The following is a 57064-nucleotide window of genomic DNA, read 5'->3' on the forward strand; positions in this document are numbered from 1 at the left end:
CGTACGTCCAGTGCTACGGGTTTTACGCCGCTCGTTCTCGGACGGTTACGGTGGGGCCTATGACCTCCGCCGTGACCCCGAAACCGACCGCGTTGATCACCGGCGCCAGCCGGGGGCTCGGCGCGGCGATCGCCCGCGAACTCGCGTCGACGCACGACCTGCTGCTCGGCGCCCGATCCGCGGCCGCGCTGCGCGACATCCTGGCGGAACTGCCCGACGCGACCGGGTGGCCGGTGGAGCTGACCGACTATGCCGCGGTCGACGCGGCGACCGCGCCGATTCAGCGCCTGGATGTCTTGGTGCACAACGCCGGTATCGCCGATCTCGGCACCATCGCCGATTCTACCGTCGAGCAGTGGCGAAAGACATTGGACGCCAACCTGATCGCGGTAGCCGAGTTGACCAGGTTGCTCCTTCCCGCGCTGCGAGCGGCCGATGGTCATGTGGTGCTGATCAATTCGGGCGCCGGGCTGCGCGCCAACGCGGGCTGGGCCTCCTACGCCGCGAGCAAATTCGGACTGCGCGCTTTCGGTGACGCGCTACGACTCGAAGAGCCGGCCCTCCGGGTGACCTCGATTCATCCGGGGCGGATCGACACCGACATGCAGCGTGAGATCGTCGCGGCCGAGCGCCGCGAATACCGGGCCGAGGAGTTCCTCACGCCGGAGACGGTGGCCTACACGGTGCGCGCCGCCCTCGACGCCCCGCGCGATGGGCATCTCACCGAGATGGTGCTTCGGCCGTACTGACTGCCGCCTGGGTCCAGACCGTAGGTGAGCTTCCGCCGGCCGGCGCGGCGGTGCGGTCGACGACCCGGCGCCGGTGACTCGCGCCGGCGTTCCCGGTGGTCGACGATGCCGAACACCGATTCAGCCGGGAGTCCGTGGAACGTAGTGGGGGTTGGGGTGCCAATTGTCTCGGTAATCCGCGGCGAGATCCCGGTAGGTGAGTTCACGGTCTTTCTGCCACGGGACTTCCCACATCCCGACGGTGTGGCTGCGGTCGACGCCGCCAGGGAACACCAGGTGTGAGGCCACGTGGTTGCCGACGTCGTAGCCGCCCGGCGCGTCGATCACGTACAAGCGTCGCACGCCGTCGTCCCGGTTGACGCCGTGGTCGACCGCCCATTTCAGGTCACGGGTGGTGGAAGTGGTTCCAGGAAAGAGGGTCTCAGAGTGTTCCCAGGGAACGAAACCGGCTTCGAAAACCTCCTCCGCGGCGCGAGCGTCGCCGCGGAGGAGAAAGTGGGAATCGGTGCGCCACCCCGGGGTGACATTCGGTCGTTGGGTTTTGTCGTATAGGCGCAAAACGCGCAATATGTTGTCCATATCGACGGTTCGGTCGACAGCGGCGGCGAGGAAATCGGGCTCTTCTCCGGGCCCCATCTCCGAAAGACGTTTTCGCTGAACGCGTTGGGTGGATTCGTTGTACAGGCGGGCCAGAACACTCGGACCGTCCATCGGCGGGACTTTGGCCGCACCCGCGGAATGCGTTGTCGTGGGGACACGGTCGCGTTCGACGTCGACTGTCTTCCTGATGTCGCGGTCCGCGTGTTCGAACGTTTCAACCGCGGTACGTGCTCGGACACTACCCGCATTGCGGGATATGTCTGATGTAAGCCCACCAGCACCTGTAACCCTCCCCCGTAAATGGTCGCGAAATCTTTTCCAGGCCTCGATCACTGCCCTATTTATCAGCAAGGCGAGTCCCGCCGAACGACGCATCCGAGGTGTTGGTGACCGGACGGCTTGTCACACGAAACCGGAAGACCATCGCGCTCAGTACCGGTGATGGAGGAGACGCCGGGCGTTGAGCCGCATCTGTTCGGCGACCACTGCCCGCTCTCGGTAACCTTCGTACCAGTCGACGGTCAAGACCTCGAAATACGCGGCGAGCTCGAAAAGATCGGAGTTCAAGGGGGCTTCGGTGTGCGCCAGTCGGTGCAGTAGCGCCGCAATTTCCGCCGAGCGGGCCGCCGGAGTTCCGTCATCGACCAGCAGGTCCGGCGCGTGGTTTTCGGCGCGGCGCAGCAGGACGGTAGCCGCGCGGCTGTCCCAATCGGTGTCGATGTCTTCGAGCAGGCCCAGTTCGTCGAGGGCCGCGAGAAATAGGCTGGGCGCGTCCCGACAGTCGCTTCGGTGCAGGCAGGCCAACTCCAGCAAGGTGGGCGAGTCCAAGCCACGGCCCAACGCCGAGGCGGCGATCATCGGCAGATCCTCGCTGGTCACCTCACCCACCGCGTACCGGTCCCGCGCGTCGTCGAGATCCTTCATCGAAAAATTCTCTGTTAACCGGCGAGCGCTGGTCAACCGATCACACGGTGTTCTCATCGATGCCAAGCCAGCCACCTGATCTTCGGCTGACAAGGCGTCTGTGTGTTCGACGGCCCCTGCGCCGCCGCTCATGGTCGGGCAGAACACGCCCGCTGTCCCGTACGGCGACGAGCACACTGATCGACGGCATCGACCAGGGCGCAACCTATGCGCAGAAGCTCAGGCGACGATGTTCACCAGTCGGCCGGGTACCACGATCAGTTTGCGCGGCGCGGCGCCGTTCAGCAACGCGGTGATCTTCTCGTCGGCCAGCGCGGCCGCCTCGATCGTCGCCTTGTCCGCGTCGGCGGCGACCTGAATTCGGCTGCGGACCTTACCGTTCACCTGGATCGGGTACTCCACCGACTCGTCGACCAGCAACGCCGGATCGGCGACGGGGAACGGGCCGTGCGCCAAGGAATCGGCGTGGCCCAGGCGTTCCCACAGTTCCTCGGCGACGTGCGGGGCGAGCGGGGCGAGCATCAGCACCATCGGTTCGACCACCGCGCGCGGTGCGCCGTCCGGGTAGGTCTTGGTCAGGTGATTGGTCAACTCGATCAGTTTGGCCCCCGCGGTGTTGTCGCGCAGCGCGGCGAAATCTTCGTCCACCCCCGCGATCGTCTTGTGCAGCAGCCGCAGCGTCTCGTCGGTCGGCGTGGGTTCGGTGACCCGGAGCGCGCCCGTCTCCTCGTCCACCACCAGTCGCCAGACGCGCTGCAGGAACCGGTGCGCGCCGACGACGTCCTTGGTCGCCCACGGGCGCGAGGTGTCCAGCGGCCCCATCGACATCTCGTAGAAGCGGAAGGTGTCGGCGCCGTACAGATCGCACATCTCGTCGGGGGAGATGGCGTTCTTCAACGACTTTCCGATCTTGCCATACTCCTGGAACACCTCGATCTCGGCGCCGGTCGCGTCGGCCCAGAAGAACTGGCCGCCGCGATCGACCACTTCGGCGGCAGGCACATAGGCGCCACGCTCGTCGGTGTAAGCGTGCGCCTGAATGTAGCCCTGGTTGAACAGCCTGCGGTAGGGCTCGGGCCCGCTGACGTCACCCAGGTCGAAGAGCACCTTCTGCCAGAAACGGGCGTACAGCAGATGCAATACCGCGTGCTCGACGCCACCGACGTACAGGTCGACGCCGCCCGGGTCGTCCTGGCCGCCGACCTCGGTACGCGGGCCGAGCCAGTACGCCTCGTTCTCCTTGGCGCAGAACGACTCGGTGTTCGTCGGGTCGGCGTAGCGCAGCTGGTACCACGAGCTGCCCGCCCAGTTCGGCATGACGTTCGTGTCGCGGCGGTACTTCTTGGGCCCGTCGCCGAGATCCAGCTCGACATGCACCCAGTCGGTGGCTTTGGCCAGCGGCGGCGAGGGCTCGGAGCTCGCGTCCTCCGGATCGAAGGTCACCGGGGCGAAATCGTCCAGCTCTGGAAGTCGCACCGGCAGCATGGATTCCGGCAGCGCGTGCGGTGCGCCCTGCTCGTCGTAGACGATCGGGAATGGCTCGCCCCAGTAACGCTGGCGGGCGAACAGCCAGTCGCGCAACTTGTACTGAATGGTGCCGCTGCCGTGCCCGTCGGTCTCCAGCCGGGCGATCACCGTCGCCTTGGCATCCTCGACCGAAAGCCCGTTCAGATAGTCGGAATTCACCACTTCGCCCTCGCCGGTGTGGGCCGAGACGGTGATGTCGCCGCCGGAGATGACCTCCTTGATCGGCAGGCCGAGCGCGGTGGCGAAATCCCAGTCACGCTGGTCGTGGCCGGGCACCGCCATGATCGCGCCGGTGCCGTAGCCGCTGAGCACGTAGTCGGCGATGAAGACCGGCATGGGCGCGCCATTGGCCGGGTTGGTCGCGTAGGTGCCCAGGAAAACGCCGGTCTTCTCCTTGTTTTCCTGCCGCTCCAGGTCCGATTTGGCCGCGATCGACTTGCGGTAGGCCGCGACCGCGTCCGCGGGAGTCGGGGCGCCCTCGTTGGTCCAGCGGGAGTCGGCGCCGTCGGGCCACGCGGCGGCGGTCAGCTTGTCGACCAGGTCATGTTCCGGCGCCAGTACCACATAGGTCGCGCCGAACAGGGTGTCCGGTCGAGTGGTGAAGACCTCGATCTGCTCGCCGTCGGCGTCGAATTTCACCTGCGCACCACGCGAGCGGCCGATCCAGTTGCGCTGCATGGCTTTGACGTTCTCCGGCCAGACCAGGTGGTCCAGATCGTCGACCAGCCGGTCGGCGTAGGCGGTGATGCGCATCATCCACTGCCACAGCCGCTTGCGAAACACCGGGAAGTTGCCGCGCTCGCTGCGGCCTTCGGCGGTGACCTCCTCATTGGACAACACGGTGCCCAGACCTGGGCACCAGTTCACCACCGAATCGGTCTGATAGACCAGACGGTACGAATCGAGCAGCGCGCTGCGCTCGGCCGCGGTCATGGCCGCCCAATCCTGTCCATCCGGGGCGGGGCGGGCGCCGGAGTCGAATTGGGCTTCCAGCTCGGCGATCGGGCGGGCACGATCGGCTTCCTGGTCGTACCAGGCGTTGTAGATGCGCAGGAAGATCCATTGCGTCCAGCGGTAGTACTCCGGGTCGGTGGTCGCGAATGAGCGCCGGCGGTCGTGTCCGAGGCCGAGCCGGTCCAACTGACTCTGCATGGTGGCGATGTTCGACTCGGTGGTCACCCGTGGATGTGCGCCGGTCTGCACCGCGTACTGCTCGGCAGGCAGGCCGAAGGCGTCGTAGCCGAGGGCGTGCAGCACGTTGCGGCCGTGCATGCGGTGATAGCGGGCGAAGACGTCGGTGGCGATATAGCCGAGCGGATGACCGACATGCAGGCCGGCGCCCGAGGGGTAGGGGAACATGTCTTGCACGAACAGCTTGTCCGCCGGAGTCGGCCCGGCCAGCGGGCCCACCGGATTCGGCGCATGGAAGGTTCCGCGCTCGTCCCACGTCCGCTGCCACCGACGCTCGATGCGCCCGGCAAGCCCCGCGTTGTACCGGTGTTCTGGTACGTCGCTTTCGGTTGCACGTGTGTCCTGCACGGTCCTGCCTTCTTGTGATCCGCCGATTACCAGACAAACTTCGTCTATCAGGGTAGAGCGTTCGGTCGGTGGGACCGGAAATCGGGCTGGCCTGGACTTCCCGGCGCGTCCGCAGCCGCATGGCCCCACGGCGGCCGGTCGGCACGGATGCGCTAACCTGCATGGGTGTTCGTCGTCGCTCTCTTCCTGTTCGTGCTGGCTGTTGTGGCCGGTACAACCGGCGCACTCGGGCTCACCGGTCGGCTGCCCCGCAACCGTTTCGTCGGGGTGCATACCGAGGCCGCACTGTCGAACGACGAAACCTTCCGCGTCGCGAACCGTATCGCCGCGCCCACGTCCCTGGCAGCCGGGGCGCTGCTATTCGCCGGTGGTCTCGTCGTGTTGGCCGCGAGCGGGATCGTCGCGCTGTTGGTCGCGCTCTCGGTCGCGGTCGTCGCCCTGTTCACCCTGGGCGCGGGCGCCAACGCCGCCGCGCAGCGGGCGGACGTTCTGGCACCGCCTGCTGCCGAGGTCGGCGGCTGTGGCAGTTCGTGCGGCGCGTGCTCGCTGCGCGAGGCCTGCCAGCCCGCGAGCTGACCTCCCCTACTGCCCGCACTCGGGCGCTGCGACGCTACGCGAGAGCGGACTGCCGACCGGATTGACGTAGAGCACGCACAGCAATAACGGCACACTCCCTGGATTGCGGGCCATGTGCGGGTAGCACGGTCCGCTCGGTTCCCGGAGTATCCGCCATCGCCGGTAGCTGACCGGTACACAGTCCGTGCCGGGATGATCCAGCGTGCCACGTGTGACCAGGACGAACAGGGTGCCGTCGTGATAGTGCCAGCCACTGGTGCCGCCGGGCTCGATCAGCGTCTGACGCAGGATGACCACACGGCGGCCCAGGCGGAACCGGAAGAGCACACGGCTCGCGGTCCGGTGCGCGGGCGCCGCGTTCGGCTGGAATTCGCGCCGCTTCATCGCTCCATCGAACCATCACGCCGACTGTGTCGGCCCGCGTCCGGCGCAGCCCGTGGCGGCCTTGCTTCGGCGATTCCCGCCCAATGCCCGAGTGCTGAGGTCCGTGCACGGTGTCGGATGCTACGACACTGCTGACGCGGTCACGACCGCGGCAACTCCGCCGCGTCGCCCACACCGACATCGACGCACCCCACCGGGTACCGCGTCACACCGCTACCGCAACAGCGGCGCGGTCACAATGCCTCAGCCGATCGGTGGTCGGCTGAAGGGGTGTGCTTCGAGGGCCCGCAACACGGCGTGATCCGCCTCGGGGTCGCCGACCGCGATCCGTGCGCTTCCGTCGGGGTAGCACTTCGCGGCGATGCCTGCTCGGCGCAGCGCTGTCGCCATACCGGGTCCGGGCAGGTACAGGAAGTTGGCGTGGCTGGGCGGTACCGCGATCCCGCGGTTGAGCAACGCGTCGCGCAGCGAGTCACGTTCCGCGGTGATCCGCATGGTTCGTGCCGCGAGTTCGGGTTCGGCGGCGTAGGACGCGCAGACCGCGGCCACCGCCGCCGAACTCACCCCGAACGGCAGTTGCAGCCTGCGTACCTGTGCGATCATCGCGCTGCTGCCGAAGGCGTACCCGATGCGCAGTCCGGCCAGGCCGTAGGCTTTGGAGAAGGTGCGCAGCACCACGAGGTTGGGGTGCTTGTCGATCAGTGCCAGCGGGTCGAGGTATTCGGCCGCGCCGACGAATTCGACATAGGCCTCGTCGAGGATCACCGGCACTCGACCGGGCACACCGGACAGGAACGCCGTCAGTTCGCTCGCCGGTATGACCGTCCCGGTCGGGTTGTGTGGGCGGCACACCACCATCAGTGCGGTCCGCTGATCAATGGCCTGCTGCATCGCCCACAGATCTTGGTTGCCCGTGGCATCCAGGGGGACCGGCACGGCCTCGACGCCGACCATCTCGGCCAGGATCGGGTATCCGTCGAAGGTCGGTGCACCGTAGACGATTTCGGAGCCCGGCCGAGTCAACGTCTGGAGAATCTGCAGCGCCACACCGGTTGCGCCGGCCCCGACGACCACCTGATCCGCCCGCACCCCGATGTGTTGCGCGATCACCGTCGGCAGCTCGCGCGGCCGGAACTCCGGATAACGGTTCACCTGCGCCAGCGCGGCATTCACCGCCAGCAAGACCGAAGGTAGCGGGGGAAACGGGTTCTCGCTGAGACTGAGATCGAACCGCTGCCTCGGGCCCGGCAATCGGCCGCGGCGTGCGGACCGGGCGTCGTCGTCGAGACGCACGGTCATCGCGCGGCTCCCCAGCGGACGGCGGCCGCGCCCGCGAAGTCGCCCGCATGCGCGAACGCCGCCATCAGCACCGTCGATCCGTTCCGCAGCCGACCCGCCCGATTCTCCACGTCCAGGGTCACCGGGATTGCCGCGGCGAAGAGATTGCCACAGGAATCGAAGGTGTCCGGGTGCCGTTCCGCGGGCAATTCCAAGGCGTCGTGCCAGTTACGCAGGAACAGGCGGTTGGGCTGGTTGGTGACGAAGGTATCGACTTCCCGTCCTTTCACGCCGATCCGGTCGCAGACTGCCAACGCCACCTCGGGAACCAGACGGTTGCCGCGGGCGAACACCTTGGTGACCTTGGACTCGGTGAAGCTGACGCATGCCTGCCCCTCGCCCGGCTCCCAGTACTTGCGTGCGCTGTTGGTGGAAAAGTCCATGTCGCCGGCAAATTCGGGATAGGTGCGGCATTCGATGTCGAGAATCGGTGCGCTGTCATCCTTCACGAGCAGTCCGACACCGCAACCGTCGCCGGGCACCGGCGCCTGGGCCAGCTGGCGGATCTCGGTCTGGGTGAACACCGGTCCCGCGGAGTTCTGCGTCGCCACGATCAGTGCGGTGCGGGCATCGGTGGTCTGCAACACCATGCGCGCCATCGCCATCATGTGGACGAAGGCCGCGCAGCCGCCATTGTGCACGTCATAGACGAAGCTGGGACGGATGTCGAGCCGCCGGGCCACCTCGGGCCCGCAGCCGAGCACCGGATTGTTCGGCAGTTGGGTGTGGGTGATCAAGACATCCACGTTGGCGATCAGGTCGGCGCCATGCCGTTCGATCAGCGGCGCGACCGCCCGCTCGACCATGTCGACAGCCGTCTCGTCCCGGGCCACGTGGTGGCGGCCCTTGGGGGCGCGGAACATGACGTTCTTCGCCATCCGATCCGAGCGCGCGAACTGGGTGAAGTACTCGGTACCGACCGGCTCGCCGGGCAGATAGCTGGACACGTCCACCAGACTGACCGTCGGCAGTGCTGCGGCAGTGGGGTTCAAGGGGTTCATCCGCTCTCACTTCATCCATTCCGGCTTGATGGGCAGGCCATTCGCCGCCCGGTACTCGCAGATCGCTTTGAGGTTGTCCATCTCCAACTGGTGACCTGCCGAGAACATCTCCCAGAAGTCGCCGACCCACACCGGCCGCTTCGGCGGCGCTGTGTCCGGGTAGGGGTTCTCGTCGTAGAACGGGTGCTTGCAATTCATCCACAGCACAACCGAACCCGGCTTGTCGAAGACGACCCGCGCGTCCACCACCCGCATCAAATAGACCATCCACAGGTGCTTGCCCTGGTCCCAGGCGCAGTGGTAATCCACGGTCATCGCGTCCGGGTTCGCGACGGTGCGGGTGTAGATCTCGGTCGCGTCGCCGAGTCGGTCATAGGCCAGCCACAGTCCTGGTTCCTCGGTCTCGACGAAACCGCGCAGGCTGTAGGTCCATTCCTCCAGCGATCTGGTGTCGGCCAGGTACTCGTACACCTCGCGCGGCGGTGCGGCGATGTACGCCTGCACCGGGCAGTATTCGCCGAAGACCTGGTCGTGCGGATACACCGACCGCAACATGTCCATGATGATCGGGGTGGTCGCGTCCTTGTCGGAGTTCTCGATGCGCAGCACCCCGGGGACGACATCCTCGGGGATGTCGCTGAGTGCGGGCAGGGAACTTGTGGTCACGGCGGTACTCCTCACTTCGGTGGGCTCGCGCCCCGACCGGCCCCTTTCGGGGCTTCGCGGGTGTGCTTTATCGGGTGCCCTCGGATTGCTCGATGGTTGTCAGGAATGGCAGAAACGGGGGGACCTCGTCGGGATCACAATCGATCGCAATGAACGACGGCCCTTCGGTCGCGAAGCAGTGGTGTATCGCATCGGCGAGTTCCGGGAGGGCTCGCACGGAGAACGTGGGCAGTTCGGGGAACATGGCGTCGATACCCGCTCCGATGTCCGTCGGCCGAAACCTGTTGAAGCTGTAGCGATCTTGGTAATACAGCTGTTCCCTGGTCACGCACATGGCGTGCGCGTTGTTGTTGAGCACGATGAAGGTGACCGGCAAAGCGTGCTCGATCGCGGTGTGCACCTCCATGCCGTGCATGAAGAACGAGCCGTCGCCCGCGATGACGACCGTGCGCCGCGCTGCGTCCGTCGCCTGCCCGCGCGCGAAGGCCGAGCCGATCCCGGCGCCGAACGTGTAACCCATTCCGCCCATACCCAGGGCGACGGTGAACCGCCCGCCCCGCGGTACTCGGAGGTGATGCACGACCGCGGCGCCGGTGTTGCCCGCGTCGGCGAAGACGTCCGTGCCGTCCGGCAATGCGGCGTCGATCGTCTCGACCAGATCCCGGTAGCGCAGGCCGGGGCCGGAGGATCGCGGTACCCGCAGCGGCGTCAGCGGTTGCGTTGCTGCCGCGCGCGCGGAAGTTGTTGTGCCGGTGTCCAGTTCATCGGCCAGGCCGGCCAGTGTCTGTGCGAGGTCCGTGCTGGTGGCATGGGTGGCCGGCGAGTACGGCGGCGCGATGCCGATGCTGGCCACCGCGCAATCGAGTTCGTCCAAGCCGCTGCGCGCGGTTGCTGGCAGCTGGGTGCCGACCAGCAGGCACAGGGCGGCGGAGCGGACGGCCGCGATCAACTCGGGATGACCCATCGTGCCTGCGACACCGAGAAATCCGGGATCGGTGTTGTCGTAGGTGTCTTTGGCGTCCGGCGCGACACCGACGGCAGCGTCGAGGGCGGTGGCGAGGCGGGCGAGCTGATCGCGGGCGTCGTCGCGGGCAACCTGGTCACCCGCGATGATCACGATCTTCCCGGTGCGGCGGCCCGCGGTGATTGCGGCCCGCACCCTGGTCAGTCCGGCCTCGTCGGGTAGATAGTTCTCAGCGGGTAGCCGAAACGGCGAAACATCGCCGATGTCTGCCTGCTGCACATCTTTCGGCAGCAGCAGGACCGCTGGTCCGCCGCGGCGGGCGGCGGCGACTGCCTCGGCCAGTTGATCGGGCAGTTCGGCGCTGTTGTGCACGCGTGCGCAGTACGTGCTGACCGCGCCGAACAGGCGAGCCGCATCGATGGTGCCCGCGCGTCCGCTGGTGTCCTGGAAGGCGCCGTTGCCTTCGAGCGCGGTTGGTGGCTGCCCGACGAGCGCCAGTACTGGAACCCGAGAGGCGAATGACTCGGCCAGGCCGGCAACGAGATTCATCGCGCCGCCGCCGGATGTCGCTGCCACAACCCCGAATCCGCAGGTCGAGCGGGCATAGCCGTCAGCCATGGTGGCCGCGGAGAACTCGTGCTTGGCGATCACGCCGGTGAGGTCGTGTGGCGTGTCGAACAGGGCGTCGTACAGGTCCTCGATATTCGCGCCGTCGACTCCGAAGATATGCCGCACGCCAAGTGCCGAAACCGCTTGCATCAGGTAGTTCACGACCCTGGTCTGCATCGGCACTCCTTCCGTGCACGGCTGCGGCCGAGCGCATTTGAGATTGTGTACACGAGTGATACGGGTGAGTCCGCCGGATGGTTCAACCCTGAATGGAAATCGCCGATTGCATGTACGTATACATCTACGTATAGTTGGGCCATGCCCAACAAGACGATCTATGTCGCCGATGACGATCTGCCGCTTTTTCAGCGTGCGCAGGAGCTGGTCGGCGGCAACCTCTCGGGGGCGGTGGTCACGGCGCTGCGCCGGTTCATCGAACTCGAAGAAGGTCGGCTGGAAGGCTACGACGAGATCGTGCTGCGGGTGGGTCGCGACGGTGTGCGGCAGGTTCGGTTCTCTGGCGCGTTGCTCGGGGAGTGGCACGACGTCAACGACACCCGCATCGAGCACATTCAGGTGTATCGCACCCGCAAGGGCAAGTATGTGATGCATGCCCAATACTCGAACTGGGACGAGTATCCGACCGACGCCGGCGCGAAGTGGCTCAAGGAGTGGAAGGACCCGAAGAGTTGGCGCCGTCTGCTCGGCGTCGGTCAACAGGACTGGGGCGAGTTCTTTTTCGTCGTCGTCGATTCGCTCGCCGAGTTGAAGGGCAAACTGCCGGACAAGCTTCTTCAGCGGGTGACCGATCTGGCCGAAGGGCCGACGATCGAAGATCTCGACATCTAGTCGAAGCACCTGTCGCGACAACCGAATACCGGTCGAGGCGCCGCAGTGGGGAGCGGTCTGCGCTCGCCGATTCGGCGCCGATGCCGCACCGCAATCCTGTGCACGCCAAGCGGTATCTGAGCATGACCATCGGTGTGATCGCGATGCCGACCGTGCTGAGGCCGGTGTTCGACTTCGTGTTCGCGCACCGTGGTCGGATATGCGTGGGCGTTCTCGATCGTTCGGCGTCGGACACGCTGATCCCGGTTACCGAATCAACGATCCCCGGCCGGGAAGGACCGGCGGGGGATCGTTCGATCGATCAGACCGTTCCGACCAGTAACACCTTGCCGGTGCCGGCGGACCGGATTTCGACAGCGCGGACCTGATCGGGCGGCCCGTTCACAGTCTGATCGACGGTCAGCTCGGTGCCGGGGGTCGCGGGCCACTGGCCGAGTTCCTCCTGCTGACCGTCGGTGCGGGTGACGTACATGGCGAAATTCCAGTTGTTGCTCTGCGCGCTCGACGGGTAGCTGCAGGACATCACGACCCGCGTCTTGTCACCGGCCGGAATGAGTTTGAAGTTCGCCGCGACCGGTGTCGACTGCAGCGGCTCCATCGTGCGTTCGGCGAAGACATGTTCAGAGGTACCCGGCTCGTCGGTCCCGGTCATGGTGACGGCGAGCGGCACGGCGATCGCTACGGCGGCTGCAGCCGCTGCCACCGCCGTGCCGACCGACACCCATTTGCTGCGGCGCTGGCGCCGTTCGGCCGCGGCGGCGAGCCGGGGCAGTAGCTGCGGCACCGGTGGCGCCGACTCGGTCGCCGCGGCAACCTCGGCGGGCGGCTCGATCATCGCCAGCGCGGTCTCGGTGTCGACCAAGGCGAGCATGCCGGGCAGGCCGGCCAGGTCCGCTACCGCTGCCTGGCAGTCGACGCAGCTCGCCAGATGGTCCTCGTATTCTCGACGCTCGACCCGGGTGAGGGAGCCGAGCACGTATGGCGCATCCCACGTGGCGTAGTCGTCGGTGAGCTCCGTCATTTATTCGTCACCCCCATCTCCTGAAGTGCCAGTCGTAATGCGCGCATGCCGTAATGCATTCGCGATTTCACCGTTCCCGCCGGGATATCGAGCTCTTCGGCGATCTGGTGGGTAGAAAGTCCTTGGTAATAGGCCCGCACGATCACCTGGCGGTGGTCGGCGCTCAGCCGGGCCAGCGCGTCCGCGACCAACCAGCCGTCCAGCGCGCGGTCGGACTGATCCGGCGTGGGCTGCTCGGGCGGATTGTCGGTGCGCAACTCGCGCCGATTGCGGGCACTGCGGAACTCATCCATCGCGAGATTGCGCGCCACGGTGAACAACCATGCGCGCGCCGACGTGGTGGATTGATCCAAAACGTTCGGGCGTTGCCACGCCCGCAGCAATGTTTCCTGCACGATGTCCTCGGCCCTTCCGGGGTCTCGGACCACACCGAGCGTGTAGCGCCACAGCGCGGCGGCATGGTCGCGATAGAGAACTCGCATCAATTCCGTTTGTTCGTCGGACTGGTTCGCCGCTCGGTGTATTTTCCGCACAAGTACGTCCTTCTCCGCTCGAACTGCGGGGTTGGTTGTCAGGCGTACTCGATGAGTTACCCATATTCGCGCCGGTTCAGCTGTCGTGTCTCATAGCGTGTCTCCTTCGAGCCTCGAGGAGTACACGATCTCAGTTGCGTTCGAGTTCAATCGGGTGGGTGGCGAGCAGCGAGAGGGGCAGCGGCTGGCGGCGCAGCACGTGCGCCCACAGGTCGTGGCGACCGGTGCTGATCGGATCGGAAGGCAATGCCGACAGCACGATCCAGTCGTTGTTCTCCAGTTCGCCCTCCAGCTGCCCGAAGGTCCAGCCCGCGTAGCCCGCGAAGATCCGGATGCCCTCGACGAGCGAACCGATCCGTTCGGGATCGGCGTCCAAGTCGACGAGGACGACCCGGCCATCGATGCGCCGCAACCCGGGAACATTCTCGATCTGCGCGCCGACCTGGACGGTGCCCAGGCACAGGGCGGCGTCCCGTTTCACCGGGCCGCCGATGAACAACGTGCGGGGCGTGGCGATAGCGTCGGTCCACCGTGGCAGTACGTCGTGCACGGCGGTGTCGCTCGGTCGGTTCAGCACCACCCCCAGGCTGCCCGCCTCGTTGTGTTCGATGATGTAGACGACGGTGCGCCGGAAGGTGGGTTCGACCAGTTCGGTGGTCGAGACCAACAGGCTTCCCGCACGCACCACCTGCTCGCCGTGCCGGAAATCGCGCCGTTTGCGCTCACCGTGCTCGCCGCGAGTCTTCCGATCATCGGGGTCTTCTGCGCGTGCCACTCCGACATCATCGCAGTTGTTCGCCCACAATGCGCCTTCTGCGGCCGAGTTCTGTTGTTCGAATTTACCGGGCCGGGAGGGCAGACGACGCGTCGCGCACTTTCTCCGGCATCGTAGAGTCCACGTCATGGAACCGCCCGAGGTACGCCTCGAGAACTGTGACAGCGTGTACGACTTCTATCGCGATCATCGCCAGAACCGACTGAAGGCGTGGGGGGCGTACGCCGTTCTCAGCCGCCGATACCACCCGCGGGTCGCGTACGCGGAGGGCGCGCGCGAACTGCTGCGCTCGGTGACCAAGCAGGGAAGGCCGCTGCTGATCGCCATCAACCACCTCTCCGAGAACGATCCGTACACCGTCGCGGCAGCGGCCTGGCGCAGTGGCCTTCGACCGGTGATCGGGCGGGTGCGCGTCCTGGCGAAGGACGAGCTGTTTCTCGACCCCGACCAGCGGCGCAAGATCGACATGATGGGCGGCATCCCGGTATTCCGCGGGAAGGACCACGGCATTCGAGCGGTGAACGCGGCCGGTCAGCGCATGATGGACATCTGCGCCGAACGGATGGCACGCGGCGACGGCGTGGCGGTCTTCCCCGAGGGCACCTGCAACGAGGTCGACCCGACCACGGTGCAGTCGGTGGGCAGCGGGATCGGGCATATCGCGTTCCGAGCGATGAAACTCGGCGCCGAGCCGGTGCTGGTCTCCATGGCGCTGAGCTACGGGCCGCGCGCGGACCCGACGGTGCAGCCGACGAGGGAGGAGGCGAATTCGGCCAGCTTCTACTTCGGTGTACCTGTGCTCGACCTGCCGACTCGGCCCGGTGACATCGCTCGGCTGGTGCGCGCAGATCTGCAACAGGCGCTGGACGGCGCCGTCGCGGCGTACTGAGCGCTACAGCGGCAGGTTGAGCCGATCGCGCGCCCAGTGCGGCACCATGGTGAGGTATTCGGGGCGCGTCTCGATGAAATGATGGACCGTTCGGCACATCGGCAGCGCGCCGAGCGCGTCCTCGCGGGTGCTGTTCAGCGCGGTCTCGACCAGGAGTCGCGCGTAGCCCTGGCCTTCGTATCTCGGATAAATCTCGGTGTGGACGAACGCTCGCTCGGATGCGGTGTCCTGGTACTCGGCATAGCCTGCGATCGCACCGTCGACGTAGATCTCGAAGCGGTCCAGTGCGGTGTTGTTGCTGACCTCGGTCGACATGGCTCGACGCTACCCGGTGCGTCCGGATCCGAGGTAAACCGCGAGGCCGACCAGGCGAAATCCCGTCCCTGACTTGTCTGTCGGCGCGAGCCTGCGCAAAATGCTCTTGATCGAGGCCTCCGCGCGTGCCCGCGCAGGGCCCGGGGAGGTACGGAACATGACAAGGACACTGCGCATTTCGCGGGTCGCCACCGCCCTGGTCGCGGCGAGTCTGGTCGCAGGATCGATCAGCTGCGGTCTCGCGGTCGCCGAGCCGAGGATCATGTTCGGGCCGTGTCCCGACGACGCCGTATCCGCGAATCACGGCGTGCAGTGCGCCGTCATCGACGTGCCGATGAACTACGCCGAGCCCGGCGGGTCGACCATCGAGCTGACCGTCAGCCGGATCCCGGCAACCGGCCAGCGCACGGGCGTCCTCTTCGCCAATCCGGGCGGCCCCGGCGCCGACGCGCTGGACTACTGGGCGCGCGGTGCCGCGGTGTTTCCCGCCGATCTGGGCGCGCACTACGACCTCGTCGCGGTGCAGCCGCGCGGGCTGCGCTGGGCGACGCCGCTGGACTGCGCGGCGGGCGCGCAGACAAAGAAAGGCGAGCAGGTCGCGCCGGGTAGCGGCAACCGCGACGCCATCAAGGCGGCTTGCGACGCTGCCCATCCTGGCTACCTGGACGCCATCACCACCGAGAACACCGCGCGCGACCTGGACGCCGTGCGTGCCGCGCTCGGCGAGCAGCAGATCAGCTACCTCGGCGCGTCGTACGGCACCTACCTCGGCGCGGTGTACGCGGCGCTGTTCCCCGACCGGGTGGGCCGGATGATCCTGGACTCCAACGTCAATCCGGACTGGGTGTGGACCGAGGAGTTCGCCCAACAGCAAGCGGCGGGCAAGCAGCGCCTCGACGATCTGTTCGCCTGGATCGCCGAGCACAGCGCCGAATACCACCTCGGCGACACCGCGTTGCGGGTTTACCGGAACTGGGTCCGGCTGGCGGCTGATCAGGGCGGCGGCTGGTACGCCAACCTGACTCCGCCGCCCGCGAGCGTCGCCGACCTTCCCGGCGCGCTGCCCGAGCCGCTCGCCGAGATCGCCCGCGACGGCTATAACGGCGGTGTCGAACAGGTGGGCAAGCTGCAGAACCTATTGCGCACCATGGTCTCCGGCGGCATGTCGGCGCAGGTGCCATTGCTCGGCGCGACGGCGGTGGCCACCTACACTCGCACGTTCTGGCCGAGCTTTGCCCGCGCGATGGCCGACGCCGCTGTCGACCCGGCGAACGTCCAGCGACTACGCGCCATCGAGGGCGCGACCTCGACCGACCCTACCGGCCGTTTCGTATTCTCCGCCATCACCTGCAATGAGAACGCGGTACCTGGCCGGCCGGAACTGCTCGGTTCGGCGATTGCCACCATCGCCTCCGGCGGCAACGCCATGGACGCTCGCGCCGACCTGGTTCGCTCCGGGATGGCCTGTGGCGCATGGAAACCGGTAGCGAAACCGGTGCGGATCACCGGTGCGGGTCTGCGTACCCCGCCGTTGGTGCTGCAGAGTCGCTACGACGCGCTGACCCAATACGCGGGCGGCCCGGCCATGGCCAAAGCACTCAACGGTGTCCTGATCACGGTCGAAGGCGGCGACCATGGGACGTTCGGCCGCGGCAATCCGGCCGTAGACGAGGCCGTGCTGACCTACCTGCGGACCGGACAGGTCACGATCACCGAGGCTGACCAAGCTCCGCTGCCCCAGAGTTGATCCCGCCGTCGGGCCGGTCGGCGGGAAGTGCGCCGGACGGTCGGCCTCGCCGCACCTGACAATGTGAGAATGACGCGCGCGCCCGCACCTCGGGTGATTCTCGCCCCGGACAAGTTCAAGGGATCGCTCACCGCGCCCCAAGTAGCGGCTGCCCTTGCCGCAGGTGTCGCGCGGATTTCGCCCGAGGCGGATATCCGGCGAGTTCCGGTCGCCGACGGCGGTGATGGCACGGTCGAGGCGTTCGTCGCCGCGGGCTGGACCCGCGTGGAAGTAACTGCTCCTGGACCGACCGGAGTGCCACGCCGAACGGCCTACGCCCGGCATGGGGCAGCCGCCGTCGTCGAACTGGCCGCGGTGGTGGGTCTGGCGACTTTGCCCGAGGGGCGGTTGGATCCGCTCGGCGCGAGCACCTACGGACTCGGGGTGGTCCTGGCTCATGCGATGGACAACGGTGTCACCGATATTGTGCTCGGGCTCGGCGGCAGTTCTTCCACCGACGGTGGTGCGGGCATGCTGCAAGCGCTCGGCGCTCGGATCCTGGACGCCGAGGGGCTGGAATTGCCAAGCGGCGGCGCCGTTTTGGCGCGCGCCGCGCACGTGGACCGCTCAGCGATGCATCCCGGGATCGCCGTGACGACCTTCACTGTGGCCAGTGACGTCGACAACCCGCTGCTCGGGGCGACCGGCGCCGTTGCGGTGTACGCACCGCAGAAGGGTGCAGGTCCCGACGAACTCGATGTCCTCGAATCCGCGCTCACCCACTGGGCGCGGGTCGCCGGCCCCGACTTCGCCGGCCTACCCGGTGCGGGCGCTGCGGGGGGAGTCGGTTTCGGCGCGCTCGCCGTCCTCGGCGCGCAAGTTCGCAGCGGCATCGAGGTCGTGCTCGAACTGCTCGAGTTTCCCGCCCTGCTCGCCACCGCAACTCTCGTGGTCACCGGCGAAGGGTCACTCGACCAGCAAAGTTTGCACGGGAAGGCGCCTATCGGCGTGTGCGCGGCGGCTTGCGCGGCGAAGATCCCGGTGATCGCCGTTGTCGGCCGCACCTTGCTTACGGCCGACGAGATTCGAACCATGGGTTTCGCCGGTTGTTACGCGCTCGCCGACCTGGAACCCGATCCCGCCCGTTCGATGGCCGACGCGGCAGCGCTGTTGGAGTGTGTCGGTGCGCGGCTCGCCGTCGAGAGCCTGGCGTGATCCGCAGATGGCTGGGGGTTCGCGGCGAGCTCGTGCCGATGCCGGTCGCCCCATTCCTCGAGCGGACGCAGGGCGACGGCCAATTCCTCGCCCAAGGCAGTGAGTGAGTACTCGACGCGTGGGGGGACCTCGGGATAGACCTCACGGTGCACCACACCGCTCGACTCGAGTTGGCGCAAGTTCTCGGCGAGCACTTTCTCGCTGACGCCACCGAGCAGCCGGCGGATGTGGCTGAAGCGTTGCGGGCCCGCGCCCAGCGCCCACATCAGGTGCAATTTCCACTTGCCGCCGACGACATCGATCGCGACCGACATGCCGCACACATCGTGATCTGCGCCACTGTCCATGTCCACTGCCCCCTTCTGACCTGATGGCAAACCTCTAGGTAAGCAACCGCACCCCAACGTTCGGTCTTTCCGACTCTACCTGCGGCAACGAGCATGAATCCCGACACCGACCGCCGTCGAACAAGATCCGAAGGGCACTACATGTCCGAGCAGACAACCCCCCGATCCGTCTCCGTCGTCGGCCTCGGGCCGATGGGCCAGGCCATGGTCCGAGCCTTCCTCGACGCGGGCGTCGAGGTAACGGTATGGAACCGCAGCCCGGAGAAGGTCGACGCCATGGTCGAACTCGGCGCGCAGCGCGCGTCGACAGTGGCCGCCGCGCTCGACGTCAACGAGGTCACCGTGCTCAGCCTCACCGACTACGCCGCGATGTACGCCGTGCTCGGCCAGGCGACCGACCACCTGCGGGGCAGGGTGATCGCGAACCTGTCCTCGGATTCCCCCGAACAGGCGCGCTCGGGCGCCGCCTGGGTCCGGTCGCATGGCGCGCAGTTCCTCGCCGGCGGCGTCATGTCGGCGGGCGACAATCTCGCGCATCCGGCGTCGTACATCTTCTACAGCGGTCCGCGCGCACTCTTCGACGCGCACGCCGAATTGCTGCGCCCGCTGAGTCCGCAGGAGTACCTCGGTGCGGACGACGGTCTGGCGCAGGTCTTCTACCAGGCCCTCCTGGTCATCTTCCATCCCTGGTTGCTGGCTTTCGACCAGGCGACCGCGGTGATCGAGCGCTCCGGCCACGACATCGCGAAGTTCGTCCCGTTCGCGATCCGGTCGGCCGCCGCGTTCCCCTACTTCATGCAGGAGTTCTCGGTCGCCAACTCGAACGGCGGCTGGGCCACGCTGGATGGTCTGAAGATGATGGACGCCGGTGCGCGACACATCATCGACGCGAGCCAGGAGGTCGGCGTCGATGCCACCTTCTCCTATGCCGCGCAGGCGTTCTGGCGTCGAGCCATCGCCGCCAGTGAGCGGGTGGGCACGCCGGTCTCCACCTATGCGCTGATGCGCGGCGACGCGTAAACGCGGGCGCCTCGGCCGGATTCGGTGTGCAGCTGGACAGGTACCGAGGTATCGCGGGTATCTCACGCACATCGTGGCCGTGACAGTCGCACCGGTGCCGCTCTGTGCCCGGATTAGGATGCCGATGGTGGGATTGCTGTTCGAGACGCGTGCGTCGGATTCGCCATGGATCGCTTCGGTGTGGACCTGCCGCAGCGAGCAGGTCACGCAGATGACTTCGGTCGCCACCGAGACCTGGGGTCTGGTGTTCTGGGAACAGGAGGGCACAGCGTACGCGTGTGTCACAGGTCCCGAGAGCCGCACCGGCACTGCCCCGGTGCCGGACGGCGCGACCTTCGTCGGCATTCAGTTCGCGGTCGGCACGTCGCTGCGCGCGGTGGCCACCGCGTCCTTGGTCGACAGTGGGATCATCTTGCCCGATGTGACCCACCGGACTTTCCGGCTGGACGGTGCGCGCTGGGAGACGCCGCACCCCGATGACGCCGAGGCGCTCGTCAACCGACTCGTTCGGGACGGAACCGTGGTGCACGATCGCTTGGTCGCGGAGGCCTTGCGGGGCCATCGGTCGGCGGTCACCGATCGTACGCTCGAGCGCCGCTTTCGAGCGGCGACCGGCCTCACCAAAGGCGCGGTTCGACAGATCGGACGGGCTCGCGCCGCCGCAGGACTGCTGGCCTCAGGTGAGACCAACAGCGGCGTCGTCGAAACGCTCGGGTACTACGACGATGCCCATCTCGCCCGGGCGCTGCGACGGTACGTGGGGCGTACGGCCCGACAGCTCCGCAACGGCCTCGACGGTGCGATTGCGCTCGATCCTTCCTCAGCGCACGACGTGGTAGACGAGCTTGGCGACTCCGTTCGAGTAGGTCGCGGCCTGCGCGAGGCGTAGTTGCTGTTTGTCCCGGTCCGCTCTGCCGAACAGGCTCTTGCCCGACCCCAGCAGCACCGGGAACACGAGCAGGTTGTACCGGTCGATCAGATCGGCATCAGACAGACGCCGGGCCAGTTCAGCGCTGCCGTGAATGAAGATGGCGCCGCCGTCGCTCTGTTTCAGTTCGGCGATATCGTCGATCGATCGCACGATCGTGATCGGACCCCATCCTTTGATCAGGGCGTCGTCGGTGAGGCTGGTCGAGACGACGTATTTGGGAAGTTCCTTGTACGCGACGTGATCCTCCGAATCCGGCCAGGTCGGGGCGAACGCCTCGTAGCTGTGGCGCCCGAACATGAGCGCTGTTGTCTCGGCGAGTTCCTCCGCCTTCAGCGAGTAGGCCTCAGGCACGAACTCGGTATCCATCACCCAGCCACCGCTGCGGTGCCCCTCGACCCTGCCGCCTGGCGAATCCACCACCCCGTCGAGCGACATAAAGCCCGTGTAGACCAGTTCACGTGTCACAGAATCCTCCAGAGAATGGACGGCGGAAACCGCCGTTGCCCAGGTGATGCCAGCGGCACGAGCCTCAGCTCGACGCGCCGCCCCGGGCCGCCGTTCGAAGCCTACGAACCGATAGTCCCGCTGTATTGGACGAAACCGACACCCCCTTGTCATGTAGCCAAATGGCTGCCTATTATAGAAATGCAGCCAGATGGCTGCGTGAATCGGAAGGTGGCATGGACGAAGTGTTCAAGGCGCTGGCCGACCCCAGTCGGCGCCGGCTGCTCGACAGCCTGAACGTTGACAATGGGCAGACGCTGCGCGAGCTGTGCGCGGGACTCGCGATGGCCCGCCAGTCGGTCAGCAAGCACCTCGCGGTGCTGGAGGCGGCCAACCTGATCAGCACTCGACGCGACGGCCGGGAAAAACTGCACTACCTCAATGCCGAGCCCATCAATGCCATCGCCGACCGCTGGATCAACCGGTATCACCGCGCGCGGGTGCACGCGCTCGCCGACCTGAAACAAGCACTGGAGGCATCGCCCATGGGTGATAACGCATTCGTCTACACGACCTACATCAAGACCACCGATAAGAAGCTTTGGCAGGCCTTGACCGATTCAGCGTTCACCAGTCGCTACTGGGGAACGGCCTTCGACACGGACTGGTGTCCGGGCTCGACGATGGTCTGGCGGCAACAGGATTGGTCCAGCGACGATCCCGAGCAGATCGTGCTGGAGGCCGATCCGTACACCCGGTTGGCCTACACCTGGCACACCTTCGACCCGCATTTCGCGGCGACATTCGAGATGGATCCGGATGAGGTCGCGCAATGGGCGAGGGAGCCGCGCTCGAAGGTCACCTTCGAGATCGAGCCACAGGGCGAGATCGTGAAACTCACGGTCGTGCACGACGGGTTCGCGCCCGGCAGTCGAGTGCTGGAGGGTATCCGCGGCGGCTGGCCGAGCATTGTGTCCAACCTCAAGACTCTGCTGGAGACTGGAGTAACGCTGCCCGACCCGGACCCGGCTATCGCCTCGTAGCCGCGATGGTGTGGCTCTGGTCGGAGGAGCCGGCGCCCGATGGTTGACGGCCACGGGTGACCGGGTCGCCGGCAAGGCCGTAGAGCAGGAGATTTTCTAGGGATTCGGCGAAGCCGTCGAGATCGTCGATATTGCGGATGCACATCGCGAACAGCGCCGCACCGGCGATGGTGTCCAGCAGGGTATTCGAGGCCGAGTCGGGACTGCCCGCCGCGTCGTCGGATCGCAGATATTCGGCCAGCTCCCGGCGCGTGGGGGTGTCCAGCCGTGCCGAAAGTTTGTGGTACAGGCTGGAATCTGCGCGCATGTCGGACATCAGTCCCGGCATCGCCTCGCGCGCCGCGGGCGCGCCGAACAGCTGGATGGTCCCTCGGATCACCTTCCGGATCTCCGCGGTGATATCGCCGGCGACTTCGTCGGTGTCGACGTCCGGGAACACCGCCTGCGCGATCAGATGCGCTTTGGATGGCCAGCGACGGTAGATCGCCGGTCGGCTGACGCCCGCTCGGGTCGCGATCGCGTCGATTGATGCCGCGCCGTAGCCGCGTTCGACGAGCAGGCTGCGAGCGGCCTCGAGCACCGCCTGATCAACCGCCGGATCGCGGTGCGGGCCGAGGCGATGGCGTGCGCTCACGAAATACCGTCCTTGTCATTGCCGGCAGGAGTCGTTACAGTGTGTCACACCTAAGACGTTACACGCTGTAACAGCTGTGAGGTTCGAGGAGGAGTCGTGTCCGATGCCGCGCATGTGTCCGTAACCGCCGATACGTATCGGCCGGTGCCGCTGCTGCAAGACAAAGTCGTCGTGGTGTCTGGCGTAGGCCCCGGTCTGGGCCGCGCGCTGGCTGTGGAAGCGGCACGGATGGGCGCCGACCTTGTGCTGGTCAGTCGCACCGAGCGGCGGCTGGAGGAGACGGCGGAGGTGGTGCGGTCACATGGCGGCAAAGCGCTGACCGTGCCGACCGACATCACCGACGAGGATCAGCGCCGCACGTTGGTGGAGCGAACGGTGGCCGAGTTCGGCCGGGTCGATTGTTTGATCAACAATGCCTTCGCGATTCCGCCGATGTATCCGATCAGCCAAATCGATCTGGCTGCCCTGCGTACCGTCAATGAGACGAATGTCTTCGCACCGCTGCGACTTTCGACGCTATTCGCTGATGCCCTCGCTGCTTCTCGCGGCTCGATCATCATGCTCAACTCGTGTGTCCAGTTCGATTCGGAGCCGGTGTATTCGGGGTACAAGCTGTCCAAAGGCACTCTCGCGCACCTGGCTTCGTCGCTGGCGACCGAGCTGGGTCCGCGCGGCATCCGGGTCAACAGTGTCGCGCCGTCCTACATCTATGAGGACGTGAACAAGGCGTACTTCGACTGGCTGGCCACACAGGCGGGCCGCACCCACGACGATATCTACCGGGAGAAGGCCGAGCCCACCGACCTGAAGCGGCTGGCCGACCCGGAAGAAGTCGCCCGCGCCACGCTGTTCTTGGCGAGTGACCTCTCCTCCGCGGTCACCGGGCAGACGCTGACCGTCGACTGTGGCGAGTACCACAGCTGAGGCTTGCATTACGCGAAGCAACACTCGGGTGAGGAGTATCGGTGTCGAAAAAGCGAATCGTTTTGTGGGGAACCGGGGTCGTCGGATCTATGGTGCTCGCCGAATGCGTCCGACATCCCCGATTCGAACTGGTCGGGGTCGGTGTAAGCAATCCCGAGAAGGTCGGCCGGGATGCCGGTTCGCTATGTGGTGGTGCCGAAACCGGGATCCTGGCAACCGATTCGGTCGACGAATTGATTGCCGCGCGGCCCGATGCCGTGGTGCATTACGGTCCGACCGCGCAGTTCGCCGAGGAGAACATTCGCGTCATCACTGCCTTTCTGCGCGCGGGCATCGATGTGTGTTCGACAGCCATGACCCCGTGGGTGTGGCCGACCATGGCGCAGACCCCGAGCGTGTGGCGCGATCCGATCACCAGCGCCTGCGCGGAGGGAAAAGCATCTTGCTTCACCACCGGTATCGATCCGGGTTTCGCCAATGATCTCTTTCCGATGACTCTGATGGGCCTGTGCGGTCAGGTCGAGTCGGTGCGCGCCTCGGAGCTGCTCGACTACACCGACTACGAGGGCGATTACGAATTCGAGATGGGCATCGGGCACCCACCGGAGTTCCAGGCCATGTTGGAACTGCCCGACCTGCTCATTATGGCCTGGGGTGGCACCGTGCCGATGATCGCCGCCGCCGTGGGTATCGAATTGGACCGCATCACCACCACATGGGACAAGTGGGTGACGCCGAAGGATCGGCCATCGGCGAAGGGCACGGTCGAGGCGGGCACGGTCGCCGCGATCCGCTTCACCATCAACGGCGTATACCGGGACCGCGAGGTGATCACGCTCGAGCATGTCAACCGAATCGGTCTCGACGCGGCGCCCGAGTGGCCTTCGGGTGCCCGCGACGACGTCTACCGAGTGGATATCGTTGGTTCGCCGTCGATTTCGCAGGAGACCTCGTTTCGATTCACCGACGGCTCCGGGCGCACCCCAGCGGTCGCGGGGTGCCTGGCCACCGGTATGCGGGCGCTCAACGCCGTACCCGCGGTGAACGACCTGCCCCCGGGATGGATTACTCCACTCGAGCTTCCGCTGATCCCTGGGATGGGCACCATTCGCTGAGTGGACGCACGCGGTTCGCCCGGAAGCGAAACTCGCCTGGTTGTCGTGTTGGCGAAGCACTGGATCGGCGCGTTCCGCGGGCGTCGCGATGCACCGAGGTGCGCTCCGATCCGAGCCTCCGCCGACCCCGCACAGTGTCCGTCCGGGGGAGGGAGCGGAATACAGTGCGGGGACTCCCTTTCAGTTCACAGCGGTCACGCGGCGGGCGACGATCTCGGGCACGAGCAGATCGAGGAGGGTCCGTTCGTCGGCATCGGCTATGTCCTCGATCAGGGAATCGAGGAGGGGAGCGGCGTACAGGCGCCCGGCGTCGGGGCCATGCGTCTGGCGGGCGCTGACGATGAGTTCGTACAACACGGTGGCGTAAATGCGGGCGCGTCCACTGCCGGGGTGTTGTTGGTAGCGCGCCGCGTCGGCCAACGCGGCATCGACCCGAGCGACGACATCGATGAGCACACTGATTTCGGCTTCGGCGCGATGGTCGAACACACCCAACCCCTTTGACTCGTCCTGAATATTGTTGTTGGGCCCGCTCGTCATGTCCTACCCATCCCGGGTCGTGGCCAGGCGCAGAAATCGCGGCGACCGATCGCGCCCGTACTTCTCCACCCAGTCGATCTCGCCCGCCCTGCTTCCCATGCGGATACCGAAAGTCCACGACGGGTCCAGGAACAGCGTGTGACCGCCATCGAAGTCGATGCCGAGTGCGCTGGTTTTCCCGGTCGTCGTCTCGTACCCGCGTACGGCGACACACGCCAACGCGTCCCTACCGTCTCCGAATAACTGCTCCCCATACGAGGCTAGGACGACCTCGCTCTCCGCTTGCGCAAGCAGTTCGATATCGGACCAACTGGGGATGGTGTCGTGACGAACGGACAGGTGATCGCCCCCTGCCCGCGCGGCCAGTCGGACCATGCCCAGGTCCAGCCGCAGCCACAGCGCCAGTGGTTGCGGGCGGAACTCCGAGGGAACGTCGTCCCGGTCGATCCATCCGGGGACGAGCACGTCATGGACACAGCGCCGGTCGAGGAGTTCGGCGACCCGCTGCGCCACCCTGCTCATCCGTCCCTCCTTACTTCCGTGGACCTTTTTGGTGATCATCGCCCGTGTGTCGTATGGTCGGGCAGGACGGGTTTTCGGTGTTCGAGCGCAGGCGGTATCCCGCTGTCGTCGAATCGTTCTGCGGTTACGACGATCTGGTGCATGAGGTCCGCCACAGGGGTTGGCGTGAGCGAGAGGAGTGATCGCCCGCGCCGGCGAAGCTGGTGACAGCGCGGCCGCCACCGGTGTCACAGGCCGACAGATGGATTACGCGCTGCGCGTCCGCGCCCTCGAATGCGTCGGCGTGGCAGGTCTTGTTCCAGCCGAACGGCACAAGATGAACACGTTCACCGTTCTCCTCCAGCCTTTCGGTGAATTCTGTCAACACATCCAAGACATCGGCGATTTCCGACAACACGTCCCATCCTGTTGGGGCACAGGGTTCTGCACCGAATGCCGGCAAGTGGGCAAATCCATCGACCACGATCTGCGCTGCATCGGTCTCGGCGACAATGCGACGAACGATTCGCACGGCCATATCTGCCAGCGCGAGATCGCTCGGCTCCACGCTCACCGACAGGAAAAGGCAATCGAAGAAGGGCTTTCGCACTCCGACGGCCGCTGGTTCGAGATCGACAGCGCACGGTCCGCTCGTGGTCACCGTGTATTCGAATGCGCGGTAACGATTACCGACTATTTGCATGACCGGCTCCGCTCGACAGCGATACCCACGCGTTGTGGTGCACCGGGGTAGTGGCTATGACACACGCCATCGTGCAGGCGTCTCTGATGTCGAATAACTTCTTCATGGATTCTTCCTTTCCGATGGGTGGTGGTGAGCTCCGCCCGGTGTCACAGGGTGGCCGAGGCCGGTGTGGCGAGCTGACCAGCAGGCCGTTTGCGGGGGGTGGTCACCGAAAATCGTCGGGGACGGTGTTGGTCGATGTGGCTCTGCGGAGAACTGTGCGCGCCGGCCGCAGTCGGATGCCATCGCTGGGGTCTCCGGTTCTGCGGCCAGAAGGTGTTGTTCATCATCCAGCCGTGCCGCATCGAGACCAAGTGGCTGGGGCTCTGGTCTTCGTATTACAGCGGCACCCGGCGGACAGTTCGAGAGTGGCCATGTCGACCTCCTGATCGGGAATCGGTTCGTACTCCGAACTTTCCCGCTTTTTCTGCCCGGCCGCCAACCCCGCAGCAGGGGGTTGCACAGAGGCTGCACGGCCGCCCGCGTATCACTCGATGTGTGCTGCGGCGCACCGGACACGTAAGTAGGTAGGTGAGAATTGGGACGATGTCCGATAACGGCGGACGAATAGGCCGGTGGCCACGCCGTTTCCAGCTTCGAACGTGGTGCCGCACTTATCGCGACGGCGTATTCGACTTCCGCTTTGTGCAATCTTGCGAATGCACTCGTACAAATCTCGAAAAGGCGGACACGCGGGCCGAGGGGACGGGTTGCGAACGATCGGTCACGGACGAATGTGCGGGCATGGCGCGCCGCATGCCGGTGTGGATCGCTCGCCACGCCCGGCATCGACCGACCACGGTCGGTGCACCTAGTCGGCCTTCGGATTGCCGTCCGACGCCGGCTCGGCACCGGTCGCAGTCGAGGGGGACTCGGTGACTGTGCTCTCGCGTGTTTTGACCTCGAGGGCGTGCCTGCCCGATCCCCAGCCCACGTGCGCCTCGGCCCGTGCGCGCTCGACCATGTGGGGGTAGTGCAGCTCGAACGCGGGACGCTCGGAACGGATCCGCGGCAACTCGTAGAAATTGTGCCGCGGCGGCGGGCAGGTGGTGGCCCACTCCAGGGAGTTGCCGTACCCCCACGGATCGTCCACCGTGACCACCTCGCCGTAGCGGTAGCTCTTGAAGACGTTCCAGATGAACGGCAGCATCGACAGCCCGAGCAGGAAGGCGCCGATCGTGGAGATGGTATTCAGCAGGGTGAATTCATCGGTAGGAAGGTAGTCGGCGTAGCGGCGCGGCATGCCTTCGGCACCGAGCCAGTGTTGCACCAGGAAGGTGGTGTGGAAGCCGAGCAGCGTGGTCCAGAAATGCCATTTGGCCAGGCGTTCGTCCAGAATGCGTCCGGTCATCTTGGGGAACCAGAAGTAGATCCCGGCGAAGGTGGCGAACACGATGGTGCCGAATAGCACGTAGTGGAAGTGCGCCACGACGAAGTACGAGTCGGTGACGTGGAAGTCCAGCGGCGGGCTGGCCAGGATGACACCGGTGAGGCCACCGAACAGGAACGTGACCAAGAACCCGACCGAGAACAGCATCGGTGACTCGAAGGTCAGTTGACCGCGCCACATGGTGCCGATCCAGTTGAAGAACTTCACCCCGGTCGGGACGGCGATCAGGAAAGTCATGAAGGAGAAGTACGGCAGCAGCACCGCTCCGGTGGCGTACATGTGGTGCGCCCAGACCGCGACGGAGAGCGCGCCGATACCCAACGTGGCGTAGACCAATGTGGTGTAGCCGAAGATCGGCTTGCGGGAGAAGACCGGGAAGATCTCCGAGACGATCCCGAAGAACGGCAGCGCGACGATGTACACCTCGGGATGGCCGAAGAACCAGAACAGATGCTGCCACAGCAGGATGCCGCCGGTCGCCGGATCGTAGATGTGCCCGCCGAGGTGTCGATCGATGGCCAGCGCGAGCAGCGCCGCGGTCAGCAGCGGGAAGGCGAGCAGCGCCAGGATGCTGGTGACGAGAATGTTCCAGGTGAAGATCGGCATCCGAAACATGGTCATGCCGGGGGCGCGCAGGCAGACCACGGTGGTGACCATATTGACGCTGCCGAGAATGGTGCCGAGGCCCGAGAGTGCCAGCCCCATGATCCACATGTCACCGCCCGCGCCGGGCGAGTGCTCGAAGTCGCTCAGCGGCACATAGGCGGTCCACCCGAAGTCCGCGGGCCCGCCAGGGGTGACGAAACCCGCGGTCGCGATCGTAGCGCCGAACAGATACAGCCAGTAGCTGAACGCGTTGAGCCGGGGAAAGGCGACGTCCGGTGCGCCGATCTGGAGCGGCAGCACGGCATTCGCGAAGCCGAAGACGATCGGGGTGGCGTAGAACAGCAACATGATCGTGCCGTGCATGGTGAACAGTTGGTTGAACTGCTCGGTGGAGAGGAACTGTAGGCCCGGTCTGGCCAGCTCGCCACGCATCAGTAGTGCCATCAGGCCGCCGAGGAAGAAGAACGACATCGCGGTGACCAGGTACATGGTGCCGAGCACCTTGGGGTCGGTGGTCGTGACCATTTTCCACAGGTAGGACCCTTTCGGCCCCAGCCGTTGCGGATAGGGTCGAACAGCTTCCCCTGGTTTCGTCGTCACACTCATCGCCGCCACCTCCCGAACCGCTGTCTGCCATCGCTGAAGTTGCCGGGTCAGTATCCACCAAATCATGTGACGCAGGTCTCACGCCACCCCAGGTGGGGTGCGAAGATGCAGCTCAGCGTCTGTCGTAAGGACTGGTGTCGAGGCAGGGGTCAGAACCAGCCTTTGCGTTGCGCCCAGATGAGCAGTGCGCCGGACATGCCGAGCATCACGAGCAGGATTACGACCACCCAGCCCCATTGCGTCCGTTCGTTCACGATCACGTTCATCCCGAACACCGATGACAAGGCGGTAATCGGCAACGTGACGGCCGCGATGACGGCGAGCCGTTCAGCCGCGATCATCATCTTGGTGTTCGTTCGTGCCTGATAGAACTCGATGGTGCCCTGCAGGTAGTCCTTCTGGCCGCCGGCCATCACGATCAAATGCTGGAACTGATCGACCGCATCGTGTAGTAGCTCCTGCCCTCCACCGGCGCCGAACGCTTCGATGGTGGCCATCCGGTCATAGACTTCCCGGCTCAACGCGGCCATCGTCCCGACCGTGAGCAGACCGTGCCGAACCCGGAACATCTCGTCGAGAAAGGTTTCCGGATCACCGAGATGTCCAGCGGTGACTTGCTGTTCGAGTTTCCAGACATCCTTGGTCAGTTCGGCAGTGTAGGCCCGCATGCGCGCCGTCAACGCCGCGAGCAAGGCAAAGGACAGTTCGAATCCGGTGCCAGGCCGCGACCTGCCCGATTCCAGCCGGCCGAGCACCGCGTTCACCTCGACCATCGCGGTCGACGGATCGACGGCGGGATTCAACGGGCCGTGCACGGTCACCAGGTACCGGCCGCCGATGAACTGGTCGAGTTCGACATAGTGCACATGCCCATGTGCTCCCGACTGCGGCGCATGGAGGACCACGAAAAAGTGATCCGCGTATCGGTGCACCTTCGGGACCTGATTGCGGTTCATCGAATCCTGCACGGCCAGCGGATGAAACCCGAACAGCGGGGTCAACGTATCCGCCGCCTGATCGTCCCAGGTCGGGACATCCACCCAGACCAGCCCGTCGGGCCGGTCGAGCAACGCGGGCAGATCGGTCGGCGCGCACGAGCGCACTGTGCCGTCGGATATGAACCGGACGTCCATGTCGGTCTCCTCACGCAAGCTATCTCCTTGCTATCGCACCACAGCCGTGCCGGTCGAGCGATTCGCCGTGGTGAATCGGCTCTGGGCTGGGGATACGGAGAAGCGAGAGCGCTGCTCTTGACTTTGTCGACGGTGAGGGGCACTATTGCTCTCTATAGAGAGCAATGCTCACAAAAGGAGTTAGTCATGGATCTCGGCACCCGCTACATCGGCCCCTCCGGTCTCGATTCGATCATGAACCGAATCTTCAACCTGCTGCCCAAACTGGGCGTCAGTGTGATGGGGTCACGACTGCTGGCAGTGCGCGGTCGTACCAGCGGTGAGTGGCGGACCACGATGGTCAACCTGATGGTTCGGGACGATGGTGCTCGGTTCCTGGTCGCGCCACGTGGGCACACCCAGTGGGTACGCAACCTGCGCGTGGCGGGTGGCGGTGAACTGCGGCTCGGCCGGACGGTCGAGGCCTTCACCGCCACCGAGGTCGCCGACGCCGACAAGGTGCCGCTGCTGCGGCTCTACCTGCGAAAGTGGGGCTGGGAGGTCGGTAAATTCTTCGAGGGAGTGACCAAGGACGCCAGCGACGAGGAGCTCACCGCCATAGCGCCCGGCTTTCCGGTTTTCCGGATCAGCTGACGCCACTACGACGTTGCGGCCCGACACCGTGGACCCACGGCCGGCCAGGTGAACCGTCCGGTGGGTGGGCCGGGTGCAAACCCGGTCCGGATCAGGCCGACCGTGCCAAAAATTCGATCGCGGCGGCGTAGCCCTGAATTCCCATACCCGCGATCACCGCGGTGGCGATCGGCGAGATATAGGAATGATGCCGGAACTCCTCGCGCGCGTGCACATTGCTGATGTGCACCTCCACTATGGGGAGTTCCGGAATCACCAGTGCGTCCCGCAGCGCCACCGAGGTGTGGGTGAGGCCGCCGGGATTGATGACGATGCCCGACTCGGCGCCGCGCGCCTGATGGATTCGATCGATCAGCGCGCCTTCGGAGTTCGATTGGAAGGTGACGATCTCCCTGCCGACATTCGCCGCGGATTGCTCGCAGAGTTCCACCACATCATCCAGCGTCGCCGACCCGTAGATCTCTGGTTGACGGATGCCGAGCATATTCAAGTTCGGGCCGTTGAGGACAAGGATCGGGCCCGGCGTCGCGCCGACGGTCACAGCCATGCACCCAACCCTAGACTCGACCGGCCTACAGCCCTTGCGGCCCTTCCGAGCGCAGGTCCTCGACTTTGCGCATCGCGCCGCGCAGTTCCGCCAGCCACGACTCCGCGTGTTTGCCCGCCAATTTCACCGTCCAGGCCAGCGCGTCGGCACGGGAACGGGCGACACCCGCGTCGACCAGTGTGTCGAGGACCTTGCGTTCCGGCTGGCGTAACCGAGTCATGACGGGAACGGCAAGGTGAGTGAACATGATCCGTTCGCCGTCCACCGAGACACCCCAGGCGACACTGCGTCGATATCGGTGCTGCGCCTCGTTCGCGATCTGCATCCGGGCCGGCCGGGTGGACTCGCGGAACCTGGCGACGGCGCCTTCCTTGGTCGCGCGCGGTACATCGTCGGTCCGCGCAGCTTCGGTGCTGCCGGCGGACGAGTCGGTCTGCTGATTCTCCGGCTGTGGTAGCGGCAGTTCGCCGATGACGACGATCTCGTCCCGATCTACCTCGATGAGAGGTGCGGCGGTGAACCATTCAATCGGCAATCGTCCAGCGAACCAGTCGGGCACGTCCGCGGGGTCCGGCAGGTCGGCCTGCTGCCAGCCGCCTGGTCGTCCGAATCCCTGTCCCCGATGTGTGTTTCTCATGCGGGTTACCTACTTACTCTGCTGGTTTTGTATTTCTGATTACAAGATTACGTCGCAAAGAGCGTTTGCGGTTCCGCTCTGTGCGAACACGAAACGCGCTCGGCTGCGGGTGCTTCGAAAGCGTCGTCGGGGGTACTCGGTGAATCGAACGGACGAGTATGGCGCCGAGCGCGCGGCTTTGCGTGCATGCCGGTACCGTTGCGGCTTCGGTTGTCGGTGAGTGGACCGGCAACCATCGTGAACGGTCCCCTGGGACGGAAGGTTTCGGGCACTGTCGGGATGCTGAGCACGGGTAACGTCCTTGCGACGGAGGCGCTGCGAATTGGTAATTTCAGGTACGGTGGTCTTGTTGCTGGAGTGACAAGAGTGAAGAGTGGGCGATATGGATGTGTGGGGATCCCGCCGCTTTCGCGTTCGGAGCGCTATGGCACTCGTGGGGGTGGCCTTGCTCGCGGTTGCGATCGGCTCATGCGGGATACAGGACAATCAGAGTGAAGCCGAGACTGTTGTCGAACGCTTCATCGATCTGCTCGACGATCAGGATTACGCCAAGGCGGCAGACCTGACGTCGTACCCCACGGCGGCTTCAGCAACCTTGAAGCAAATGTTCACCGGGCTCCAGCCGGGCAAGCCGGACTACGAGAAGACCCAATTCATCGGGTTGGATGCCGAGTCCGGGATTTTCAGCATGGACGTCGAATGGAGCTTCGGCGAGCACAAGAACTGGAATTACAGCCTGCAGGGACACGTCCGCAAGTTGGCTATCGGCTGGCGGATCTCCTGGGAGCCTGCCATCGTCATGCCGCAGTTGGCGCACAATCGGACCGTCCAACTGGTGCGTACACTGCCATCGCCCGCGCCGCGGGTCAACGACATCGTCGGTGAGCCGTTGATGACCGAGCAGGTCATCAACGTGATCAAGATCGACCCCACCAAGACATCGAACCCGGTCGCTTCGACCGACGCGCTGGCCAAGGCTATCGAGCCGGTCGCGCCGTTGATCACCGGGCCGTCGCTGATGCAGCAACTCGCCGCCGCGCAGGGCAAGCCGGTGACCGCGGTGAATCTGCGCGAGGGCGATTTCGCCATCCTGGAACCGCGGATGGCGCCGATTCCCGGCGTGGTGATGGAGAAGCAGCCGCGACTGATCTCCGCTGATCGTCGGGTCTGGTCGCCGATGCTGGATGCGCTGCGCAAGGTGCAGCAGGACAGTCAAGAGACGCACTCGGGGTGGGGTGTGCAGCTCTTCGAGCAGGACGGGCGGTTCATCAGCCAGCTCGCTGGCCAGCAGGGCCCGCCGGGACCGGACATCGCCGGCACCATGGACCAGCGGCTGCAGCGCGCCGCCGAGGATGCGGTGGTCAGCGTGGGCACGCCCGCCTCGATCGTGGCGATCCAGCCCTCCAGCGGTGCGGTGGTCGCGACGGCGCAGAACAGCCAGGCCAGCGAGCATGGTTCGGTCGCTTACACCGGGCTCTACCCGGTCGGGGGAAATATCGAGCTGTTCCGCATCGTCGCCGCGGCGGCCAAAGGCAAAGCGCCACAAGATATCTTGGTGCAGGAAGCGGCCGAGACCGCGACCGCGCTCGGGGTCGGCATCGATGTCGAGGTGCCCGGTATGGACGAGGTGACCGGCCGGATCGCCATCGCTGGACGCAGCGCGGAGCAAGTGCGCCAGGGCGGCGGCTCGGACGCGGTACTGGCCAGCCCGTTCGGCATGGCGATTGCCGCGGCCGCCATCGCACGCGGCTCGGTGCCGATGCCGATGATCGAGGTCGCCCGGCCGGGCACCACCGATGCTCAGCTGGGTCCGCTGTCACCCGAGGCGACCGATCGGCTGCGCGCGAAGTTGCGCGAGGCGACGAACGCACCGGAACTCGCGAGCGTGCGGCGATACCGGGATGTCAGTGCGTTCGCCACCACCGCCGGTTCGAACGGATGGCTCATCGGGATCATGGGCGATCTGGCCTTCGCGGTGCATATCGACGACGTCGACAGCGGCGATGCCACGGCTCGGATGGCGGCCCGGATGCTGCAGGCGCTCGCCACCCCGGACCCGTGATCAGGTCAGCGCTCGGAACGCCGCGCGCCAGCCGACCAGGAACAGCGCGAGCACCGTACTCGCGACCAGCACGAAACTGAACGCCGTGCCCTGACCGCTGACCACCCGCAGCACCATTCCGCCGACCAGGGTGCAGAGCCAGATCACGATCCCGCTCGGCCACGGGGAGGTACCGTCGAATCGCGCGCCACGGCCGATCTCGCCGAATATCCGGCCGACCGAGACGGCGGCGACGGCCCAGCCGAGGGCCAGACCGATCGCGAAGGGCCACAGGGTGCGCAAGAGTCCGGCGAATATCGCTTCGTCGTGGCTACGCCTGCCGATCGCGCAGAAGAGGATGACGAGCAGCGCGTCCGCGATCAGCGGTACCAGTTTCCTCACGCGGGAGAGCCTAATGTGGATGTGCCGCCGCGCCCTGTGCGACTGCGCACACCCTGGGGCGGATGCTCACAGTCGTCGCTGCTCGAATTCTTTCTCGAACTCGGCGTCGTCGGCCTGCGGGGTGCGGAACAGGAACAGGAACAGGATCCAGCCAGCGACGGCGACAAGGATGAAACTCACCAACCGGTACACGAATGCCGCGGCGACCGCTTGCGCGGCCGGCAGGCCAGCGGCTGCGGTGAGACCGTAGATCAGCGTCGCGTCGACGTAGACGATGCCGCCGGGCGCGAACGGGATCGAGCCGACCGCCTTGCCGACGGCGAACGCGAGCAACAGGCCCGCAACGCGTGGATCGGCGCCAACCGCGTAGCAGGCCGCGCCGAGGCAGGCCACGTCGGCGACGCGGTGCATCAGCGCCCACAGCGCGACCAAAGCGCCGTCCCGCTTGCCGAGGTCGACCGATTCCAGTTGGCCGAGCATCTCTGTGATCTTGCCCGCGCTCTGGTCCGGCGGGCGCTTGCGCATCCGGTTGACCAGCGCGAGCAGCCTGCGCAGCAGGGCCTCCAGCGAACCCGGATTGTGCGAGACGTGATTGCCCGCCCAAACCAGCGCGACGACGGCGGCCAGCGAGAGAATCAGCTTGAACGGGCCGATCCGGCCACCGGCCAGCAGTGTGCCGCCGCCACCGAGCAGTGCAAGGCCCACCGCGGCGACCACGCCGGAAAACACCAGCTGCCAGGATGCGACGATCGGGCTCGCACCCCACCGTCTGGTCTGCCGATAGGTGAAGGCGGTGGAGAACACCTGTCCCGCGGGCAAGGTGACCGACATGGCGGTGGCGCCGTAGACCACCGCGACCGATGTGCGCTGACTCACCGCGACGCCACCCGCGTTGAGTAGTTGTTTCTGCACCCTGGCGAAACCGCTCATCGACAACACCTGCAGCCAGATACAGGCCGCCACCCAGCCCCAGTGAATTTCGGTGAGTTTTCGCCACGATTCGTGCAGCCGAGGCCACAGATAGACGCCCTCGGCGACGAGTAATGCCAGCAGGGCGGCGCCGAGCACCCATTTGACCCACCAGAATTTGCCACGGTGGGAATCCGCCGTGGGCGGCGGCGCAGGTTCTCCTGCCATCTCCCCGTTGGCCGTCACGCGGTCAGCCTAACGAACGCGCCGTTTCGACGTCCGCACGGGCGCTTGCGTCGGCCCTGTCTTTCGGCCAGGCCAACAGCGTTTTCTTGCGCCGGCCGCGCAGCTGGACCTCGTCGCCGGTCTCCCACTGGTCCTGCTCGCTTTCCTCGGCGAAATACAGTGCGCTGCCCGAGGCCAGCGTTCGGCCCGGCCGATCTTTGGCCAGTTCGGTGAGCCGGGACGCCTCATTGACCGGATCTCCGATCACCGTGTATTCGAAACGGTTTGCGGCACCGATATTTCCGGCGACAGCAAGGCCCGCGGAAACGCCGATCCCGATATCGAGACCGGGAACTTCCCGCAGAACTCCACGCAGTTCGCGCGCGGCGGCGAGCGCGGCGGTCGGCGCGTCCGGCCGGTCGAGCGGCGCGCCGAAGATGGCCAGCGCCGCGTCGCCGACGAACTTGTTCACGAACCCGTGATGGCGGTCGATCACGTCGACGACGATGCGGAAGAATTCGTTGAGCAGGCTCACCACCTCGGTCGGTGGACGCTCCGCCGCGGTCGCGGTCGAGCCGACCATGTCGACGAACAGCACCGCGACGAACCGGGTCTCGCCACCGAGCTCGGTCCCGTAGTCCAGCGCGCGCTGCGCCACTTCCTCCCCGACGTGCTGACCGAACAACTCTTGCAGCTCACGGCGCTTGGCGGCCTCCTCCATCATTCTGTTGAAGCCGACCTGCAGCAGCCCGATCTCGCTGCCGTCGAAGACCTCGACCTGCACATCGCGCGCGCCGCCCTGTACGCGGTCGATGGCCTGGCTGAGCTGGCGTACCGGGTCGGAGATACTCGATCCGGTAAGCATGGACAGTGCGAGGGCCTGCATGATCACCACTCCGCACAGCAGCAGGATGGAGATGGCCAGCGACTGGGCGGAGAACTTCACCTCCGAGGAGATCTGGGTGACGCACAGCAGCACGATGGCGATGGTCGGCGCGAAGGTACCCATACCCCAGGTCATCGCCATCCTGGTACCGACGCCCGGGGTGAGGGTGTGGTCGAAGGTCCCCTCGGTCAGCGCCTGAGCTGCGACCGGGCGCAGAATGCGCTCGCCGAGCATGTAGGTGAAGCCGAACACGATCGTGGCGGCCATGCATTCGGTGATGATGACCGCGCTCGCCAGCGCAGGGGTGTCCCCGATGATCACGGCCGCGAGGATCGCGCCGCCGATCAGCCACAGGGCCAGATGCAGGATCGCCTGACGCAGCGGTGCGTGCAGCGCAGCCATCTGCTCCTGGCGACTCGGTGGGCCGCCGCGCATCTGCCAGCGCATCACCGGACGCAGCATCAGCGCGGAGGCGGCCATGCTGAGCAGGCCACCGGTCGCGAAGACCAGGGCCGGGATCAGCAGGCCGGTGCGCCGGGCATCGGAGGGCTCGCCTTCGGGAACCGGCAGCCCATACTGGATGAACGCCCACACCAGAACCGCGCCGAAAGCGTTCGCCAGCAGCATCGATGTCAGGTACAGCGGCCAGCGCGTTCGCATGGTCTGTTTGACCGCTTCCAGAGGCGCCGACACGAGGACCAATCTAGCGTTTCGATCACGCGCCGCTGATCGCGGCGCTGCAGGCCCGGCAGCGGCTGCCTCGTCTGCGTCGCCCCCCGGCGCGAACTCGGGACCGTCGCGTCTGATCGGCGGCTGCCGCTATTCGTCGGGCCCTACGCGGAATGCTGGGGACAGTGTCCGGTTGTGCCCGTTAGGCTCACGGAGATGACCGACGCCAAGTCAACTCCAGCGCGCAAGGCCGGCGTCTACCGGCCCGCCGTGCAAGCGGTACACCCGATCGTGCGTGTCGCCGCGGCGTGGGGTTGGCGACTACTCGTGCTGTTCGCGCTGGGGATCGTGCTCGCCGGGATCGTGCAGAAACTGGCGACGGTGGTCATTCCACTCGCTATCGCGCTGCTCGCGGCTGCCTTGCTCGCGCCGCTGGTGGATTGGATGCAGCGGTTGGGAGTGCCGCGCGGGCTGGCGGTGTTCGTCGCGCTGGTCGGGTCGCTCGGTGTGGTGGCGGGCATCATGACCTTCGTCATCGAACAGTTCGTCGACGGTGTGCCGCAGCTGACCGACGAGTTCACCAACAGCATCCATTCGATCCAGGACTGGCTGATCAATGGACGGCTGCATCTGAGCAACGAGCAGATCCGCAACGCGGGCGACACCATCGTCAAGGCCCTCCAGTCCAATCAGACCAGCTTGACCAGTGGGGCGCTCACCACCGCGACGGTCATCGGCGAACTGCTCACCGGGACCTTCCTGACGCTGTTCATCCTCATCTTCTTCCTCTACAGCGGTGACCAGATCTGGGAGTTCGTCACCAGGATCGTGCCCACCGAGCACCGAGTGCGGGTCCGCACCGCGGGGCAACTCGGTTTCGGCACCTTGGTCGGATTCGTCCGCGCGACCGTGGCGGTCGCGGCGGTGGACGCCATCGGCATCGGCACCGGGCTCGCCATCCTGGGCGTGCCGTTGGCGCTTCCGCTGGCCTCGCTGGTATTCATCGGCGCGTTCATCCCGATCATCGGCGCCGTCCTCGCCGGGTTTCTCGCGGTGTTCATCGCGCTGGTGACCAAGGGACTGGTCACCGCCCTGATCGTGCTCGGCATCATCATCGCGGTGATGCAGCTCGAGGGACACGTGCTGCAGCCGCTGCTGCTCGGCCGGGCGGTCAGCATCCACCCGCTCGCTGTGGTGTTGGCGATCACGGCGGGCGTGGTGCTCGGCGGAATCGCCGGAGGTCTGCTCGCCGTGCCGTTCGTCGCGGTGATGAACACGGCGATCAGATCACTGCTCGCGGGCAGCCCCGAGGAACTGTTCCAGGAACTGCGTAGCGAAGACGAACACCGCAAGCTCTATTCGGCCGAACCCGATCGCCCCGAGCCCGGCCGATTCGACGTGGCCGCGACGCTGGTCGAAGCGGCGGAGAAGAAGGCGGACACCGCCTCCGCCCATGCGGAACCCGATGACGGCGCGTCGAAGCGCTGAGCAGCGCTCGGCCGACGTGGCGACCGCGCCGCTGTGGCGGGCCGCCCAAGCGCTGCGGTTGGTGACGGTGTTGTACGCGGTCGGTCAGCAGATCGCCTCGGCGCCTCATTACACGAACCCGCGGCTGAGCTGGGTGCTCATCGCGTTGATGGCGGTATGGTCGGGTGTGTCGGCGATCATGCTGTCGCAGTGGCATTTCCCGGAGGCGGTTCGGTTGCGCGGCTGGGTGGTGACCGGCGACCACGTGGTCGTGATCGGACTGATGGCCGCCACCCGGTTGGTCGCCGACTACGACTGGTATCACGGGCATCAGACGCTGCCGACCACGCTCTGGGCTACCAACGCCGTGATCGGGGCGGCGATTCTGCGCGGACCGATCGCGGGCGTGCTGTCCGGAGCGTTGATCGCCGCGGTGGCGCTGACCGTGCGTGATCAGTGGGGACAGGACGTGTGGACGGACGCGACGGTGCCGGTCCTCGTTTCGGTCGGTTTGGCGCTGGGGCTCGCCGCCAACACCGCGCGCCGCGCCCAAGACCAGCTGGAGCGGGCGGTGCGGATGACCGCGGCCGCCGAAGAGCGCGAACGCCTTTCGCGTGAAGTGCACGACGGTGTGTTGCAGGTACTCAGCTACATCACGCGGCGTGGCAGCGAGATCGGCGGTCCTACCGCGGAACTGGCGCGGCGGGCCGGGGAACAGGAAGTGGCGCTGCGCGTGTTGCTCTCCGAGCAGGCCGATCGCCGCGATTCCGGCGGGGCGGAGGTCGATTTGCGGCCGTTGTTGACCGCGCAGGCCACGCTGGATGTGTCGGTGTCGACACCCGGTAATCCGGTGCACGCGGATCGCTGGGTGGCGAGCGAGGTCGCGGCTGCCGTCGCCACAGCGCTGTCCAATGTCGAACGGCACGCTGGACCGGACGCGAAAGCTTATGTCCTGCTGGAGGATACCGGAGACGAACTGGTGATCAGCGTGCGCGACGACGGGGTCGGTATTCCGTCGGGACGACTGGCCGAGGCGGAAGCCGAAGGACGGATGGGCGTGTCGCGGTCGATCGTCGGGCGGATCGCGGCGCTCGGAGGAAGCGCGGACCTGCTGACCGAGATCGACGGCGGGGTCGGATTCGGCACCGAATGGGAATTCCGGGTGCCGCGGACATGAACTCGCACAGCAGCGAATTGTCGACACGGTGTGCGTGACGAAGTCGAGCGCCGGCGAGGCACCGTATGAGTGAACATCGGAGGGTCACATGACAGACGAGGCGACCGTGACCATTTCGGTGATGGTGGTGGACGATCACCCGATGTGGCGCGACGGAGTCTCCCGCGACCTGACCGAAGCGGGGTTCCAGGTGGCGGCCACGGCCGACGGTGTCGGCACCGCGACCAGGCGAGCCGCCGCGGTGCGACCCGACGTGGTGCTGATGGACATGCAACTGCCCGACGGCAACGGCGTGCAGGCCACCGCGGAGGTGCTCCGGGTGTCACCGGGCAGCCGGGTGCTGGTGCTCTCGGCGTCCGCGGAGCGCGACGACGTGCTGGACGCGATCAAGGCGGGAGCCTCGGGATACCTGGTCAAGAGCGCGTCGGCGTCGGAGTTGATCGCGGCCGTGCGCGCCACTGCCGCTGGCCAGCCGGTGTTCACCCCCGGCCTGGCGGGACTGGTACTCGGCGAGTATCGGCGGATGGCGACCACACCGGCTCAGCCCGACGAACCACACCGGCCCGCGCTCACCGAGCGGGAGACCGACGTGCTGCGGATGGTGGCGAAAGGAATGTCCGCCAAGCAGATCGCGTCGCGGCTCGGACTGAGCCACCGAACGGTGGAGAACCACGTGCAGGCAACGTTGCGAAAACTCCAGCTGGCGAACCGGGTCGAACTGACTCGCTACGCCATCGAGCAGGGACTGGAGTAGCGCCGCAGCAGGACCGGAGCCGGTAGCCGGTTTATCAGGGATTTCCCTGATGTGTCCGTCGTGGCGTGCTCGGTAGTCTCGACGGCATGGGCGGCCCGGAATCGATTCCCGATATGGTCGGCTCCGGCGCTTCCGATGTGGTCGGCTTCGGCGCCGGGGTGGGCGACCGGGACTTGCGCGTCTCGGACGCGGAACGCGAACATATCGGGCAACTGCTTCAGCGTGCCGTCGGCCTCGGCATGCTATCGCTCGGCGAGTTCACCGAGCGAATGGACACCGCGCTGGCAGCGAAGACACGCGGGGAGTTGAATGCCGTGCTCATCGACCTGCCCGGCGTCCGGCTGCGGGATAGGCCCGCCGCCCCGCCCTCGGCGTTGGTGAACTCCTCGCCCACCTTCGGCACGAAGCGGTCGGCGCCGCCGGTGTCCGACTCGAACGCGGCGAGCGATGTCATCAACGCCCGCATGTCCGGGGTGAATCGTCGCGGTCCGTGGCGGGTGCCGCCAAGGCTGTATCTGAACAGCTGGCTATCCGGGGTGACCTTGGACTTCACCGAGGCGATCATGTCGACTCAGGTGGTCGAGGTGCGGGTGGACGATTACTGCAGTTCGCTCACCTTGATCGTGCCCGCCGAGGCCACGGTCGACCTGAACGCGCTGGATTTGATCGGTTCCAGCGTGAACAACAAGGTCCATACCGGGCCCCTGATCGGCCCGTTGCACCTGGTGGTGCGCGGTTGTCTCCGGTTCGGATCGGTCACCGCCAAGCATCCGCTCTCCGCGCACTGGCGCCGGTTCATCGGCCGCTGAGCCGCAGGTCGGATGAGGCTGGCGCCCGGATTTCGCGCGCTCCGCGCGATGTGGCGGACACAGGTCATGTGATCGAGACTCTCGATCGCGAGATCTCGAGTAGATACCGGCCGTCTACCGGGGGCAATTACTCATGCCCGGCAGGGTGACACGACCGAGCATGAAGTTATGACTACCTCTCTCGACCCGGCGCTGATTTCGCGGCTGTCCGGTGAGTTCGCTGTGTTGGGGACACACATGGGTGTGCTCGGGCGGGACCTCGAGTTACTTCGACAGCAGATTATCGCGGGTTCCGTTGCGGCACAGAAGGTTACCGAAGGGCGCGGTGCAACAGCCGCTCCCGCGGCGGCCGGGCCCGCGATGCCCGTTGCGCCAGGCGCGAATTCGGCCAGGGTTGCGACTTCGGCGGTCGGCTGGACTGGGGATCCGGCGTGCGAAAACGCCATGCCGGGTGGGGGCTCCGCAGTCGGTGCTACCGGCCGGCCGGCCGATGCCACCGTGCCACTGCGGGAGCAAACCAGCGCGCGAAGCTCAGCTTGGGCGTCGTCCGACGCGCCGACAGCGGCGGTACCACCGTTTTCACCGCTTCGGCCGGAGTACGCACCGATACCGAGCATGCCGATTCCTGCTCCACCCGAATATGTTCCGCGCTTCGCCCCACCACTCCGGCGGCAGGAGGTTACGGGTGCTCCATGGATGCCTATGCCTATGCCTATGCCTATGCCTATGCATGGAGCGGTGCCGCCGCGGCCGCCTGTCCCGCCGCATGTGCGGCCGCGCGAGCCGCGCACACCGTGGTGGCAACGGGATGGGGTGATCAGTCGGATTTTGGCAGTGGCCGGTATGGCGGTGACCTTGATCGGTGTGGTCATGTTGCTAGTGCTCGCCGCGCAGGCGGGCTTCTTCGGGCCGGTGCCGAGGGTTGTCGCCGGGGCGGTGTTCTCGGCGGGACTGATTGCCGCGGGTGTGCGTGTCGTCGGGCGGACCGGCGGGCGGGTCGGCGGTATCGCCGTGGTGGCGACCGGTGTTGCGGGCGCGTATCTCGATGTCATCGCGGTGACTGTGAACTACCACTGGCTGCACCCGGTGCTGGGGTTCGCGGTGGCCCTCGGTGTCGCGGCCGGAGGCGTCGGGTTGGCGATGCGGTGGCGTTCGCAGCCGCTCGCGGTGCTGGTCGTGCTCGGTGCTGCGGTGCTGTCGCCGGTGCTGACAACGCGTCCGGTGCTGCTCGCTTTTCTGATCGTGCTCCAATTGGTGTGCGTGCCGGTGCAAGTGGCGCGGAATTGGCCTTACCTGCATGCGGCTCGGACCGTGCCCGCCGCGCTGGCGACGTTGGTATTCGTCGCAGGGGCGGTTCTCGATACTCCGGCGGGGGAACGGGTGTGGCTGGTCACCGCCGCCGCGATGGTCGCGCTGGTCGGACTTGCCGGGACGATCGTCGTCGTGCGGCGCAGGCCGACCGACGTCGCCGCTTCGCTGATGACGGCGGTGGCGACGGTGCCGATGCTGATCGCGCCAGGGATGTACCACGAGCGGTTCGACGCGGTGATCATCGCATCGACCACCGCCACGGTGCTGCTGATGGTCGCGGCGATCGCCATAATGCCGAAACTGCGGGAATACGCGCGAATTCCGGGACACACGGCAGTGGTCACCGCGGTGGCGGGTTCGATCGCCGCGGTGGAGGCCTGCGTCGGCGCGACCAGGCCCGCGACCCTGCCCCTTGCCTTGTTCCTGCTGGCGCTGGTCTTCCTCGGAGTGGCGGGCCAGCAGCGGTCCCGAGGCGCGGCGGGAATCGGCTCGGCGTTCGTAGTGCTCGGTGGATGCACCCTGTTGAACATCGCGGGTCCGGGAATCCTAGCTTCGCGGAATCGTTCGGAGGTGAACCTCGGCATGGCGACCACGCTCGGCGGGGTACTCGCGCTCGCGGTGCTCGCGGTGGCGCTGTGGTGTGCACGGCGGCTACCGGGCATGGTATCGGGCAGTGCGGTGCAGTGGATCGCCGCGAGTATCGCCGGGCTCTACGCGGTCACCGTCACGGCGGTGTCCATCGGCGTCGCGACCGGAGCGCCGAAGGGGTTCGTCATCGGCCACAGCGCTGCAACAGTCCTGTGGATGATCGCGGCAACGGTGGTGTTGCTTTTCGGATTGCGCAAACTCGCGGCCGTCCCCACTGTCGCGAAACTCGCCCTCGGCTCGGGGTTGTTGGTCGCCGGGGCGGCTGTGGTCAAGCTGTTCCTTTTCGATCTCGCCACGCTGGACGGACTTTTGCGTGGCGCTGCCTTCATCGCGGTCGGCGTGCTCCTGCTGCTCGTCGGCACCCGGTATGCGAGGGCGTTCGCCGAGGCGGGAGCCGACAGTCGATCGGAGGATGACGCCGATTAGCTGCTCAACGGAGTGATCGGTGGATCGCTGCGCTGGTGATGTTGCCAGATGGTTGTCACGTGCGGAGGCGTCGTGGGGCACGAGCGGCGCCGGTCAACGCGGCATAAGCGTTGTCCTGGATTGCCTTCGACACCGCTCAATAGAAGGGGGTTACCGGATGCGGCACGGCGTTGGCGATCGAATCTTTCAGCGCGGGCAGGTAGGGAAACCTCGCGATCAGCGATGGTTCGTCGTACAGCGAGGCCCGAGTCGGGGGAGTGGCGCTGTCCGCGACGATATGTTGGGCGCGTCCGCACTGATCAGGTAACGCAGGAAGTCCAGTGCGGTGGCCTTCTGCCTGGAGAAGACGCTGATCGCCGGGTTGTGGCCGCCGAGGGCAGAGGCGTCGACTCCATCCTTGCCAGGCAGCTGCGCGACCCCGAAGTTCCCTTTACCAGCGAGGAATCGCCCTGCGCACGCCGTAGAAGGTCGGCCAGGTACGCAGGAACAGCAGTTTGCCCTGAGCAAAAGGCTTACTGGCTCTCCGCCTCCTTGAACGAGATGGCTTCCTTCGGGATGTCGTGGTTGTTGTAGGCGTCGACGAGCATTTGCAGCCGGGCGCGCGCCTGCGGGCTGTGCACCGTCGAGGTCTTGCCGTCCGGGCCGACGAAGGAGCCGCCGAAGGTATTGATCACTTCGGCGGCGTTCACGGTCAGCCCCTCGGAGGAAGCGAATTGTCCGGGAGCTGCCTGATCATGCCCGCTACCCGGGCAGGCATTCGTGAACGCCGCCGTCAACACGATCACCGTAACTGCCACTCGGAAAGTCGAGAACCACGAACCGGCCTTGACTCGCGACATCAGTTGCCTCCAATCGGTCGACCGCCGGAAGGCGAAAGGTACCGAGGGACAACTCGGTCTCCCACGCGCGGCGCGAGACCGGTTACACAACTGGGGTTTTGACGAACAGCGCATCCAACAGGCCACTACCGGTACCGGTGATGACCGAGACGAGTTTTTGTTCCCCGGCGCCGCTGAAAAACTCACCAGCGCAGTGAAAGTCGTGCGGTCGCACGGAAATCACGCTCAGGTTGCAGCCCGAAAATCGTGAGTCCGTCGCGCGGTCCGATCACCGGCACATTACCGTTCGGTGCTGTCGCCCGATGGTGTGGCGGTCCTGCGCTTGTCGGGGTGCGTTCAGTCCCGGTCGCGGCGGCGCAGCAGCTCGTTCACGCTGACCGTGCGTCCGTCATCGTGGTGGCGGCCCTCTCCGGGCCTGCCGATGTCGCGGCGGGAGGAACGGAGTTCGGCCATCCAACTCTCGATGCTGCTGCGGGTGGTGTTCGGGCCGGATTCGCCCGAATCTCCGCCTTCTGCCGTGGCGTGGTGGCCGGGGGCATCGTCGGGGGTGCCGGGTGCCAGTGGCCGGGGCTCGGGTGGTGATGTGGCCGGGCGTGGGGCTCGGCTGACGGGCGGGGTCTGCGCGATGTTCGACTCGACCGTCGGGACCTGCGCGAGGCCGGCCAGTGGCGACGAGTCCGGCCCAATGGTCGACCACGGGCGCGGCTCGGGAGCCGAGCCCATGGTCGGTGCGGGTGGCGGGGTCGGACGCGGTTCGGGTGGTCGCCCGCCCGGCACGCCGGAGCGCGGACCGTTTTCCGGGATGGCCGCCGAGGGCGCGTTTCCGCGCGGTCCGTTCGGTTCCCACATCGGACCGGCGGGCGGAGTCGGCCGTTGACCTGTCGGGCTGTGCGGCATCGCCGAACCTGACAGGTCGCGCTGGTCAGCCTGTTCGGGTGGCGCCGCACGCGGCCCGTTCGGTGTCTGCGGAAGCATGGGCCGTTGCCGAAGCGGATCGCCCGGTCCGTGCAGGGAATTGCCGGTTGGCCGCGGCCGTGCCGGATCGAGCGGCGGCGGCGCCTGCGGTGCGGGCGCTGCGGGCGGCGGTGTCCGGTCCAGCCGTCGGGTCGGTGCCTCCGCCTCGATCTCCGCGACGGTGCGTGGCTTGCGCCTGCGTGGCATCTTGTTGGCGTCGGCGATCGCGGGGATCTGCATGGTCACCGGGTCGGTGATCGGCGTGGTTTTGACCAAGTCGACGACCTCGCCGCCGCCGACGCGCTCGTCGTCGAGAATCGGCTCACCGAGCCCGATCTTCTCCTGCACCTTCTTCATCCAGGCCGGCGCCCACCAACAGTCGTCGCCCAGCAGTTTCATGGTGGCCGGAACGAGCAGCATGCGCAGCACCGTCGCATCGATGAACAGCGCGGCGATCATGCCGTAGGCCATGTACTGCATCATCACCAGGTCGGAGAAGGCGAACGCGCCGGTGACGACCAACAGGATCAGCGCGGCCGCGGTGATGATGCGGCCGGTTTGCGCGGTTCCGATCCGGACCGCCTCGGTCGTGCTCGCGCCCATGGCGCGCGCCTCGACCATGCGTGACATCAGGAAGACCTCGTAGTCGGTCGACAGACCGTAGATGATCGCGATGATCAGCACCAACACCGGCGACATGATCGGCTGCGGCGTGAAGTTCAACAGGCCCGCGCCATGACCGTCGACGAAGATCCAGGTCAGGATGCCCAGGGTGGAACCGAGCCCCAGCGCGCTCATCAGCGCCGCCTTGATCGGCAGGACCAGCGATCCGAACGTGAGGAACATCAGCAATGTGGTGACCAGTAGCACCACCGCGATCATCAACGGCATCCGGCCCAGCAGCGCGTCGATACTGTCCTTCTGGATCGCCGGTTGGCCGCCCACCAGCATGGTGACGCCGTCGGGTAGCTCCATCGAGCGCAGGAACTCGATGGTCGGGTCGGCGTTCTGCGAGTCGGCCAGCGCCGCTTTGGTCTTGAAGATGGTGCGATCGTTCGGCGCGGTATTGGGCGGGTAATCGAACTCGCCCGCGAGCCCCGGCGCCTGGTTCGCGTCCTTGACCACCTTGCCGACGGCGGGCGTCAGGGCGGTGCTATCGATCTTGAAGACCAGTTCGATCGGGTCCGACTTGCGCAGTGGGAAGACGCTGTCGAACTGTTTCTGTGCCAGTCGAGTCGGGTTGTCGGGCGGCAAGTAGCGCTCGTTGATCCCACCGAACTGGAGATTTTTGACCGGGATGATCAACAGCAGCAACGCGATGCACAGTGGGATCGCGATCTTGAGCGGATGCTTCATCACCCAACGGGTGGATCGGCCCCAGATCCCGTTCTCCACCTCCTCGGCCGTCTTCGTCTTGCGGAACCGCTTGAAGCCGAACATGTCGACGCGTTTGCCGAGCACGCTGAGCATGGCAGGCAACACCGTGATCGAGGTCAGCGCCGCCAGCGTGACTGTCGCGATGGCGCCGTAGGCCACCGATTTGAGAAAGCCCTGCGGGAACAGCAGCATGCCGCCGAGGCTGGCGACGATCATCGTCGCGGAGAACACCACAGTGCGTCCCGCCGTCATCACTGATCGGCGTACGGCCGCCTTGGTGGCATATCCCTCTGCCAGTTCTTCGCGGAACCGGCTCACGATGAACAAGCCGTAGTCGATGGCCAGGCCGAGGCCGATCATCGAGACGACCGGCGAGACGAACGAGTTCACCTCGGTGAACTCGGTGATGAAGCGGACGATCCCCCACGCACCGATCACCGTGAGACCACCGACGATCAGCGGCAATGCGGCCGCCACGATGCCGCCGAAGATGAAGAACAGCAGCACGGCCACCGCCGGAATGGCGAGAATTTCCATCCGCTTCTGGTCGTCGGCCATGGTGTCGTTCAAGGTGCCCGCGACTGCCTGCAACCCGGCGACCTGCACGTCGACGCCCGGAATGTAGAAGACGTCCTTCACCTTGCGGTAGTTGCGCACCATATCGGTGTCGTTGTCGCCCTTGATGGCGATCGAGGCGAAGGCGTACTTCTTGTCCTTCGAACCGAAGACACTGGTCTGGGCGAACGCCTCGTCGGTGCGCCAGTACGTCCCGTTGATCTTGGTGATCTCGTTCGGGTGCTCACGCGGCAGACTGTTCAGGTTGGCGACGATCTTGCTGCTGAAGGCAGGATCGTCGACAGTCTTCCCCTCCGGGGCCGTGTACAACACGATGACGTCCGAGTTGTGATCCCGTTCGAACGCCGCGTCCTTGATCTGGGCCGCTCGCGCCGATTCCGAGGTTGGATCATCCCACCCGCTGGAACTGAGATGGTCTTCCAATCCGAGGCCATAGCCGCCGAGAGCCAGTAGCCCGGCCACGACGATTCCGATGGTGGCGAAACGCAGCCGATAGACCAGATCGCCCCAGCGTGTGAACACTAAGCGACTCCTTGGGCGGGGCGAGAGGTGAGCAGTGCCGACAGCGGCCGGAACGGCTGCAGCCAGGCACCCTCGTCGGGCAGTGAGTCGAGGCTGACCCGGGGCAGCGGTTCACGGAACACGCCCGGGATGTCCTCGAGGTCGATGAATTCGAGAGTATCGGATGTTACGGCCCAACTCGCATGCTCGCGGAAGCCGAGCACCTGAACCGGCACGCCGCTGGCGGCGAGTTCTTCCAGCGGCTCACGAAATGCCTGGCCATCGGCCGAGGCGACCATGATGCCCGCCAGCCCCGGACCACGGCTGCGCAGCGCGATGTGGCCCAGCATGTCGGCGTCGACATCGGAGTCCTCGTCGATCTTGGGCTTCGCGAACACCGCGTAACCGACATTGCGCAGCGCCTCGACCCACGGCCGAACGACATCGGCGGTGCCGGGCGCGATATTGGTGAAAACGGTGGCTTCGGGTTCGACCCGGTGCGCGCTGCCCACGGACAGTTCGGCGGTTCTGGCCAGCAGCCAGCGGCCCAACGCGTCGAATCTCGGGCGGTAGGCGGCGGTCGGCCGCCCGCCCAGAATGGCGCCCAGGCCCATGTCGAGGTTCGGGGCATCCCACACCAGCAGGACCCGGCGCACGTCCGGCGCCGCGCCGCCGATGCCTTCCGTTCCGGCTCCCTGCACCTCCCCGGCAACATCGACCACTTCGTGGGCCATCTCACTGACGCTCATCGGTCGATCTTCCCCCATATGAGCTCCGTGATGGCGCTCCCGGCGCGATGCGCCTTGCCTTCGAATTTCGTGACCGGCCTTTCGAAGCCGATCGGAGCGGTTGCGCGATGCTCCGCGCTGACCCCTCCCGTGGTCTCATTCAGTCCTCTGAACAGCGGCTCTGCCATGCCGACCTGATAGATGTGCTCGGCGTACCCAGCATGATCGGTCGCGACGTGCAGTACGCCGCCCGGCTTCAGACGATTCGCGATCAACGCCACAGTGGCCGGCTGCAGCAGTCGCCGCTTGTGGTGCCGCGCCTTCGGCCACGGGTCGGGGAAGAAGACGCGCACCCCCGTCAGCGAGTCTGTAGCAATCATGTTTTCCAGTACGTCGACCGCGTCGCCACGCAGCAGTCGGATGTTCTCGATCCGTTCGCGCTCGATGCGTTGCACCAACTGGGCGAGGCCGGGTTGGTAGACCTCGATGCCGATCAGATCGAGGTGCGGTTCGGCCTGTGCCATCGCAGCTGTCGCGGTCCCCGTGCCACAACCGATTTCGATCACCAGCGGGGCCTCGCGGCCGAACCAGGCGGCCTGGTCCAACGGGGTGTCGGCGACTTCGCGGCCGATCGTCGGCCACATCCGGTCCCAGGATTGCTGCTGGGTCGGGGTCAGCGCACCACGGCGCGACCGGAAACTGGTGACCCGTGGGTACAGGCGGGATCCGGTCTTGCGTCCGCGATCAGCCGGAGCCGAGGTTGTGGACGGCGGACCCGGAACTGACTCGGCAGTATGGTTCGCGGCGTCGTTCACGGCGTCCATTGTCCAGTATCCGGCCGCCGGTGCGGCAATCGGTCGCGCGCGGATCGCTGAGCGGGAGGTCAGGCGGCCCGCGCGGGGGCGATCTTCGCTGCGGACGCGTGTTCCTGGCGCAGCGGACGACCCAACGCGATCTTGCCGACGGTCACCGCCATATCCAGCAGCCCGCGCACGCCCGCGGGCGAGGCCGCGACCGACCAGACCGTCGAGTCCTTCTGGTCGCTCAGCGGCTGCCCGGCGATTCGCGCGGCCAGCCAGTCCAGGCTGAGCGGGGTGGACAGCGGCAACAGCGAGAAGTGCTCGCTGAGCCGGTCGCGCAAATATGTCACCGTCGCGCCGCCGCGGCGGTAACGCTCCACCTGCCCGTCGATGCCGTCCACGTGGATGACTTGGTCGTGCACCGGCTGTACCACGAGCAGTGGACAGGCGGGTGTCGTGTTGCCGAGCCGTAGATCATCGAACATCGCCCGCAATTCCGGCGTGTCCAGCACCTCGGTGAGCGGGCGGCACAGGAAGTCGTCCACCTTCTTGTTGGCCAGCCCGAGGATCGCGCCGAGCGGTGTGGCGTTCTCGGCGCGGACGACGAAGCGGTGGCCGTCCGCCGTCAGTTCGTTGTCGATCACCGTGGCCAGGGCGGGGTACAGCCTGCGTAGCGCGGCCATGACGATGGCAGGCAGGCCCGCGTAGGCGGTGCCGTTCAAGCGGTCGAACACTTGCCGTGGGTCGCCGACCGGCGCACCGAGCACCGCGCCGACGATGTCGAGTTCCGGCGCGTAGGTCGGCGCCATCTCGACTGTCCACGAACTGGCCATGCCGCCGCCGGAATAGCCCCACACCGCCACGGGGGTGTCGGGGCCCAGTCCGAGCGGGCCGAACCGCAAGGCAGCGCGGATGCCGTCGAGTGTGCGATAACCGGGCTCGCGCGGGGCGCCGAAGTTTCCGTGCGGGCCCTCATGGTCGGCGATGGTGACCGCCCAGCCCCGGCGCAGCGCGTTCGCGACGATCAGCCATTCGAATTGGGTGATCGAGCCGAGCGCGCGAGCGCCGTGCCGCAAGGCGTACGACGGTGAACACCTCTCGGTGACGGCGTCCATCGCGGTTTGGAAGGCCAGCAGCGGACGGTTCTCGTCCGGCTCCGCGCCGAGCGGCAGCAGGACCGTGGTGATCGCCGCCTCCGGGGTGCCGTGCAGGTCGCAGCTGCGGTACAGCAGCTGCCAGGCCGAGACCCGTTGCGGGACGACACCGAACAGTGCCAGCTCGATCTTCCTGCTGCGCAGGATCGTGCCCGGTGGTGTGGCCGCGAACCCCTTCGGAGGCCGGTGGAACGGATCCGCGCTGGGCAACATGGGCCCGTGCCCCGCGGCCGCGGCGGGCTCGGAATCGACAACGCAGGTAATTTCCGCAGTCATTGCACCCTCCGCGTCGTAATCCATCGTGGTTCGTCGCCCGGTGATCGTCGCCCGGTGATCGTTGCCCATTCGAGACCTTAGGTTGCGTTTTGATAACGGCCCCGAACATCTAGGAGGGTAAACGACCGACCACGGGTCTGGGAACCCCCTGGTATCAGCCCCGCCGGTACTAAAATTCACCTATGAACAGACCGGCAGTGTTCATCACCGGGGCGGCGGCCGGTATCGGTCGGGCTACCGCGTTGTATTTCGCCGCGCGGGATTATCACGTCGGGGCATACGACATCGACGAGGTGGGCTTGACCAGGCTTGCCGCCGAGGTCGACGGACGCGGCGGCAGCTTGCGCACCGGCGTGCTGGACGTGACCAGTGCAGCGCAGTGGGCGCAGCGCCTCACCGAGTTCCACGCGGAGGTCGGACGGCTGGACATCCTGGTCAACAACGCGGGTATCCTGCGCGCCGGCCCGTTCGAGTCCGTCGATCTGTCGACGCATCGTGCGATCGTCGAGGTCAACCTGGTCGGCATGTTGACAGGAACCCATTGCGCCTTCCCGTACCTGCGCGACACCCCGGGGGCCCAGGTGGTCAACCTCTGCTCGGCCTCGGCGATCTACGGCCAGGCCGAACTGGCCAGTTACGGCGCGACCAAGGCGGCGGTCAAGAGTCTCACCGAAGCACTCGACCTCGAATGGGAGCGCCACGATATCCGGGTGATCGCGATCTGGCCGCTGTTCGTGGCCACCGCGATGGTGGCTGGTATGGAAACCGGCACGACGAAGTCCCTGGGCGTGCGGCTGACCGCCGACGATGTCGCCGCGGGGATCTGGGATGTCACGCGCAAGCGTTCCCGGCTGCCGAGGGTGCACTATGAGATCGGCGCGCAGGCGAAAGTACTGGCGACTGTTGCCAAATATGCGCCGAACTGGGTGGTGCGGACCGCGAACAAGTATTTCAGCGGCAGCTGAACGGTCGAGCCGGACCATCGCCCCGGCCTCTGACAGAATTGCGCACCGTAAAGGGGGTGCGCAGATGCCGACAGCCACCGAATCCGACGGGCCGCCGCGGGGAAGTGGCGTACCCACGGGCGACCACGACCAGATCGACAAACTGCTCGCCGAACTGCGCTTCGGGACCGGTTCGGACGCGCAGATCGGATACGCCGCCGCGGCGGTCGTGCGCGCCTGGCGTAAACCGCCGCGTATCCAGGTGACCGGTCGCGCGCACGCGGGACGGACCACGGTGCTGCACGCGCTGGCGCTGATGTCCGCCGTGGAGACCGGGCCGGTCGATGAGCCAGGACTGCCCGATCCGGAGTTCGACGCCGACATCGTCATCTACGTGTTGGCGGCTACGCCCACGCCCGCCGATCGCAGAGCCCTCGCCACGCTGCCACCGGAGCGCACGATCGCCGTGCTGAACAAGGCCGATGCGATCGGTACCCGGTGGGGCGATGCGGTGGCGGCGGCCGAGCAGTTCGGCACGGAACTCGCGATCCCGGTCTTTCCCGTGGTGGCCTCACTGGCCGTGCGCACAAGGACCGGTGTGCTGACCGGCGCCGAACTCGCCCTGCTGCGCAAACTCGCGACCGACGCGGACCCGGCACTGGTGCTTTCCCCGGATCTGTTCGTCGCGCCTGGTCCGGAGGTCGCCGAACGTGAGCAGTTGTTGCGGCACTGGGATCTGTACGGCGTGGTCTGTGCTTGTGCTGCCCTGCGCGCGGACCCGGACCTCTCGCCGCAGGCACTGCTGCACATCCTGTACGCCGCGAGCGGAATCGAAGCACTGCACCAGAAGCTGCATCAGCGCTACGAACAGGTCTGTGCGCTGCGCGGCGGCGAACTTCTCGATGAACTGACCCGACTTGCCGCCCGCGCGGTGCCGGGCCAGGTCGATCGTGCCCGCGACATGCTGGAGGCCTACCTCTTCGATGACGACGCCCTCTGGCTCGGGCTCTGTGCGGGGCTCGCCCGGCCCGAGGTCGCCCATCTCGCCGCGGGCTATCCGACTCCGGCGCCTTCTGATGCCGACGACGCGCTGGCCCGTGCGGCACGCTGGCGTGCGGTCGTCTCCAGCGACATGCCACCCGCGGCCCGCCGCGCCGCCCTTCGCGTGCACAACGGCTACGTCAGGCTATGGGAACGGATGAGCGGTGCCGGTCTCTGAGCCGCCGGAACCGAGGGTGCGCCGCGCGGGCGAGGGTGGTCGCGATGCGGGCGAGGGCATCGAACAGGCACGCGGTCTGTCCGCAGGCTTCGACCCGGTCGAGCGGACAACGTGCGCACTTTCGCCCGAGATCGAGGCGGTGGTGGCTCGGTGGAATCCGCAGGGTACGGCGCTGCTGCGCGCGGTGCACGGGTCCCGCGCCGCGAACGCTGTCACGCTGATCGGTCCCGACGATGTCAACACCACGCTGTTGCGGACCGAATTGGCACGCTTCGAACCGCTTGTCGAATTGTCCGAGCCGCTGACCGATCCGACTGCGGCGGTCGAGCCCCCCTCGCCCTCGACCCGGGTGCCGTCGGTGGTCGCGCTGATCCTGCTGGACGCGGGCACCGCCCTCGGCGGTGACACCTTGAGACTGATCGGCCGACTGCGCGCCGACGGATCGCGGATCCTGCTCGCGATGAACGGTATCCACGCCTATCAGGACTGGCGCGCGGTGCGCTCGCGCAACCTGGACTTGTTGGCCACCCACGGAGCGGCCGACTTGGACATCACACCGGTCTCGGCGCGGCTCGCGGTCGCAGCCCGCACCGAGGGCGATGCGGGACTGCTCGATCGGTCCGGCCTCGGCGCGTTGCACACGGAACTGACCGCGGCGGCCTCGGGCGTCGGCGCGGCCAGTGGCGACCGACTGGCGGCACTCACCCTTCGGGTTCTGGCCGAAACGCGCCAGCGTGTGGTCGAGCAGGTCTCCGCGTTGCGCTCCGGTGCTGAATCGGCGCAGCTGCGGGAACAGCGGGCGGTGCTGCTCGCGGGCCGCGACAGCGGACACGCCACCGCGATGTCGACCCTGCGTGGTCAGCAGCATTTGGCCAGGGTCGATCTGATGACCGAGATCGGCGCGCGGGTTCGTGCGCTGCACGCCACCGCGCGTGCCGAACTGGATCGGTTGCGCCGCGCCGAACTCGTCGGCTACCCCGACCGGCTTCAGCAGACCGTCATCGAACTGACCGGCGATGTCGACCGTGCCGTCGACCACCGTCTCGCCGAACTGTGCGAGCGAATGGACGGCGGTGGCGTACCGCCACTACGGCGAGATCCGGCGCCGCGGGTCGGCCCGGATCTCGAGCCGAGACACCGAGGTGTCGAAGATCACCTCGTGGTCGCACTCGGCGCGTCGGCGGGTGTCGGCCTGGGTCGCCTGCTGGTTGCTCCCCTGTCGTTGGTGCCCGCGCTCGATGTCGCGAGCGTTCCGGTCACCCTGCTGCTCGGTGGCGGCGCCGCGGCCTGGGTGGTGCGGGCGCGCCAGCAGCTCTCCGATCGAGCACATATCCGGCAATGGGTGTCCGACGCGTTGGTGAATGTAAAAGCGCAGCTCGAGCAGCGGGCGGCGACCGCGCTCGTGGAAACGGAGACCGCGTTGGCCGATCGCGTGGTTCAAGCAAGCACCGCGCGAATGATCGACACCGACCGCCGCGTCGCCGAACTGGAGACCAGGTTGCGGCGGATGGCGGCCGAACAGCCGGGACAACTTGCCGCATGCGAGCGCGATATGCAGGTCATAGATCGCTGGATCTCGCTCGGTGAAGTGGGTTCGCGAATGGGTACACAGTGAGGAACCCGATTCCGTACTGGTCGTCACATCGCGTTAATCTCTAATCAGGAACTTGGGCGTCCGCTAAGTCCTGGTACGCCGCCCACCCCGGGGCGCGCTTTCGACTTGTCGGAGCGGGTGCCTTCCCGCCAACGGTGGCGCTCGGTGTGTTCGCGCTGGTCATGGGCCTAGGGCCAGGCGGCGAAGCATCGAATAGCCGCCCATCTCAGGAGAGTTTTCATGACCTCAGCGACCATTCCTGGTCTTCGTGGATCCGACGGCAAGGCGCCGACCGAGCACAGCGAACTACTCGCCTGGGTACAAGAAGTCGCCGAACTCACTCAGCCGGACCAGGTGGTCTGGGCAGACGGTTCCGACGAGGAATGGGACCGGCTGACCGAACAACTCGTCGCGGCGGGGACGTTCCGACGGTTGGACGCGAAGAAGAAGCCGAACTCCTTCCTCGCCCTCTCCGATCCTTCCGATGTGGCCCGGGTGGAATCCCGAACGTTCATCTGTTCCAAGACCGAGGCCGACGCCGGCCCGACCAACAACTGGGTCGACCCGGCCGAGATGCGCGCCACGATGACCGAGCTGTACCGCGGTTCGATGAAGGGCCGCACCATGTTCGTGGTGCCGTTCTGTATGGGCCCGCTCGGCTCGGAAGACCCGAAGCTGGGCGTCGAGATCACCGACTCCGAGTACGTCGTCGTGTCGATGCGCGTGATGACTCGCATGGGCACCGCCGCCCTGGCGAAACTGGGTACCGACAAGTCGTTCGTCAAGGCGCTGCACTCGGTTGGCGCGCCGCTGGCCGAAGGCCAGACCGACGTGCCGTGGCCGTGCAACGACACCAAATACATCACCCACTTCCCCGAGGACCGGGAGATCTGGAGTTACGGCTCCGGCTATGGCGGTAACGCGCTGCTCGGAAAGAAGTGTTACTCGCTGCGCATCGCTTCGGCGATGGCCCACGACGAGGGCTGGCTGGCCGAGCACATGCTGATCCTCAAGCTGATCTCGCCGGAGAACAAGGCGTACTACATCGCCGCCGCGTTCCCGAGCGCCTGTGGCAAGACCAACCTCGCGATGATCCAGCCGACCGTGCCGGGCTGGCGCGCGGAGACCCTGGGCGACGACATCGCCTGGATGCGTTTCGGCGAGGACGGGCGCCTCTACGCGGTGAACCCGGAGTTCGGCTTCTTCGGCGTCGCGCCGGGCACCAACCGCAGCTCCAACCCGAATGCCATGGCCACCATGGACGCGGGCAATACCGTCTACACCAACGTCGCGCTGACCGATCACAACAACGTCTGGTGGGAGGGCTTGGAGGGCGAGCCCGATCACCTGATCGACTGGAAGGGCAACGACTGGTACCTCCGCGAAACCGAAACGCTTGCCGCCCACCCGAACTCGCGTTACTGCACGCCGATGTCGCAGTGCCCGACCCTGGCGCCCGAGTGGGATGACCCGCAGGGCGTGCCGATTTCGGCGATCCTGTTCGGCGGACGCCGCAAGACCACGGTGCCGCTGGTGACCGAGTCCTTCGATTGGCAGCACGGCGTGTTCATGGGCGCGACGTTGTCTTCCGAGCAGACCGCGGCCGCCGAGGGCAAGGTCGGCACCGTCCGGCGCGACCCGATGGCCATGCTGCCGTTCATGGGCTACCACGTCGGTGATTACCTGGGCCATTGGATCAACGTCGGCAAGAACGCGGACGCCACGAAGCTGCCGAAGATCTTCTACGTCAACTGGTTCCGCCGCGGCGGCGACGGTCGGTTCCTGTGGCCCGGCTTCGGTGAGAACTCCCGCGTGCTGGAGTGGATCGTCGGCCGGATCGACGGTTCCGCGGAGGCGGAGGCGACCGCGATCGGAAACGTGCCGACCGCCGCGCAGCTCGACCTGGACGGCCTCGACGTCGACACCGCGGATGTCGACGAGGCTCTCGTGGTGCGCGCCGACGAGTGGCGCCGGGAAATCCCGCTGATCGAAGAGTGGTTCCAGTTCGTCGGTGACAAGCTGCCTTCCGGCGTGCGTGACGAGTTCGAGGCGCTCAAGCAGCGTCTGGGCTGACACTCCATCAAAACTAGCACCACCCGCGCCATCTGGCAGATGGCGCGGGTGGTTTGTTTTGCGCGACAGGGGTTTTGCCGGCCCGGCGACGCGCGGCGGGTCACTGGGCAAACGGCGCCATCCGGACCATCTGAAGGAAACCCACGCTGTTGAGCCAGCGCAGCCTGCCTCGAGGCACAGCTTTCGCCTCCGCTCTGAATGCTGCGACGACGCGTCGTTTGAAATCGTGGCGCGGGTGGCGGCGAAGTAATTCGACGACCCAATCCTCATCTATTTCGGCGAGGCGAGTGCCGAGCACGTCCACGGACG

The 57064-nt window shown here is 66.4% G+C and carries 52 protein-coding genes and 1 pseudogene (1 of these 53 running past the window's edge); 22 read left to right on the top strand and 31 right to left on the bottom strand.

Annotated elements, in window-relative coordinates; translation table 11 throughout:
• Positions 1–59 precede the first annotated feature (59 nt).
• A complete protein-coding gene (locus AB0C34_RS09455; RefSeq protein WP_357069268.1) occupies positions 60–749 on the top strand; it encodes an SDR family oxidoreductase in 690 nt (229 codons plus the stop codon).
• Positions 750–869: 120 nt separating this feature from the next.
• Here the strand turns inward: AB0C34_RS09455 and AB0C34_RS09460 are convergent, their stop codons facing one another.
• From AB0C34_RS09460 to leuS, 3 genes are all read right to left on the bottom strand, one after another.
• Complete coding sequence (locus tag AB0C34_RS09460) at positions 870–1460, bottom strand: hypothetical protein (protein WP_357069270.1); 591 nt, start codon at positions 1458–1460, stop codon at positions 870–872.
• A 318-nt stretch (positions 1461–1778) separates the two neighbouring features.
• Positions 1779–2273: a hypothetical protein gene (locus AB0C34_RS09465; protein WP_357069272.1), complete on the bottom strand. Its 495-nt coding sequence runs from the start codon at positions 2271–2273 to the stop codon at positions 1779–1781.
• A 219-nt stretch (positions 2274–2492) separates the two neighbouring features.
• Complete coding sequence (gene leuS / locus AB0C34_RS09470; protein WP_357069274.1) at positions 2493–5339, bottom strand: leucine--tRNA ligase; 2847 nt, start codon at positions 5337–5339, stop codon at positions 2493–2495.
• A gap of 165 nt (positions 5340–5504) precedes the next feature.
• Between leuS and AB0C34_RS09475 the strand changes: the two genes are divergently transcribed.
• Positions 5505–5915 (top strand): SdpI family protein, encoded by a 411-nt coding sequence (locus AB0C34_RS09475; RefSeq protein WP_357069276.1) that lies wholly within the window; start codon positions 5505–5507, stop codon positions 5913–5915.
• 6 nt (positions 5916–5921) lie between these two features.
• On the opposite strand, the gene AB0C34_RS09480 is transcribed toward AB0C34_RS09475, so the two are convergent.
• The 5 genes from AB0C34_RS09480 to AB0C34_RS09500 form a co-directional block, all read right to left on the bottom strand.
• Entirely contained in the window at positions 5922–6299 is a 378-nt protein-coding gene (locus tag AB0C34_RS09480) for a hypothetical protein (protein WP_357069278.1), read from the bottom strand.
• Positions 6300–6542: 243 nt separating this feature from the next.
• Positions 6543–7598, bottom strand: coding sequence for an aminotransferase class I/II-fold pyridoxal phosphate-dependent enzyme (locus AB0C34_RS09485; RefSeq protein WP_357069280.1), 1056 nt, complete (start codon positions 7596–7598; stop codon positions 6543–6545).
• Positions 7595–8638, bottom strand: coding sequence for a ketoacyl-ACP synthase III family protein (locus AB0C34_RS09490; RefSeq protein WP_357069282.1), 1044 nt, complete (start codon positions 8636–8638; stop codon positions 7595–7597). Before AB0C34_RS09490 ends, AB0C34_RS09485 begins: the two co-directional genes overlap by 4 nt.
• A 6-nt stretch (positions 8639–8644) precedes the next feature.
• Complete coding sequence (locus AB0C34_RS09495) at positions 8645–9304, bottom strand: SRPBCC family protein (RefSeq protein WP_357069284.1); 660 nt, start codon at positions 9302–9304, stop codon at positions 8645–8647.
• 67 nt (positions 9305–9371) lie between these two features.
• Positions 9372–11054 (bottom strand): thiamine pyrophosphate-binding protein, encoded by a 1683-nt coding sequence (locus AB0C34_RS09500; protein ID WP_357069286.1) that lies wholly within the window; start codon positions 11052–11054, stop codon positions 9372–9374.
• 141 nt (positions 11055–11195) lie between these two features.
• Here AB0C34_RS09500 and AB0C34_RS09505 point away from each other — a divergent pair, with 141 nt between their 5' ends.
• Entirely contained in the window at positions 11196–11726 is a 531-nt protein-coding gene (locus AB0C34_RS09505; RefSeq protein WP_357069288.1) for an EXLDI protein, read from the top strand.
• Positions 11727–12027: 301 nt separating this feature from the next.
• On the opposite strand, the gene AB0C34_RS09510 is transcribed toward AB0C34_RS09505, so the two are convergent.
• The 3 genes from AB0C34_RS09510 to AB0C34_RS09520 form a co-directional block, all read right to left on the bottom strand.
• Positions 12028–12747 (bottom strand): zf-HC2 domain-containing protein, encoded by a 720-nt coding sequence (locus AB0C34_RS09510; RefSeq protein WP_357069289.1) that lies wholly within the window; start codon positions 12745–12747, stop codon positions 12028–12030.
• Complete coding sequence (locus tag AB0C34_RS09515) at positions 12744–13271, bottom strand: sigma-70 family RNA polymerase sigma factor (protein WP_357070103.1); 528 nt, start codon at positions 13269–13271, stop codon at positions 12744–12746. The genes AB0C34_RS09510 and AB0C34_RS09515 overlap by 4 nt, the downstream gene beginning before the upstream one ends.
• 139 nt (positions 13272–13410) lie before the next feature.
• A complete protein-coding gene (locus AB0C34_RS09520) occupies positions 13411–14055 on the bottom strand; it encodes a YqgE/AlgH family protein (RefSeq protein ID WP_357069291.1) in 645 nt (214 codons plus the stop codon).
• Positions 14056–14182: 127 nt separating this feature from the next.
• Between AB0C34_RS09520 and AB0C34_RS09525 the strand changes: the two genes are divergently transcribed.
• The gene (locus AB0C34_RS09525) at positions 14183–14944 is read left to right on the top strand and encodes a 1-acyl-sn-glycerol-3-phosphate acyltransferase (RefSeq protein ID WP_357069293.1); all 762 of its coding nucleotides are present in this window, start codon (positions 14183–14185) and stop codon (positions 14942–14944) included.
• Between the two features lie 3 nt (positions 14945–14947).
• On the opposite strand, the gene AB0C34_RS09530 is transcribed toward AB0C34_RS09525, so the two are convergent.
• The gene (locus AB0C34_RS09530) at positions 14948–15259 is read right to left on the bottom strand and encodes a GNAT family N-acetyltransferase (RefSeq protein WP_357069295.1); all 312 of its coding nucleotides are present in this window, start codon (positions 15257–15259) and stop codon (positions 14948–14950) included.
• Positions 15260–15416: 157 nt separating this feature from the next.
• Here AB0C34_RS09530 and AB0C34_RS09535 point away from each other — a divergent pair, with 157 nt between their 5' ends.
• Both AB0C34_RS09535 and AB0C34_RS09540 read left to right on the top strand, forming a co-directional pair.
• Positions 15417–17006 carry an alpha/beta hydrolase gene (locus AB0C34_RS09535; protein WP_357069297.1) on the top strand — a complete coding sequence of 530 codons (1590 nt, stop codon included), beginning with the start codon at positions 15417–15419 and terminating at the stop codon, positions 17004–17006.
• A 69-nt stretch (positions 17007–17075) separates the two neighbouring features.
• Positions 17076–18200, top strand: a complete 1125-nt coding sequence (locus tag AB0C34_RS09540) for a glycerate kinase (RefSeq protein ID WP_357069299.1) — start codon at positions 17076–17078, stop codon at positions 18198–18200.
• 26 nt (positions 18201–18226) lie between these two features.
• Here AB0C34_RS09540 and AB0C34_RS09545 read toward each other — a convergent pair.
• Positions 18227–18553: pseudogene (locus AB0C34_RS09545) on the bottom strand (helix-turn-helix domain-containing protein); the annotation flags it as partial.
• 135 nt (positions 18554–18688) lie between these two features.
• Here AB0C34_RS09545 and AB0C34_RS09550 point away from each other — a divergent pair.
• The gene (locus AB0C34_RS09550; protein ID WP_357069301.1) at positions 18689–19567 is read left to right on the top strand and encodes an NAD(P)-binding domain-containing protein; all 879 of its coding nucleotides are present in this window, start codon (positions 18689–18691) and stop codon (positions 19565–19567) included.
• 124 nt (positions 19568–19691) lie between these two features.
• Positions 19692–20456: a helix-turn-helix domain-containing protein gene (locus AB0C34_RS09555; RefSeq protein ID WP_357069303.1), complete on the top strand. Its 765-nt coding sequence runs from the start codon at positions 19692–19694 to the stop codon at positions 20454–20456.
• Here the strand turns inward: AB0C34_RS09555 and AB0C34_RS09560 are convergent.
• Positions 20388–20963, bottom strand: coding sequence for a dihydrofolate reductase family protein (locus tag AB0C34_RS09560; RefSeq protein WP_357069305.1), 576 nt, complete (start codon positions 20961–20963; stop codon positions 20388–20390). The two genes, AB0C34_RS09555 and AB0C34_RS09560, sit on opposite strands and share 69 nt — an antisense overlap.
• Before the next feature lie 215 nt (positions 20964–21178).
• Between AB0C34_RS09560 and AB0C34_RS09565 the strand changes: the two genes are divergently transcribed.
• Positions 21179–21985, top strand: coding sequence for a metalloregulator ArsR/SmtB family transcription factor (locus AB0C34_RS09565; RefSeq protein ID WP_357069307.1), 807 nt, complete (start codon positions 21179–21181; stop codon positions 21983–21985).
• Here AB0C34_RS09565 and AB0C34_RS09570 read toward each other — a convergent pair.
• On the bottom strand, positions 21972–22619 hold the full coding sequence (locus AB0C34_RS09570) for a helix-turn-helix domain-containing protein (RefSeq protein WP_357069309.1): 648 nt from the start codon (positions 22617–22619) through the stop codon (positions 21972–21974). The genes AB0C34_RS09565 and AB0C34_RS09570 overlap by 14 nt on opposite strands.
• 96 nt (positions 22620–22715) lie before the next feature.
• On the opposite strand from AB0C34_RS09570, the gene AB0C34_RS09575 reads away from it, so the two are divergent.
• The gene (locus tag AB0C34_RS09575; protein ID WP_357069311.1) at positions 22716–23543 is read left to right on the top strand and encodes an SDR family oxidoreductase; all 828 of its coding nucleotides are present in this window, start codon (positions 22716–22718) and stop codon (positions 23541–23543) included.
• An 89-nt stretch (positions 23544–23632) separates the two neighbouring features.
• A complete protein-coding gene (locus AB0C34_RS09580; RefSeq protein ID WP_357070105.1) occupies positions 23633–24658 on the top strand; it encodes a dihydrodipicolinate reductase in 1026 nt (341 codons plus the stop codon).
• 180 nt (positions 24659–24838) lie between these two features.
• Here the strand turns inward: AB0C34_RS09580 and AB0C34_RS09585 are convergent, their stop codons facing one another.
• From AB0C34_RS09585 to AB0C34_RS09605, 5 genes are all read right to left on the bottom strand, one after another.
• Entirely contained in the window at positions 24839–25198 is a 360-nt protein-coding gene (locus tag AB0C34_RS09585) for a hypothetical protein (protein ID WP_357069313.1), read from the bottom strand.
• A gap of 3 nt (positions 25199–25201) precedes the next feature.
• A complete protein-coding gene (locus tag AB0C34_RS09590) occupies positions 25202–25720 on the bottom strand; it encodes a hypothetical protein (RefSeq protein ID WP_357069315.1) in 519 nt (172 codons plus the stop codon).
• Positions 25721–25844: 124 nt separating this feature from the next.
• Positions 25845–26273, bottom strand: coding sequence for a hypothetical protein (locus AB0C34_RS09595; protein WP_357069317.1), 429 nt, complete (start codon positions 26271–26273; stop codon positions 25845–25847).
• A gap of 982 nt (positions 26274–27255) precedes the next feature.
• Entirely contained in the window at positions 27256–29046 is a 1791-nt protein-coding gene (ctaD, locus tag AB0C34_RS09600) for a cytochrome c oxidase subunit I (protein WP_357069319.1), read from the bottom strand.
• A gap of 149 nt (positions 29047–29195) precedes the next feature.
• Positions 29196–30179: a magnesium transporter CorA family protein gene (locus AB0C34_RS09605; RefSeq protein WP_357070107.1), complete on the bottom strand. Its 984-nt coding sequence runs from the start codon at positions 30177–30179 to the stop codon at positions 29196–29198.
• Positions 30180–30365: 186 nt separating this feature from the next.
• Between AB0C34_RS09605 and AB0C34_RS09610 the strand changes: the two genes are divergently transcribed.
• The gene (locus AB0C34_RS09610; protein ID WP_357069321.1) at positions 30366–30812 is read left to right on the top strand and encodes a nitroreductase/quinone reductase family protein; all 447 of its coding nucleotides are present in this window, start codon (positions 30366–30368) and stop codon (positions 30810–30812) included.
• A 91-nt stretch (positions 30813–30903) separates the two neighbouring features.
• Here AB0C34_RS09610 and aroQ read toward each other — a convergent pair whose 3' ends face one another.
• Together aroQ and AB0C34_RS09620 are read right to left on the bottom strand one after the other, a co-directional pair.
• Positions 30904–31359, bottom strand: coding sequence for a type II 3-dehydroquinate dehydratase (aroQ, locus tag AB0C34_RS09615; protein WP_357069323.1), 456 nt, complete (start codon positions 31357–31359; stop codon positions 30904–30906).
• A gap of 25 nt (positions 31360–31384) precedes the next feature.
• Positions 31385–31996: a hypothetical protein gene (locus AB0C34_RS09620; protein WP_357069325.1), complete on the bottom strand. Its 612-nt coding sequence runs from the start codon at positions 31994–31996 to the stop codon at positions 31385–31387.
• A 424-nt stretch (positions 31997–32420) separates the two neighbouring features.
• On the opposite strand from AB0C34_RS09620, the gene AB0C34_RS09625 reads away from it, so the two are divergent.
• Positions 32421–34058 (top strand): NTF2-like N-terminal transpeptidase domain-containing protein, encoded by a 1638-nt coding sequence (locus AB0C34_RS09625; RefSeq protein ID WP_357069327.1) that lies wholly within the window; start codon positions 32421–32423, stop codon positions 34056–34058.
• On the opposite strand, the gene AB0C34_RS09630 is transcribed toward AB0C34_RS09625, so the two are convergent.
• From AB0C34_RS09630 to AB0C34_RS09640, 3 genes are all read right to left on the bottom strand, one after another.
• A complete protein-coding gene (locus AB0C34_RS09630) occupies positions 34059–34439 on the bottom strand; it encodes a DUF3054 domain-containing protein (protein WP_357069329.1) in 381 nt (126 codons plus the stop codon).
• Positions 34440–34505: 66 nt separating this feature from the next.
• Positions 34506–35594, bottom strand: coding sequence for a YbhN family protein (locus tag AB0C34_RS09635; RefSeq protein ID WP_357069331.1), 1089 nt, complete (start codon positions 35592–35594; stop codon positions 34506–34508).
• Positions 35595–35598: 4 nt separating this feature from the next.
• Entirely contained in the window at positions 35599–37119 is a 1521-nt protein-coding gene (locus tag AB0C34_RS09640; RefSeq protein ID WP_357070108.1) for an adenylate/guanylate cyclase domain-containing protein, read from the bottom strand.
• A gap of 225 nt (positions 37120–37344) precedes the next feature.
• On the opposite strand from AB0C34_RS09640, the gene AB0C34_RS09645 reads away from it, so the two are divergent.
• From AB0C34_RS09645 to AB0C34_RS09665, 5 genes are all read left to right on the top strand, one after another.
• A complete protein-coding gene (locus AB0C34_RS09645) occupies positions 37345–38616 on the top strand; it encodes an AI-2E family transporter (RefSeq protein WP_357069333.1) in 1272 nt (423 codons plus the stop codon).
• Positions 38594–39772 carry a DUF5931 domain-containing protein gene (locus AB0C34_RS09650; protein WP_357069335.1) on the top strand — a complete coding sequence of 393 codons (1179 nt, stop codon included), beginning with the start codon at positions 38594–38596 and terminating at the stop codon, positions 39770–39772. Before AB0C34_RS09645 ends, AB0C34_RS09650 begins: the two co-directional genes overlap by 23 nt.
• An 88-nt stretch (positions 39773–39860) precedes the next feature.
• Complete coding sequence (locus tag AB0C34_RS09655) at positions 39861–40526, top strand: response regulator transcription factor (RefSeq protein WP_357069337.1); 666 nt, start codon at positions 39861–39863, stop codon at positions 40524–40526.
• Between the two features lie 158 nt (positions 40527–40684).
• Positions 40685–41335: a DUF1707 domain-containing protein gene (locus AB0C34_RS09660; RefSeq protein ID WP_357070110.1), complete on the top strand. Its 651-nt coding sequence runs from the start codon at positions 40685–40687 to the stop codon at positions 41333–41335.
• A 720-nt stretch (positions 41336–42055) separates the two neighbouring features.
• On the top strand, positions 42056–43720 hold the full coding sequence (locus tag AB0C34_RS09665) for a DUF2339 domain-containing protein (RefSeq protein WP_357069339.1): 1665 nt from the start codon (positions 42056–42058) through the stop codon (positions 43718–43720).
• A 512-nt stretch (positions 43721–44232) separates the two neighbouring features.
• Here AB0C34_RS09665 and AB0C34_RS09670 read toward each other — a convergent pair.
• The 5 genes from AB0C34_RS09670 to AB0C34_RS09690 form a co-directional block, all read right to left on the bottom strand.
• Positions 44233–44559 carry a hypothetical protein gene (locus AB0C34_RS09670; protein ID WP_357069341.1) on the bottom strand — a complete coding sequence of 109 codons (327 nt, stop codon included), beginning with the start codon at positions 44557–44559 and terminating at the stop codon, positions 44233–44235.
• Positions 44560–44895: 336 nt separating this feature from the next.
• Complete coding sequence (locus AB0C34_RS09675; RefSeq protein WP_357069343.1) at positions 44896–47988, bottom strand: MMPL family transporter; 3093 nt, start codon at positions 47986–47988, stop codon at positions 44896–44898.
• Entirely contained in the window at positions 47988–48716 is a 729-nt protein-coding gene (locus AB0C34_RS09680; protein WP_357069345.1) for an NYN domain-containing protein, read from the bottom strand. Before AB0C34_RS09680 ends, AB0C34_RS09675 begins: the two co-directional genes overlap by 1 nt.
• The gene (trmB, locus tag AB0C34_RS09685) at positions 48713–49519 is read right to left on the bottom strand and encodes a tRNA (guanosine(46)-N7)-methyltransferase TrmB (RefSeq protein WP_357069347.1); all 807 of its coding nucleotides are present in this window, start codon (positions 49517–49519) and stop codon (positions 48713–48715) included. Before trmB ends, AB0C34_RS09680 begins: the two co-directional genes overlap by 4 nt.
• Before the next feature lie 59 nt (positions 49520–49578).
• Positions 49579–50925, bottom strand: coding sequence for a lipase family protein (locus AB0C34_RS09690; protein WP_357069349.1), 1347 nt, complete (start codon positions 50923–50925; stop codon positions 49579–49581).
• A gap of 182 nt (positions 50926–51107) precedes the next feature.
• Here AB0C34_RS09690 and AB0C34_RS09695 point away from each other — a divergent pair, with 182 nt between their 5' ends.
• The 4 genes from AB0C34_RS09695 to AB0C34_RS09710 all read left to right on the top strand — a co-directional run bounded on the left by AB0C34_RS09695 (position 51108) and on the right by AB0C34_RS09710 (position 56755).
• On the top strand, positions 51108–51890 hold the full coding sequence (locus tag AB0C34_RS09695) for an SDR family oxidoreductase (RefSeq protein ID WP_357069351.1): 783 nt from the start codon (positions 51108–51110) through the stop codon (positions 51888–51890).
• Between the two features lie 64 nt (positions 51891–51954).
• Positions 51955–53088: a hypothetical protein gene (locus AB0C34_RS09700; protein ID WP_357069353.1), complete on the top strand. Its 1134-nt coding sequence runs from the start codon at positions 51955–51957 to the stop codon at positions 53086–53088.
• Positions 53075–54703 carry a hypothetical protein gene (locus AB0C34_RS09705; RefSeq protein ID WP_357069355.1) on the top strand — a complete coding sequence of 543 codons (1629 nt, stop codon included), beginning with the start codon at positions 53075–53077 and terminating at the stop codon, positions 54701–54703. Before AB0C34_RS09700 ends, AB0C34_RS09705 begins: the two co-directional genes overlap by 14 nt.
• Positions 54704–54922: 219 nt before the next feature.
• Positions 54923–56755: a phosphoenolpyruvate carboxykinase (GTP) gene (locus tag AB0C34_RS09710; RefSeq protein ID WP_357069357.1), complete on the top strand. Its 1833-nt coding sequence runs from the start codon at positions 54923–54925 to the stop codon at positions 56753–56755.
• A 100-nt stretch (positions 56756–56855) separates the two neighbouring features.
• On the opposite strand, the gene AB0C34_RS09715 is transcribed toward AB0C34_RS09710, so the two are convergent.
• On the bottom strand, positions 56856–57064 hold the end of the coding sequence (locus tag AB0C34_RS09715; RefSeq protein ID WP_357069359.1) for a phosphohydrolase. Its footprint extends 544 nt past the window's final position; 209 of the gene's 753 nt are visible here — the last part of the coding sequence; its start codon lies beyond the right edge, outside the window — the gene reads right to left on this strand; it ends in the stop codon at positions 56856–56858.

This window comes from Nocardia sp. NPDC049220 (assembly GCF_040647855.1).
Taxonomy (GTDB): domain Bacteria; phylum Actinomycetota; class Actinomycetes; order Mycobacteriales; family Mycobacteriaceae; genus Nocardia.

Excerpts from the sequence above, each read along its gene's own strand:
- AB0C34_RS09540 (WP_357069299.1), top strand. The coding sequence starts at position 17,076 with ATGACGCGCGCGCCCGCACCTCGGGTGATTCTCGCCCCGGACAAGTTC.
- AB0C34_RS09625 (WP_357069327.1), top strand. The coding sequence starts at position 32,421 with ATGGCACTCGTGGGGGTGGCCTTGCTCGCGGTTGCGATCGGCTCATGC.
- AB0C34_RS09710 (WP_357069357.1), top strand. The coding sequence starts at position 54,923 with ATGACCTCAGCGACCATTCCTGGTCTTCGTGGATCCGACGGCAAGGCG.
- AB0C34_RS09585 (WP_357069313.1), bottom strand. The coding sequence starts at position 25,198 with ATGACGAGCGGGCCCAACAACAATATTCAGGACGAGTCAAAGGGGTTG.
- AB0C34_RS09485 (WP_357069280.1), bottom strand. The coding sequence starts at position 7,598 with ATGACCGTGCGTCTCGACGACGACGCCCGGTCCGCACGCCGCGGCCGA.
- AB0C34_RS09510 (WP_357069289.1), bottom strand. The coding sequence starts at position 12,747 with ATGACGGAGCTCACCGACGACTACGCCACGTGGGATGCGCCATACGTG.
- AB0C34_RS09620 (WP_357069325.1), bottom strand. The coding sequence starts at position 31,996 with ATGAGAAACACACATCGGGGACAGGGATTCGGACGACCAGGCGGCTGG.
- AB0C34_RS09565 (WP_357069307.1), top strand. The coding sequence starts at position 21,179 with ATGGACGAAGTGTTCAAGGCGCTGGCCGACCCCAGTCGGCGCCGGCTG.
- AB0C34_RS09525 (WP_357069293.1), top strand. The coding sequence starts at position 14,183 with ATGGAACCGCCCGAGGTACGCCTCGAGAACTGTGACAGCGTGTACGAC.
- AB0C34_RS09505 (WP_357069288.1), top strand. The coding sequence starts at position 11,196 with ATGCCCAACAAGACGATCTATGTCGCCGATGACGATCTGCCGCTTTTT.
- AB0C34_RS09605 (WP_357070107.1), bottom strand. The coding sequence starts at position 30,179 with ATGGACGTCCGGTTCATATCCGACGGCACAGTGCGCTCGTGCGCGCCG.
- AB0C34_RS09555 (WP_357069303.1), top strand. The coding sequence starts at position 19,692 with ATGGTGGGATTGCTGTTCGAGACGCGTGCGTCGGATTCGCCATGGATC.
- AB0C34_RS09490 (WP_357069282.1), bottom strand. The coding sequence starts at position 8,638 with ATGAACCCCTTGAACCCCACTGCCGCAGCACTGCCGACGGTCAGTCTG.
- AB0C34_RS09590 (WP_357069315.1), bottom strand. The coding sequence starts at position 25,720 with ATGAGCAGGGTGGCGCAGCGGGTCGCCGAACTCCTCGACCGGCGCTGT.
- AB0C34_RS09690 (WP_357069349.1), bottom strand. The coding sequence starts at position 50,925 with ATGACTGCGGAAATTACCTGCGTTGTCGATTCCGAGCCCGCCGCGGCC.
- AB0C34_RS09670 (WP_357069341.1), bottom strand. The coding sequence starts at position 44,559 with ATGTCGCGAGTCAAGGCCGGTTCGTGGTTCTCGACTTTCCGAGTGGCA.
- AB0C34_RS09535 (WP_357069297.1), top strand. The coding sequence starts at position 15,417 with ATGACAAGGACACTGCGCATTTCGCGGGTCGCCACCGCCCTGGTCGCG.
- AB0C34_RS09700 (WP_357069353.1), top strand. The coding sequence starts at position 51,955 with ATGCCGACAGCCACCGAATCCGACGGGCCGCCGCGGGGAAGTGGCGTA.
- AB0C34_RS09480 (WP_357069278.1), bottom strand. The coding sequence starts at position 6,299 with ATGAAGCGGCGCGAATTCCAGCCGAACGCGGCGCCCGCGCACCGGACC.
- AB0C34_RS09695 (WP_357069351.1), top strand. The coding sequence starts at position 51,108 with ATGAACAGACCGGCAGTGTTCATCACCGGGGCGGCGGCCGGTATCGGT.
- AB0C34_RS09655 (WP_357069337.1), top strand. The coding sequence starts at position 39,861 with ATGACAGACGAGGCGACCGTGACCATTTCGGTGATGGTGGTGGACGAT.
- AB0C34_RS09645 (WP_357069333.1), top strand. The coding sequence starts at position 37,345 with ATGACCGACGCCAAGTCAACTCCAGCGCGCAAGGCCGGCGTCTACCGG.
- AB0C34_RS09680 (WP_357069345.1), bottom strand. The coding sequence starts at position 48,716 with ATGAGCGTCAGTGAGATGGCCCACGAAGTGGTCGATGTTGCCGGGGAG.
- AB0C34_RS09580 (WP_357070105.1), top strand. The coding sequence starts at position 23,633 with ATGGTGCTCGCCGAATGCGTCCGACATCCCCGATTCGAACTGGTCGGG.
- aroQ (WP_357069323.1), bottom strand. The coding sequence starts at position 31,359 with ATGGCTGTGACCGTCGGCGCGACGCCGGGCCCGATCCTTGTCCTCAAC.
- ctaD (WP_357069319.1), bottom strand. The coding sequence starts at position 29,046 with ATGAGTGTGACGACGAAACCAGGGGAAGCTGTTCGACCCTATCCGCAA.
- AB0C34_RS09650 (WP_357069335.1), top strand. The coding sequence starts at position 38,594 with ATGACGGCGCGTCGAAGCGCTGAGCAGCGCTCGGCCGACGTGGCGACC.
- AB0C34_RS09640 (WP_357070108.1), bottom strand. The coding sequence starts at position 37,119 with ATGCGAACGCGCTGGCCGCTGTACCTGACATCGATGCTGCTGGCGAAC.
- trmB (WP_357069347.1), bottom strand. The coding sequence starts at position 49,519 with ATGGACGCCGTGAACGACGCCGCGAACCATACTGCCGAGTCAGTTCCG.
- AB0C34_RS09530 (WP_357069295.1), bottom strand. The coding sequence starts at position 15,259 with ATGTCGACCGAGGTCAGCAACAACACCGCACTGGACCGCTTCGAGATC.
- AB0C34_RS09455 (WP_357069268.1), top strand. The coding sequence starts at position 60 with ATGACCTCCGCCGTGACCCCGAAACCGACCGCGTTGATCACCGGCGCC.
- AB0C34_RS09550 (WP_357069301.1), top strand. The coding sequence starts at position 18,689 with ATGTCCGAGCAGACAACCCCCCGATCCGTCTCCGTCGTCGGCCTCGGG.
- AB0C34_RS09465 (WP_357069272.1), bottom strand. The coding sequence starts at position 2,273 with ATGAAGGATCTCGACGACGCGCGGGACCGGTACGCGGTGGGTGAGGTG.
- AB0C34_RS09610 (WP_357069321.1), top strand. The coding sequence starts at position 30,366 with ATGGATCTCGGCACCCGCTACATCGGCCCCTCCGGTCTCGATTCGATC.
- AB0C34_RS09460 (WP_357069270.1), bottom strand. The coding sequence starts at position 1,460 with ATGGACGGTCCGAGTGTTCTGGCCCGCCTGTACAACGAATCCACCCAA.
- AB0C34_RS09665 (WP_357069339.1), top strand. The coding sequence starts at position 42,056 with ATGCCTATGCATGGAGCGGTGCCGCCGCGGCCGCCTGTCCCGCCGCAT.
- AB0C34_RS09500 (WP_357069286.1), bottom strand. The coding sequence starts at position 11,054 with ATGCAGACCAGGGTCGTGAACTACCTGATGCAAGCGGTTTCGGCACTT.